The organism is Capnocytophaga haemolytica (assembly GCF_001553545.1).
Lineage (GTDB): Bacteria > Bacteroidota > Bacteroidia > Flavobacteriales > Flavobacteriaceae > Capnocytophaga > Capnocytophaga haemolytica.
In genome coordinates this window covers 2,590,172-2,646,588 of sequence record NZ_CP014227.1, presented here as the reverse complement: position 1 = coordinate 2,646,588, position 56,417 = coordinate 2,590,172, and the positions used below count along the sequence as shown (strand labels likewise).

Below are 56,417 nucleotides of genomic sequence, written 5' to 3'. Positions count from 1 at the left end.
ACGCGCAACGTCTTTTTAGAAAGTGCGTACTTTGACCCTATCAGCGTACGCAAGACGGCAAAGCGTCAGGGCTTGAGTACGGATGCTTCGTATCGCTTTGAGCGCGGTATCAATATTGAGGACTGCAAATATGCCTTGATGTATGCCGCAGTGCTCATTGAGAACATCGCTGGTGGGGTGATTTCCTCAGATGTGGTGGATTTCTACCCGAGGAAGTTACAAGAGTTTCAAGTATTTCTCACCTTTGAGAAGGTAGATAAGCTCATCGGACAGGTGATCCCTCGCGATACGATTAAGGCAATATTGCACTCGTTTGATATAAAGGTGAACTCGCTCACTGAACGCGGCTTAGGGTTGCTCATCCCTACCTATCGCGTGGACGTACAGCGCGAGGCTGACGTGATTGAGGAGATACTGCGCATCTACGGCTATAACAACATTCACTTCTCAGACAAGATCAGCGCAACAATGTCGCACGGCTCGAAGTATGACGACCTGAATGTGCAGAACATCGTAGCCACGCAGCTCACTGCCCAGGGGTTCTTCGAGATAATGACCAACAGCCTGACCTCTGAGCAGGTAATCACTAGCTATGAGGCAGCCCCAGAGACGGCAGTGAAGGTGCTCAATCCACTGAGCAACGACTTGGCGTATATGCGCAAAGACCTCTTCTTCTCAGGACTCGAGGTGATTGCCTACAACCACAACCACAAGCGCGCGGATTTAAAGCTCTTTGAGTTTGGCAAGAACTATCACCTCACGGAGGGTACTTACAGCGAAAGCAAACAGCTGATGCTCTATGCTACGGGCAATCGCAATGAAGAGCATTGGGCAGCTAAGACAGAAAAGACGGACTTCTTTTGGCTCAAAGGGGCTGTGGAGGCAGTCTTTGAGCGGTTGGGCTTAAAGGGTATAAAGGTGCAGCCTTTAGAGCAAGCGGTGGCTTACGCACAGGAAGGGTTCCGCTGGGTGTTGGGCGATGTGCCGCTCGGCTTTATGGGAGTCGTAAAGAAGAAAGTATTGAAGGATTTTGATATAAAGAGTGAGGTGCTCTTTGCCTCTTTGGCCTGGGATGCAGTGTTGGAGGCGGTGAAGGACAGCAAGATCACCTACCGAGAGATTGCTAAATTCCCTGAAGTAAGGCGCGACTTGGCACTATTGCTCGATGAGGGAGTGAGCTTTGAGGCACTGTACAACACGGCTTTTGACACAGAGAAGAGTATACTGAGGAGCGTGAGCCTCTTTGATGTGTATGAGGGCAACAAACTGCCTGTGGGCAAGAAGAGCTATGCACTGAGCTTTATCCTTCAGGATGAAAAAAAAACCCTCACCGACAAGCAAATAGAGAAGACTATGGAACGCCTACAGTCTGCCTACGAAAAGCAATACGGGGCAGAGCTTAGGTAATGTATAATGTATAGTGTATAGTGAAGAGATAGCCTTGCCGATGGTGGGGCTGTTTTTTTAGAGGTTGGGAGAGTAGTATTTTTAGGTGTAATAAACTTGCAGTATTAATATTTATTGTTTTATTTTGCGCATATAAACTTTTACATCAAAGCTGTTTAAACTTTTTCTTATAATAAAATAAAAGTTCCCGAAAATTAGTAATTTTGTGTTTGCAAAAAAAAGAACACCAAAATTCAGGAACTTTGGGCAAAGATACAATAAATAATTGGATTATTCCCTTTTTAAGTGTAGGAAAAAGAGGATTTAAAAGTAGTTTTGATTTAGCTTCAATATTTTTATTGATTCTCAAAAGGTTAAAAACAGGGGTACAATGGAGAGAACTTCCAATTGTGAGCTATTTTGAAAAAGGTGAAATCTCTTGGCAAAATGTCTATTACTACTTCAATAAATGGAGTAAAGACGGTAGTTTCCAGCGAGTATGGTTAAATCTATTAAGCAAGAAGAAAAGAAAATTAGATATGTCTTGCGTTCAATTGGATGGTAGTCATACACGTTGTCGCCAAAAAGGAGAATCTACAGGTTATCAAGCAAGAAAAAAAAGCCGTAACCACAAATAGTATTTTTTTGTGTGATAATAAAGGGCAAATGATAGCAATGGGAAGTCCTAAAGCTGGAAATCACAATGACTTATATGAAATAGAAGAAGTACTAAAAGAAATCTTAGCTTTATTAGAAGAAGCAGGAATAGAGTACAAAGGTCTGTTTCTCAATGCTGATGCAGGATTTGATAGTAAGTCTCTTAGAGATTTTTTAGAAAGCAAAGAAATTATAGCAAATATTAAACCTAATCCCCGAAATGGAGAGCAACCAGATGTTTATTTTGATGAAGAATTGTACAAAAATAGGTTTAAGATTGAACAAGCAAATGGTTGGCTTTACGGATATAAAGGTTTGATAATGAGATATGAGTATCTTGATGTAACTTGGATTGGAATGCTCCTATTAGGTTTTATCTCCAAGTTCCTCAAAAAAGTTTAAACACGTTTTTTATAATGTTGCTTCAAAGATTTCTTTAAAATGAGTAAGGATACGTTGTTTTACTTCTTGTAAATCCACCTTGTCTTTTGCTAATTCTACATTTAGGGACGTTACTGCTTTACCGCGAATACCACAAGGGATGATATTATCAAAATAGCCTAAATCAGTATTTACATTTAGGGCAAAACCGTGCATTGTTACCCAACGAGAACAACGGACTCCCATTGCGCAAATTTTGCGAGCAAAAGGCGTTCCTACATCAAGCCAAACCCCTGTCTCACCTTCACTGCGTTCGCCTTTGAGACCATAATCGGAAAGAGTACGGATAATCACTTCTTCTAAAGAACGCAAATACTTGTGGATATCGGTGAAAAAGTTTTCTAAATCTAAGATAGGATACCCCACAATCTGTCCAGGTCCGTGGTAGGTGATATCTCCTCCACGATTGATTTTGTAAAAAGTAGCCCCTTTATTTTTTAGTCCTTCTTCATCAATGAGCAGATTCTCTATATGACCGCTTTTGCCAAGTGTATATACGTGAGGGTGTTCTACAAAAAGGAAATAATTAGTAGTAGGCAAGTTTGTGCCATTAGCTTTGTTATTTGTCTTTTGTGCGACTATTTCTTCAAACAGCGACTCTTGGTAGTCCCACGTTTCTTTGTAGTCTTTATTACCTAAATCCTTAACGATTACTTGTTTGTTCATAAATAGTTTGAATATTACCCTGACGGATATCTCCAGTATTGTACCCTTTGGTAAACCAGTATTTGCGTTGTTCAGAAGTACCGTGAGTGAAAGAATCGGGTACTACGTGTCCTTGCATACGTTTTTGTATAGCATCATCACCTACAGCGTTAGCCGCACTAAGAGCTTCGTCAATATCGTCGGCATCTAAATATTTTTGGTTGTGATGTGCCCATACTCCCGCATAGAAATCGGCTTGTAATTCTTGTGCAACCGACCATTTATTGGCTGCTGCTTTGGAGAGCCCTTGTTGTTTTTGGCGTACTTGTTGCGAAGTGCCTAAAAGCGTTTGGATATGATGCCCTACCTCGTGTGCCATTACGTAGGCAATAGCAAAATCGCCACCTTTAGCTCCGAAGCGTGTTTTGAGTTCTTCAAAGAAATCCATATCCATATAGAGTTTTTGGTCAGCAGGACAATAGAATGGACCTACTGCAGAAGAGGCAGTTCCACAGCCTGTATTTACATTAGCGGTAAAGAGTACCAAGGTAGGTTTCTTATAAGTTCCTAAGCCATTTTGAGCAAATACTTTATCCCATACATCTTCGGTATCGGCGAGTACTGTAGCGGTAAATTCACCTATTTTCTTTTGTTCGGCAGTAAGTTCTACACGTTCTACCGCTTGTTGAGTTTGGTTACCACCTGCTACTTGATTTACTACAGAGGCTACTTGTTGTCCTGTTTCGCCTCCAAAAAGTTGTAACAATACTACAATGATACCTACGATACCACCGCCTGCTATAAGACCACCTTTAGCACTTATTCCGCGACGATCGTCTACATTGCTACTTTGTCTTCTTCCTTCCCATTTCATAGTTTATCTTGTTATATTTTGGTGCAAAGATACATCTTTTCTCAATATGTACAATATCCGTTTACAATAAATGAATTCCGTTCTTATCGCATAACTGAACCATATCATCTGTCCATATTGATGCTTGTACTTCACCGATATGAGCTTTTTGCAAGAGTAGCATACAGATACGAGATTGACCGATACCTCCCCCAATAGTTAAGGGTAATTCACCGCGTAATAGCATCTGATGATATTCTAACTTCTCACGTTCTTCTGATTTTGAAGTTTTCAGTTGAGAATGTAGAGAGGCTTCGTTTACTCGAATACCCATTGAAGAAAGTTCTAAAGCGCTGTTTAGTAAAGGATTCCAAATAATAAGGTCGCCATTGAGTTCCCAATCGTCATAATCGGGGGCTCTATTGTCGTGTTTTTTTCCTGAAAGAAGTGTTTTGCCTATTTGAGTAATAAAAATAGCTCCTTTTTCTTTGGTGAAATTATGTTCACGTTCAGAAGGTGATAAGTTAGGATACATATCTTCTAATTCTTGTGAACTTATGAATGTTACTTCACGAGGTAGAAAAACCTTACACTTGTTATATTCTTTTACTAATATCGCTTCTGTTTCAAGAAAGGCATTATATAACTGTTTTACGGTTTGTTTGAGATAAGATAAAGTGCGCTGAGAGGGAGTTATCACTTTTTCCCAATCCCATTGGTCTACATAAATAGAATGGGTATTATCTAATTCTTCATCTCTACGGATAGCATTCATATCAGTATAAATGCCTTCGCCTGCTTTAATACCATAGCGTTTCAGGGCTAAACGTTTCCATTTAGCAAGCGAATGGATAATTTCTATCACTTCACCTTTGTAATCTTTCATTTCAAAGCTAACAGGGCGTTCTATTCCGTTGAGGTTATCATTAAGACCTGTGGAACGCTTCACAAATAAAGGAGCCGAAATACGTGTGAGGTTTAAAGCACGCGCCAAAGCCTGCTCAAAAGAGTCTTTGATTAGTTTTATAGCTCGCTCGGTATCCATTATTCCGTAGGGAGTTGAGTAGTTTTTAGGGATAATAATAGTCATAATCAGACGATAATAAGCTGTTTGTTAATTTAGTAGCTTGCTTTGAGTTAATAGCATTAGCTCTCGTACTGCTTTGGTAGTTATAGGGTGTTCATCGGCACGAACATCATAACCATTCATTTCGCCTATATTCCACAAACCTATACCATCAGGGAAGGCTTGAGAGTCTTTAATTTTGGAGGCAATCTTCTCAAACCATTTGGCTCTCTCAGCATCATTTCCTTTGTATTCTTTTCCTGTTTCCTCAATAACCAAAGGTTTACCAATGCTATGGCAAAAGGCAACTAATTGGGGAATGCTATTAATAGCGTCGTCGTCGTATACGTGTATGGTGGGGATATCAATCTCTGGCAACGACCATATTTCTTTAAAACCTAAATCGGCATCGGTACCCCAGCCGTCTTTGCCTTGATGAAGAAACCCACCTGCTGAAATAGGACGAGTTACTCCCATTTTTTTTAACTGAAGGGCTAACCGTTTATAGAAGGCAATGAGATTAGCTTTATTACCTGCTTTCTCTATTGGATTATCACTGTATTTACTAAAAGGCTCGCCTGCTATGGCTATAAAAGCAAGGTGAGGGTCGTTTTTATAAGTATATCCCTTTATGGGGGTTCTGTTTAAAACAACTTCTAAATACGGAGTCCAATCGGTAGAAGGTGAATAAGGGTTGATACCTTCTTTTATGAGTTGATTTCGTATGTAGGATAAATCTAAAACATAAGTCATACCGCTGGCGACTATTTTGGCTACTTTTTTATCCATTTCGTCAAACTTACGCTCGGGGTCACTGGTTAAATCTTGCAAATGACCTTTATCTTTTTGTATCATATCAGTCAATCGCATACAATTAATACCCATAGCTTTAGCATTAGCAATCCATTTATCCACATTAGGAGCTCCATAAGCAGTAGCAATTCTTAATCCTACTCCTGCTTTTGGTTCTTTGTTTTCAGGATTTGATTTTTCGTCTTTACAAGCGATTAGTAAAACGAAAAATAGAAGTAAGTATTTTCCTTTCATATTGAAGCTGTTTAAACTTTTTCCTATAATAAAATAAAAGTTCCCGAAAATTAGTAATTTTGTGTTTGAAAAAAAAAGAACACCAAAATTCAGGAATTTTGGGCAAAGATACAATAAATAATTGGATTATTCCCTTTTTATGGGTAGGAAAAAGATGATTTAAAAGTAATTTTGATTTGGCTTCAATATTTTTATTTGATTCTCAAGAGGTTAAAAACAGGGGTACAATGGAGAGAACTTCCAATTGAGAGCTATTTTGAAAAAGGAGAAATCTCTTGGCAAAATGTCTATTACTACTTCAATAAATGGAGTAAAGACGGTAGCTTTCAGCGAATATGGTTAAATCTATCAAGCAAGAAAAAAAAGCCGTAACCACAAATAGTATTTTTTTGTGTGATAATAAAGGGCAAATGATAGCAATGGGAAGTCCTAAAGCTGGAAATCACAATGACTTATATGAAATAGAAGAAGTACTAAAAGAAATCTTAGCTTTATTAGAAGAAGCAGGAATAGAGTACAAAGGTCTGTTTCTCAATGCTGATGCAGGATTTGATAGTAAGTCTCTTAGAGATTTTTTAGAAAGCAAAGAAATTATAGCAAATATTAAACCTAATCCCCGAAATGGAGAGCAACCAGATGTTTATTTTGATGAAGAATTGTACAAAAATAGGTTTAAGATTGAACAAGCAAATGGTTGGCTTTACGGATATAAAGGTTTGATAATGAGATATGAGTATCTTGATGTAACTTGGATTGGAATGCTCCTATTAGGGTTTATCTCCAAGTTCCTCAAAAAAGTTTAAACACGTTTATCAAGATAATTGAAAAAGTGCGTTATAATTTTCAGTTTATTTATTAGCAATCTTTGGGCACAGTCCTTGGAGGATTATGCTATTGGGGTGATCAATGACCCTGATGGCTATGTGAATGTGCGTGCAGCAGATAGCGGTGCGGTGATAGATAAGGTAGCAAAAGGGGTGTATTTCTTCTATTTACCAACAAAAGAGGCGTGGACGAAGGTAAAGACGCTGCGTGGAATAGTAGGGGTGATGCATACTGATAGGATTAAGTCAGTGGACGAGCGCGAACTCTTAAAGTTGCGGATTAAAGAAGAAGGCAGTGCTGATAGAGATACGATATGCATCTATAAAGATCTCGCTAAGGAGGATACAGGGCAGCTTCTTTTGGGCAATGAGCAGCAGTTGCTTTACCCACAGATAAAAGCTACAAGGCGAACGGAGCAGGGAGTGCGCTTTGCAGATGCGCATACGGTAGTGGATATAGCATTCGGGCAATTGAGGCTCGGTGATTATAAGATAGCTAAGCAAAGAGGCGAGGATACTGATGAGGTTTTTATTTTTGATGAGAAGGGAGTGCAGGCAGACGCGTATGACAAGCGATGGGCGGTGATGCAGCGATTGGAGGTGAGTATCAACAAGAAGCATTACAGCGTACCTTATGCTATGACGAAGTACTTTATAGGCGTATCCTCAAAGGATATAAAGCTCTATAAGAAGGGAGATGCGCAATACATCTTGCATTTCAACTATGGCGATGGGGCATCGGCAAGGAGTGTTCTTTTGATATTAGGAGAGCGGGACGTGTTACTGAAGCGGGTTTACAGTTGTTTTTAGGATTTGGTGGAGTATAGGAAGTTTTGTAATTTTGCAGTTGAGAATATATTTTAAGACAATGGATAGGAAGAAATTATCAGTTAAAGAAAAACAACAGCGCAAGACTGCATTTAAGGCATTTTTGCAAGAGTTTGCTGAAAAAGTAGTACAGTTAATAAGTATAGAGAATGGTGAATGGTCTGTAAAAGGCTTTATTGATATCTACAAAAATGTTTACACTATTTCATCAGATACTAAGATTATATCAAAAATACTTGAAATACATATATTTCCTCATTTATCCCAGATTACGCAGTAGAAATTTCCAAAGGCAATTCAAAGGGGTAGTTCCATAGGGAAGAGAACCACTTTCGCCGCCTTTTGACCAAGGCAATGACTAACTTGAGTTCACCTTTAATCCTTTGAAAATATGCTCCAATATTAAATGTCCTAAAACGCAAAGTAGATAAAGTCCTCTGCGTTTTTTCTTGCAGTACAAATAACCTGAAAATAGACATCAAATTGTAGGACAACATCGATAAAATCAAAGCTATTTCTGTACCATAAAAGCTGTTTAAATTAAAGCTATCTGCCCCAAAATCAGCCTTTAACTCTTTAATACGATTCTCAGCATCACCTCGCATTCGGTATAGTTTCCACACCTCTGTCATCCCTACATTTAAATTCGTTACATAGGCTGAATACTTGTAATTACGATAGAGTTCATCCTCAGGAAATAAGCTCAATGTTTTTCCTATAGCATCGGGAATCTTATCAAGTTTTCTTCTGACAATCACTACTCTACGCTCTTTTTCCCAGTCATTAGCTTTATATGAATTATCACAAATATCAAGTCCTTCATCAATATTTACCCAAGCCTTTTGTTCGGTGATTGCCTTTTGAATAGGATGGGTAAAGCGTGCTCCAATCGCACTAATCCTACCTTTTTATTTCCAAAAATAGACAAAGTATCATCTAAAAACTCATTAAAACCTGTTGAAGCTGCTGATTTTCCGTTTCTAAGCTGTATATTAGCAACTAATTTTAGGTCATTTACAAAAGCAATTATGGAGTGATGTGATTTTCTTCCTGATTTTTTACTATTATAACCTACTTCTGCACCTTCTTGATCTCCATATCGAAGAATTACACTTGAATCTATATCCAAAGTAAAATAATTAAAGTTTATTTCACGAAACAGCCAGCTAAAGAAATATTTCGCGGTTCCTTTATTATTTTCTTCAGTAAACTTCCTAAAATAGCGCTTATAAACGTCCTGACCAGGTGCTTTCTCCCAGTCAAAAATCTTGCAAAGGGCTCTATCACCACGGATTTGTTCTGTGTGCAAAAAGCGATTTGCCCCACACCAAATACTTGTTATAAAACTCTCCAAAATGGTGTCAGGCTTATAGGAATTATTGGATTCTTGGGTAGGCATACAGGTGCATTGCTGTATTTGCTCGCGAAAGTTCATTTTTTGCAACATTTGCTTCAAAAAAACCATTCCACACCAAGGTGTAACTTCCTTATTTGTAAAGGATAACGTGTAATCTAATGCCATTTTTTTCTACTGCTCAGCAGTTGGATTTCGGCTGCAAAAATAATACTTTTTTCTCTACTGCGTAATCTGGGATTATTGACTACATCTGGACGTTCATCAATCGAAACCTTATCCTTTATCACCTCATATTTACCTGATACAGGACGCGCCCTCTTTTTGAGTTTATGGCGCATATGTTCGTATATATCACCTCCTGCCGCTTTATTCTTACGTACAAATTGGTAGATACGTTCTGCGCAAACCATTTCTATTCCTGTCTTCTTCTTTAATTTCTCATTCTTGTAATGACCTACAATTTGCTTGGGAGACCACTGCTCATTACAGATCTTATCCCTAACGATTTTTTCTACCTCTGGGGTAAACTTTCGCACTTCTTTCAATCGTTCTTTTTTTAAGTCCGCTCGCTCCTGAGCTATTCTTGGAGCGTATTTTTTACGTCCTCCATTTCTACTAATCTCTCTGCTAATTGTTGATTCTGAGACGCCTAACTCATTAGCCATAAATTTATTTGTTTGTTTTGTTTGGATATACGCTTTAATTGCGTACCTTTGCTCCAAAATTAAGTGTTTGTAACCTTTTGTCATATTTTTTTCTTTTACTCGGCAAAGGTAAACATTAATTTTGAGAGAGGAACTTCTATGTAAGTTTTTCTCTCTTTTTTTTGCTCTTTTTAGAAGGCAAAAAGAGAGAAAAACCAGCGAGAAAAAGCTCCCAAAATTGCACTTCTTAATGGAACTTAAGGTTCTAAATTCAGCTTTCAGGGCTCAGCTTTCAGCTTTCAGGGCTAGCGCGCTGAGCTCTCGATCTTGCTATCAACAAGTTAGTATCCTCGCCTTCAAGACACTCTACCTACCTACGACCTTATAGAAAGGTAAGAAGATAGTAATAGGATAGTAAGAGGTTAACTGAATACACTATGGAGACGCCCTGAATACGACTTGAATACACTCGAGCGTATTCGGTGCATATCCACAGTGTGCTGAGTGTTGTTGTAAATTTTTTAAGAGGCGATTTGACTTGGGAGAAAATATAAAAATACACAATTGTGATGCTACGATTCTTTCAAAGAGAGCAGATTGAGAAAAATGTGCTATTTAGTGATACGATTTTTATAGGTGGTATGTATATTTTCGTTTAACTTTGCGCTCAGATATCAAACAAAAAATAAACTTTAAGCTTATGAGAAGTTGTGTCAAAATGTTTTTAATAGCATTAATGATTCCTTTAATGAGCATAGCTCAAGGGCAGATACAATTTAAAGGAAAGGTCGTTGATGAGAAGGGCACCCCTATATTGGGTGCGAGTGTAACTGAGAAAAAGAAGCCTTCCAATGGGGTAGCTACCGATTTTGAGGGTAATTTTTCGATCAGTCTTCCCTTAGGGGCGAGTGTTAAGATCTCTTATATAGGGTACTTGACGCAAGAGGTGAAAGCCTCTGCCTCGTTTGTGAAGGTTACCTTGAAAGAGGACTTGCAGAACTTAGATGAGGTAGTGCTCATTGGCTATCAGACGGTGCGCAAGGCAGATCTTACGGGGGCAGTGTCGGTCTTTAAACCGGAGCTGATGAAGAATACGGTCATAACTGGAACGGTGGGCGATGCGCTATCGACTGTGCCAGGACTGTTTGTGCGTTCTTCGGGTAATCCTGGGGCTGAGGGAGTAGTGCAGATTAGGGGTACAGCTACTTTTGGGAATAGCACGCCGCTGTATGTGATTGATGGGATCGCAGTGGGGACAGCTAACCGCGATTTTAACTACAACGACATCGAGAGTATCCAAGTGCTCAAAGATGCTTCTGCGGCGGCTATCTACGGCTCGCGGGCTGCCAATGGGGTGATTATCATTACTACTAAGAAGGGTAAGGAAGGCAAGATGAAAATTGATGTTTCCTCAAAGACTACCGCGCAATGGTTGCCACGCTATAACTTGATGAACCGCGAGGAGTGGATAGCGATGAATGACTTGGCTTTCAAAAATGCGGGGCAGCAGCCTGCTCAGCACGCTGAGGGGAATACCAATTGGCAAAGAGAAGTGTTTCGGCTGGGATTGCTGCAAGACCACGATGTGAGTTTCTCAGGCGGTGGAAAGCAAAGTCAATACTTTACTTCGCTGAACTATCAAAGCAATTCGGGGACGACTTACGGCAGTAGCAGCAGGCGTGTAACAGGGCGCGTTAATACCTCGAGCAGTGTTGATTGGAGCGATAGTGTGAAGTTTAGCATTGGCGAGAATCTCATCATCAGTAACTACTATATCGATGAGCTTACCACCAACCCTATCATCGATGTGTATAGGATGTTGCCTACTATTCCTATTTATGATAAGCACAATGTGGGAGGCTATGGTTATGGCGATGGGAAAAAGGACGTTACCTTTGGCACGAACCCTATTGCCAGAGAGGATCTTGAGGATGTGACGAATGAGAATTTGAGGTTGCGTGGCAATGCTTTTGCAGAGTTAGAGTTGTTTAAGATGCTTAAATATCGTTTTAATTTTGGATTGGTAACCAGCTCTGACTCGCATTCCAATTTGAGAAAAGAAGGGAATTGGTCGTACAACAAGCCCGTAGACCCAACGAGCTTGAATAGGAATAGGGCTTTTTATAAGTCGATGACCTTTGACAATACTCTTGAACTGAATAAGAAGTTGGGTATGCACGATATTGCTGCCATTGTAGGAACGAGCTATATGAGTGACGATTATTCACAAATATGGGGCACTAAGAACAATGTGTTGATGACGGGCAATGAGTACTTTAAGCAGTTGGATGGGGCACTGTCTGACCCTAAGACAGGCAGTTACCAAAATCTTTCTAAGTTGTTTTCTGTTTTTGGGCGTTTGAACTATACGCTCAATGGGAAGTATATGCTCAGTGCTACGGTTCGCAGGGATTCTTCTTCGAAGTTTGGTCCTAAGTACCGCAATGGGGTTTTCCCTTCTATTGCGGGGGCTTGGCGTATCGGTGAAGAGGGCTTTTTTAAGAACCGTGTGGTCAATGACTTAAAGCTCAGGGCTAATTACGGTATCTTAGGGAGCTCAAATATCGGTGAATGGGATTGGACGCCTTATATCAACGTTTTCCCGCAAGCTATCTTTGGCACAGATCAATCTGTACATACGGGGATGACCCAAGTAAAATTAGTGAATAGCAACTTGAAGTGGGAAGAGCTTGAGCAGCTCAATGCGGGTTTTGACCTTGTGATGCTTGACCATCGGTTAGAGGTCAATGCGGACTATTTCTTGAAAACTACCAGAGATGTGCTTACTCAGATGCAGATACTGATGTCTACCGGTAATAATGGAGGCAACCCAATGGTGAATGCCGCCTCGTTGGAGAACAAGGGTTTTGAGCTTTCCGTGAATTGGAAAGACCAGATAGGGGACTTTCGCTATTCGGTAGGGCTGAATACTTCTTACGTGAAGAATAAGATACTTGAGCTGGGCTATGGTAGGGAGTTTTTCACTCAATGGGATACCAAGTCGTATGTAGGAAGTCCTATCGGCGATTGGTATTTGATAAAAACGGATGGTATCTTCCGTTCTCAACAGGAGGTACTCGACCACGTAAACAGCAAAGGGAAACTGATACAGCCCAATGCTCAGCCAGGCGATGTTCGCTACGTGGACTACAATGATGATGGCAATATTACTGATGCTGACCGTCAGTATGCGGGGCATTCGCTGCCTACTTGGAGTGCAGGGGCAAACCTCTCGTTTGAATACAAGGGTTTTGACTTGTTCTTGCAATTCACAGGGGCTTTTGGGCATAAGATTTTCAACGGACCTCGCAGTGCTTTTGATCGCTTTGACGATAACTCGAATTATCGCAAGGATTACGATGCTTTTGACCTTGTCAATAATCCTAATGGGAAAGATCCTCGTCCTCTCTATGGCGATGCGCGCAACGTGCGCCGTGATCAAGACCGTTGGCTTGAAGATGGCGACTATCTGCGTCTCAAGCAAGTAGCCTTAGGGTATAACCTCCCTAAGGATATTTTCGGCAATGGGGTTGAAAATGTCAGGGTATTTGTCAATGCGCAAAATGTATTTACGCTCACTAAGTATACAGGTCTTGACCCTGAGTTCTTAAACAGTAGTATTTGGGACAGGAGCTACGATGGTGGCGCATATCCTAACCCTTATGGGTTTACGTTAGGTGTACAACTAAAATTTTAAATGTAAAAGTGATGAAAAAGAAACTATTCTTACCGGTATTGATAATGCTCACAGCTACACTTTTTAACGGCTGTGAAGTCGATGTAGACAATCCTAATACGCTTACTAAAAAGACATTCTGGAAAACGCAACGCGATGCGGAAAACGGGGTAAACGCTGTCTACAATATGTTCTACAAGATTGGCACCTATAGCCGCTGGATGTGGTTCAGGTTTGACTTAGCCTCTGATGAGGGATTTAGTCAAAGTCCTTGGGCTGAACTTAAGGAATGGACACGCTTCCAGTATTTGAACTACAACTTCTGGGAAGGTAACTCTTGGACTTACCGCGATTGTTACGAAGCGATTTTCCGTGCTAACCAAGCCTTAGCTTCTATCCCTGCTATTAAGATGGATGAGGGAGTTAAGAATAAACTCTTAGGGCAAGCCTACTTTCTCAGGGGCTTGTACTATTACGATCTTGCTATTCTATGGGGCAGTGAGAACAATAGTATCCCTATGGTATTAGTGCCTTCTGAGCCTGGTGATACGCCACAAGGGGTAAATCAGCACAAGGTTTTTGAGCAGGCTATTGCCGATCTGACCAAAGCAGTAGAGCTATTGCCTGAGCAATGGAGCGCTACCGAGAAAGGACGCGCTACCAAAGGAGCTGCTTATGCGCTTCGGGCTAAATGCTTTATGCAAGAACACCAATGGGAAAAGGCTAAAGATGACCTCTATTGGCTTGTAGAAGGCGGTGGAAAACAATATTATGACTTGGTGGCTAACTATCAGGACAATTTCCTGTCCACTACTGAAAACAATAGGGAGTCCGTCTTTGAGATACAGTACTCCGATGTTCATAAGGCTCCTGCCGGTGACGGCGACTTCGATGTAGACCCTAATCTCGGGCTCAACAGAGGGCAGTTCTTCGCTCCTCCGGGTGTAGGGTGGACAGATGGTGAAATACGCCCTTGGGTAGTTACTGAATTTAAAAAGGAAAAAGACCTTAGCGGCAAATACGATATTCGCTTAAAGTACACCGCTTTTTACGAAGGGATGAACACTGATTTCGCCGATAATAACCGTATCTACCGCTACCGTTTAGATGGTGCTGATGCAGGTATTTGGAATGCTCAGAATTGGAAAGGTCGTGTCTTTTACCGAAAATATAGCTCTGAACACTTCCGCGATAATGATGATTACTACAACCCTACCAATATACGCCTCATCCGCTTTGCAGATGTATTGCTGATGTATGCAGAGTGTATTGCCAATACAACAAATGATTTGCCCAAAGCAGTTGCCTTGGTCGACAGAGTAAGGGCAAGGGTAAATATGCCTCAGCTGGCAGTGAACCACTTGGCTGCCACACAGTCAAAAGATGCCTTCCTGAAACGGATACAAATCGAGCGTACATTGGAACTCTGTACCGAAGGACATCGGTGGGCTGACCTCAAGCGTTGGGGACTTTTAGATTCGCAAGCGGGTATCGATGAACTTAAAACAAGAGATGCTGACTTCAACAACTTTATCGTTGGAAAGCACGCTTGCCTACCCATTCCTTCTGATGAGGTAAACAATAACACTAAATTAACCCAAAATCCTAATTACTAATATGAGACAGTTTAACTTTATCTGTGCAATAACCGCTGTGCTTATGGCAGCTTGCTCCAATACAAAGAGTTCCACAGAAGAGATAAAACCCCCAGCCTCTCAAGTGTTAGTACCTTTGGCAGACCCTTTCATTATGCTCTACAATGATACTTATTACGCTTATGGTACTGCCGCCGAAGACGGCATAGAAGTATTGACTTCCAAAGACTTGAAAACTTGGAAACGCACCGCCAACAGCAAGCATAAGTTAGCACTCTATAAAGACGATGTCTATGGCAACCACTCCTTTTGGGCACCTGAGGTGTATTATGTGAACAGTAAGTTCTATATGTATTACTCAGCTGAGGAGCATATTGCTGTTGCCACTGCCGACTCGCCGCTGGGTCCCTTTACCCAAACCGTAAAGAAACCTATGCTCGAAGGTGAAAAAGCCATTGACAACACGCTCTTTATCGATGATGACGGTACGCCTTATATGTTCTTTAGCCGCTTTAATGATGGACTGAATATCTGGGTAGCACAGCTCGAGCCTGACCTTACTACCCTCAAGAGCGAAACGCTCCATCCTTGCATTCACCTTTCGCAACAGTGGGAGAAGGTATGGCCTCGCGTCAATGAAGGTGCCTTTGTGATAAAGCATAAAGGTCTTTACTACCTCACCTATTCAGCCAATAGCTACGAAAGCCCCTTCTATGGTATCGGTTGTGCTACTGCCTCCAACCCGATGGGCGAGTGGACAAAATACCCTGACAATCCTCTCTTGCAAAAACCAAAAGGCTTAGTAGGCGTAGGACATAGCGCTACCTTCAAGGACAAGGATGGAAACCTCAAAATCGTATTTCACGCCCATAGTAGCGAAAATGAAATCCATCCACGAAAGATGTATATCACCTCTGCTCACTTCGAAACACGCAATGGTGTCGATAGGCTCGTTATCGACCCTAATTACCAGACACCCACATTAATAACCCATTAATATACACTTATCCCCTGCTTCTCTCAAGGGGCAGGGGTTATTTCCTTGTGAAAGCCATTACCCCAAAGAACTTTTATGCAACAACAATTAACCAATAATATCACAAAAGCCATAAGCTGCCTCTTCCTGCTCTTCTCCTTACTCAGCGGGATGTCCCTTTATGCCTTCTCCAAAGAATACTGTTTCAAACACTATACCATCAACAGTGGGCTCTCTCAAAACACCGTATACGCTATCTTTCAAGACCGGCAAGGCTTTATGTGGTTCGGTACTAAGGACGGACTCAATCGCTTTGATGGCAATACCTTCAAAACCTTTCGCTTCCCTCTCGAAAGCGACCTCAGCGACAATGTTTTCAGACGTATCCTACAAACCCCTGACGACAACCTCTGGGTGGCTACCGATCAAGGCGTCTATATCTATAACCCTAAAAAAGAAACCTTTACACGCTTCGCTAAACAAACCGATGACCGCAAATCTATCGCAGGCAGGGTAAGCGATATGGTCGCTGACAATGATGGCGATATCTGGATTGCCGTAGAAGAAAAAGGCGTATTTCACTACACCCTGCGCACCGAAAAGCTCCTCTTTTACCCCATTAGCCAGAACAAAAAAGGTAGCCTCAACCTCCTTACCCTCTGTGCGGGCAAAAACGGCGATATGTGGGTATTGCCTTATGCGCAACCCTTCCTGCGCATCAACAAGAAAACAAAAAGCATATCTAAATTCTCTTTACCCTCTGCCCCTCAATTGCTATACCAATTAGGCGAAGTATCAGCCGCTGTGATTACCCCCTTCAACGAACTTATTTTGGCAACCTCACAAAAAGGAGTCATAAGTATCAATACGCTCAGCGGCACTTACAAGACACTCTTAGGAAAAGACAACCAAGGCAACACCCTCTTCGCACGAGCACTGCTCCCCTTAGGAGATAAAACCCTCTGGATCGGCACCGAATCGGGTATCTATATTTACGACACTGCCTCTGGGCAATACACAAACCTCCAACACGATCACGCTATCGCCCATTCCCTCTCCGACAACGCCATCTATTCCCTCTATAAAGACCGCCATAACGGTATATGGATCGGTACGTACTTCGGCGGCGTAAACTACTATCCCAATCTAAACGCAGGCTTTGAACTCTTCTATGCGCTTAACAATTCCAACAGTATCAGTGGCAATCGCGTACGCGAGTTCTGCAAAGCCTCTGACAATCACCTCTGGATTGGTACAGAAGACAAAGGGCTCAACCTCTTCGACCCCGCTACCCGCGCTTTCCTCCCCATACCCACAGCCCTTAAAAACCTCTACACCAATATCCACGCCCTCTATAACGACAGCGACCGCTACCTCTGGATCAGCACCTTCTCAAAAGGACTCAATCGCTATGACCTCCACACCGGAAAACTCACCACTTACACCCAATTCGATAGCCCCCCTACCATCGTGCAGAACAGTGTGTTTGCCCTCTGTAAGGACAAACACAACACCCTCTGGATCGGCACCCTATCAGGGATAAACACCTTCAACACCCTCACCGAGCAATTCACAACCGTAAAGCAATTCGATGGCATTGCCGTACAAGACATCAAACAGCTCTCCGATGGCAATATCTATGTGGCAACCTTCCACAAAGGTCTTTTTGTATACAACCCCGCCACAGACCATTGGCAGCATTTCCTCCATAACCCCAAAGACCCCCGTAGTCTCCCTTATGACAAGACCACCAGCCTTTTTGAGGACTCTAAAAAGCAAATCTGGATCACTACCGAAGGCGCAGGCTTTGCACGTTTCAATCCACAAAACGCTTCCTTTACCCCCTTCAATACCCTCAATGGGCTGGCTAACGACGTCGTATATCAAATACAAGAAGACAACGAGGGCTACCTATGGCTCTCGACCAACGGAGGCATCATACGCTTCAATCCCGCTGCACAAACCTTTAAGAACTACACCATACACAACGGACTGAAAACAAACCAATTCAACTACAAATCGAGTTACAAAGAAGACGATGGCACGCTCTACTTCGGTTCTGTCGATGGCTTTGTGCGCTTTCACCCCGCTACCTTCGAAGAGATCAACCATAACCCCTCGCTTGCCTTTACCGACTTCTTAGTCAATAACTACCCCGTAAGCCCCTCCAATGCCCACTCGCCCCTGCAACAGAGCATTCAGTATACCCAAGCCGTAACACTGCCTTACGACAAAAATGCTATTGAACTACAATACGCCCTCTTGGACTACACTGGCATCAACGTCAAAAACATCATCTACCGTCTCGAAGGCTACGACACCCAATGGCATACCCCTCAGCACAATACCATACAATACACCCATCTGCCTTATGGCACTTATCGCCTGCTAATCGCCTTCGCTGGCGAAGACAGCGCTGAGCACGAGGTTATAAAGTCCTTGACGATACGGATCGAGCGTCCCTTCTACCGCACTTGGTGGGCATACCTCTCCTACGTACTCTGTGCCATAGCACTGCTTGCCGCAGTGGTCTATTATATGCATCGACAGGGGGTAAAACGCCAAAAACAGAAAATGAAACGCTTTGAAAAGGATAAGGAAAAAGAGCTTTACGCCTCAAAGATCGACTTCTTTACCAATATAGCCCACGAGATACGTACCCCCCTATCGCTGATCAAAGCCCCCTTAGAGAACGTCCTAAAAGAAAAAAATCTCCCTGATGAAGTGGTGGATAACCTCATTATTATGGACAAAAATACCGACCGCCTTCTCTACCTCACCAATCAACTTTTAGACTTCCGCAAAACCGAAGCCAACCTCTACGTACTCGACCTCAAAGTACACAACATCACCTCCTTAGTGCGCGAAACTGCCGCTCGCTTTACCTCCTTCGCCGAGCAACAGCAGATGCAGCTACACCTCTCATTGCCCGAGAAAGAACTCTTTGCCCAAGTAGATAAAGAGGCTTTCACCAAAATTATCAGCAATCTGCTGTCCAACGCCCTAAAATACGGAAAAACCTATGCCAAAGTAAGCCTTTCCTACACCGATGACACCCAGAATACCTTCCAATTCTCCCTCGAAAACGATGGCGCACTGATCCTCAATAAATACGTCAAGGAAATCTTCAAGACCTTCGTACAAATCGATAACCAAAACCCCGAGAAGATTGTCAGCGGTACGGGCATAGGCTTAGCCCTTGCCAAGTCGCTTGCCGAACTGATGAAGGGGCGCATCACCTACAGCAATGCTGCCCAGACGAACCTCTTTACCCTCACCCTCCCTGTGGGCAACCTCACAGAGGAAGTCGCCGAGCCGCCGCTGAGCGAAAAACCGAGAAAGAAAAAATCATCTGAGCGCCCTACTTTGCTCATCGTTGAAGACGACTTGCAAATGAAGAACTTCCTCTCTTCTTACCTCTCCAAGCAATATACAACCCTCGGCGCTACCAATGGCAAAGAGGCATTGCAGCGGCTCGCCACGAGTGCTATTGACCTTATCATCAGCGACGTGATGATGCCCGAGATGGACGGTTTTGCCCTTACCGAGCATATCAAATCAAACCTCGAGACCAGTCATATCCCCATTATCCTGCTTACTGCCAAGGTCAATAACCAATCCAAAATCAAAGGATACGAAGTCGGAGCGGATGCTTACATCGAAAAGCCCTTTTCCACTGAGGTGCTCAACGCCCGTATCAAAGCACTGCTACAAAACCGAAAACACCTCCAAGAAGCCTTTATCAAGAACCCCCAGATCGGCGTGATGAGCATAGCTACCACCCAATCCGACAAGCAATTTATCCAAAAACTCGATACCCTCATCCAAGAACACCTCTCCGACCCCGACTTTAATGTTGAGGAAATTGCAGGGCAGTTCTATATGAGTCGCGCTAGTTTTTACCGCAAAATAAAAGGAGTACTTGGGCTTACCCCCAATGAATACATACGCATCGAACGCCTGAAAAAAGCAGCGCTACTCCTTAGTGAAAAGAAATACAAGATCAACGAGATATGCTATCGCGTAGGCTTCAATTCACCCTCCTATTTTGCCAAGTGCTTTCAGCAGCAATTTGGCGTACTACCCAAAGCATTTCTCGAAAACGAATAATAAAGTTACAAAACAAGTAGATAGCGAAACTCGTCTAACCCTCAAGTGGATTGGCACCGAATACGGAAAAGTGTATTCAGTGCGTCTTCGCTTTTTATTCGTTGTGTATTGCAGTGGGAAATGACCCACATAGTTGTTAATGTTTTGTTAAAATAATATAAGTTTAACCATAAAAACGTAAGAGATGAAAATAACAATTGTAATTCAAACAGTAGTGATGCTTTTCATAGCGGCTACGGCTTGTGGTTCTAAAGAGGGCGACCCGCCACACAAAGGCGACCCTAATACGTATAAGAACCCTGTGATCAATCAGAGTTTGCCTGACCCTACGGTCATCAAGGCAAGCGATGGCTATTTTTACCTTTATGCCACTGAGGATACGCGCAATGTGCCTGTATACCGCTCTAAGAATTTAGTGGATTGGGCGCCCGTAGGCACTGCCTTCACGGAGGCTACGCGCCCTACTTTCGAACCCAAAGGAGGCGTATGGGCGCCTGACATCAACTATATCGGAGATAAGTATGTGCTTTACTACGCAATGTCGGTATGGGGTGGAGAGCACACTTGTGGCATTGGCGTAGCGACCTCCAACAGTCCCCAAGGAGGCTTTACTGACCTTGGGAAGCTCTTTCGCAGTGATGAGATAGGGGTGCAGAACTCTATCGACCCTTTTTATATAGAGGAGGGGGGTAAGAAATATCTATTCTGGGGGAGTTTCAGGGGTATTTACGCCATTGAGCTCTCTGACGATGGGCTTTCTGTGAAAAAAGATGCTGTAAAGCAGCCCATTGCAGGGACTGCCTACGAGGGGGTTTATGTGCACAAAAGGGGGAAGTATTACTATCTCTTTGCCTCTATTGGCACTTGCTGCAATGGGCTAAGCAGCACTTATACTACGGTAGTGGGGCGCAGCGAGCAGCTGTTGGGCCCTTATCTCGACAAAGAGGGGAGGGCGATGCTCGAGAATCATCACCAGGTGCTTATCCATAAGAATGCGCGTTTTGTAGGTACAGGACACAACTCGGAAATCATTACAGACGATGCGGGCGAGGATTGGATACTCTACCACGCCGTTTTTGTCGAGAATCCCAAAGGACGGGTGCTGCTCTTGGACAACGTAAAATGGGAGGATGATTGGCCTGTGATAGCCACTCAAAGTCCTTCTCTCATCTCTAAAAGACCTATCTTTAAACAAAAATAAATTATGAAACGTATCTATTTAATGTTATTTTCAATGGTGATGGGCTTAGCAACAGCCCAGAGCCCTATAGGAGAGGGGCTTTCGGCGTCTATTAGTCTAAAGGTCCCTGGCAATGCTGCGATTGCTTACTCGCTGCACAAGAGTGGTGATCGGTTGGTCGCTAAGGAGGCTATTCCTGTGGAGATTACTCAGCGGCTGAGTGGCAATACCCTTACGGTAACGATCAAGGCTGAGGGGGAGGTGTACTTTAATTTTAAGCAACGCCTGAGTACTTCCTTTGAGCATTCGGCTTGTCAGTTTTATATGCCGGGCTTCTGGTATCGGCGCAATCTGCGTTCCCCTGCTACGGCACCTTCATTCCACACTTCCGACAGCTGGACGGTACGCGAGGACAGGCTCAGTACGCCGCTTACGGTTGTCTTCAACGAGTCTACGGGCAGGTACCTCTCAGTGATGCGTATTGATAAGTTTGAAGGCGATGCGCTTACTCCTCTTGACAAAGGCGAGGTGGTACTCTCGGGGAAAACCTCTGTGGGCTATACGGGCTTTGAGAATCAGGAGGGTATAGCAGTGCTCTCCTTTGGTTTCCCCTATCAGGAGATGCCGAAGACTTATATTCGCAAACTTACCTTAGCCCCTGCGGTAGAGGCATTTGAACATCTGTCAAAAGGCGAGCAGTGCACTTTGGTATGGCAACTGAAAAGTGGTCAGGCGGCGGATTTCTCTGCCTTAGTGAAGCAAATGTGGGAATACAGCTACGATACCTATCGTCCTATGCCTGTACAGACAGACTTCACGGATGCTTTTGTAAAAGAGGTGATCACGCGCTATTTCTCGCAGAGCTATGTGGGGGAACACCCTTTGAAGTACTACGCGAGTGAGAGTATGCGGGTGGACGATTGCCTCTCCAATGGGAGTGCAGAGGTGGGCTTTATTGGGCGCACTTTGCTCAATGCTTTCAATGCCTTAGAGTATGGTATGCAGCAGGGCAATAGCCAGCTTACGGAGCATAGCTATGCGGTTTTCGACAGTTATTTGCAGAATGGGTTTACCGATAGGGGTTTCTTTCGTGAGTTTGTAAATTTTGATGACCATAGCGAGGCTACTGTGCTGAGCATTCGTCGCCAGTCGGAGGGGATCTATGCGGTATTGCATTTCTTGCAATTCGAGAAAGACCACGCGCGCAAGCATCCTCGTTGGGAGGGGAAGTTGCGCAATATCTTAGATACTTTTTTGCGTTTGCAGAATGCTGATGGCAGTTTTCCGCGCAAGTTTAAAGATGACCTCAGTGTGGTAGATGCCAGCGGGGGCAGTACGCCCTCAGCGACTTTGCCTTTGGTGATGGCATACAAGTATTTTAAGGATAAAAAATACCTCGATGCCGCCAAGAAGAGTGCTGCTTATCTTGAAAAAGAGATCATCTCAAAGGCGGATTACTTTTCCTCGACCTTAGATGCTGATTGTGAGGATAAGGAGGCATCGATCTATGCGGCGACGGCTACTTATTACTTGGCTTTGGTGAGCAAGGGCAAAGAGCAGCAGCACTATAAGGAGCTCACTCGCAAGTCGGCATACTTTGCGCTTTCGTGGTATTACACTTGGGACGTGCCCTTTGCGCGTGGCCAAATGATAGGCGATATAGGCTTAAAGACGCGAGGCTGGGGCAACGTTTCGGTGGAAAACAACCATATCGATGTGTTTGTCTTTGAACTTGCCTCTGTGCTCCGTTGGCTATCAAAGCAGTATGGTGAGCCTCGTTTTGCTGATTTTGTAGAGGTTATATCTTCCTCTATGCGTCAGTTGTTACCCTTTGAGTCGCATCTGTGTGGGGTTGCCAAGGAGGGGTATTATCCTGAGGTGATACAGCACACTCATTGGGACTATGGCAAGAATGGCAAGGGATTTTACAATGATATGTTTGCTCCTGGTTGGACGGTGGCTTCCCTCTGGGAGTTGCTCTCACCGGGGCGGACTGAACAATTTTTTAATCATTAGTTTTTAACCCTTGATTTGTATTTGTATAAAAAAAAGAAGATAACAATGAAAACACGAGTGATAAAAATGATATTTTTAGGGTTTCTCTTGGTGGGTTGTGCTCAGGGGGCTAAGCAGCCCACCGAAGGGGTAACGCGCTCAGGTTTAGAGCAAAAGGACTTCCAAAGCGAAGTAGATGGAAAGCCTGTGGGGTTGTATGTGCTTGAGAACAAGAACAAGATGGAGGTGTGCATCACTAATTACGGTGGGCGTATTGTCTCGATAGTGTTTCCTGACAAAGAAGGGAAGCTGAGGGATGTAGTTCTGGGCTTTGACAATATCAAGAGCTATATTGATACGGATAACAATTTTGGGGCAACCATAGGGCGCTATGGCAATCGCATTGCTCACGGGAGGTTCTCACTTGATGGGGTGGTGTACCAACTGCCTATCAATAATTTTGGTCATTGCCTACACGGAGGCAACAAGGGTTTTCATACCCGAGTGTTTGATGCGGAGCAGCCTAATGGCCAAACGCTGGTGCTCTCTTACACCTCCGCCGATGGTGAGGAGGGGTTCCCTGGTAGGCTTCAAGTGAAGGTACAGATGAGGCTTACAGACACTAATGCATTGGAGATCGCATACGAGGCAACAACTGATAAAAAGACGATTGTGAACCTTACGAACCACTCTTATTTTAATCTCAGTGGCGATCCATCGCACAGTATCTTAGATGAGCAATTGATGCTTAATGCCGATCGATTTACGCCTATCGACAGTACCTTTATGACTACGGGAGTGATTGAGGGGGTAGAAGGTACGCCCTTAGATTTTCGCAAGCCTACCCCTATTGGGAAGCGCATTGCTCAAAAGGATGTACAGCTCAGGAATGCCAATGGCTATGACCATAATTTTGTGCTCAATACAAAAGATACTACTGAGGTAGCAGCAAGGCTCTTTTCTCCGCTGACAGGTATTCAATTAGAAGTGTTTACCAATGAACCGGGGCTGCAAGTTTACTCTGGTAATTTCCTTGATGGCACAGTTAGAGGCAAGAAAGGAATTGCGTATCAGCAGCACGCTGCCTTATGTTTAGAGACACAGAAATACCCTAACTCGCCCAATAATCCCACTTGGGCATCACCTGTACTTAAGGCAGGAGAGGTATATAAGAGCTATTGTATTTATAAGTTAGGAATTAGAAATTAGAAAATAGGAATTAGAAAATAGGAATTAGAAAATAGGAATTAGGAATTAGAAGTCAGAGGTCAGGGGCAGTTCTATCCCTAACCTCTGACTTCTCATTTCTGACTTCTAAAATTATTCATTATCCATTGTTCATTATTCATTAAAAAGTACTACTTTTGCCGCCGAAATGATGTATTAGGAGTTAGAAAAGTAGGAAGTAGGAATTAGAAAAGTAGAAAGCTATGAGGGCTCAATACATTTCTCGCTTCTCACTTCTCACTTCTTCCTCCTAATTTTCTAATTTCTAAGTAGATGAACAAGATACTAATAGCAGGCACATTGGCTTTTGACCAGATAGAGACGCCCTTTGGCAAAAGTGAGGTGATTATGGGGGGGCGGCGAACTATATCGCTGTTGCGGCGGCGCAGTTTGGTGTGCCGCAGGCAGTGGTGTCGGTGGTAGGTGAGGACTATCCAGAGGCGTTTTTGGATTTGCTACGTGCGCGCAGTGTTGATACCTCAGCAGTGGAAGTGGTGCGCGGCGGTAAGAGTTTCTTTTGGAGTGGTCGCTATCACAACGATATGAACGTGCGCGATACCTTAGATACGCAGCTGAATGTGCTGGCGGACTTCAAGCCCGTAGTGCCTGAGGCGTTTCGCAAGGCAGCCATTGTGATGCTGGGGAACTTACACCCACAGTTGCAGCTCGACATCTTGGCACAGATGGAGCGTAAGCCCGCTCTTGTGGTGCTTGACACGATGAACTATTGGATGAACCACACTTGGGATCTGCTTCAAGAGGTGATTGCCAAGGTAGATGTGATCACTATCAACGATGAGGAGGCGCGGCAGCTCACGGGGGAATACTCCTTGGTGAAAGCTGCACAGCGCATTAGGGCAATGGGCGCACGCTTTGTGATTATCAAGAAAGGCGAGCACGGGGCATTGCTTTTCCACGAGAATCAGGTGTTCTTTGATCCTGCCTTGCCTTTGGAAGAGGTGTTTGACCCTACGGGTGCTGGCGATACCTTTGCAGGAGGGGTAGTGGGCTACCTCGCCAAGAGCGGCGATTACGGTTTTGCCAATATGAAGAATGCCGTAGTGCACGGCTCTGCTTTGGCTTCGTTCTGCATTGAGAAGTTTGGTTTAGAGCGTATGCTTAGCCTTACTACTGAGGAGCTATACCGCAGGCTAAGACGCTTTACAGATTTGACACAGTTTGAGATAGAAGTGAGTACCCAATAGAGAAGTGTTTGTGTATGAGGGTGATGTTGTTTTTCATAGCCGTGTTGCTTGTGGAGAGTGTACGAGGACAGTCCTTGGGACATTATGCCATTGGGGCGATCAATGACCCTGATGGGTATGTGAATGTGCGTGCGGCAGATAGCGGTGCAGTGATAGATAAGGTAGCCGAAGGGATGTATTTCTTCTATTTACCGACAAAAGAGGCGTGGACGAAGGTAAAGACGCTGCGTGGAATAGTAGGGGTGATGCATACTGATAGGATTAAGTCAGTGGACGAGCGCGAACTCTTAAAGTTGCGGATTAAAGAAGAAGGCAGTGCTGATAGAGATACGATATGCATCTATAAAGATCTCGCTAAGGAGGATACAGGGCAGCTTCTTTTGGGCAATGAGCAGCAGTTGCTTTACCCACAGATAAAAGCTACAAGGCGAACGGAGCAGGGAGTGCGCTTTGCAGATGCGCATACGGTAGTGGATATAGCATTCGGGCAATTGAGGCTCGGTGATTATAAGATAGCTAAGCAAAGAGGCGAGGATACTGATGAGGTTTTTATTTTTGATGAGAAGGGAGTGCAGGCAGACGCGTATAACAAGCGATGGGCGGTGATGCAGCGATTGGAGGTGAGTATCAACAAGAAGCATTACAGCGTACCTTATGCTATGACGAAGTACTTTATAGGCGTATCCTCAAAGGATATAAAGCTCTATAAGAAGGGAGATGCGCAATACATCTTGCATTTCAACTATGGCGATGGGGCATCGGCAAGGAGTGTTCTTTTGATATTGGGAGAGCGAGGAGTGTTACTGAAGCGGGTTTACAGTTGTTTTTAGAATTATTTTGTGATATTTGTAACAAATAATATCTTTTTTAGTCTGTTGATAGTGAGGCTGTTTATATTTACTCAATATTTATAAACAGCTGATAAATAATGTTTTATGTATATTATATTCCTGTTGAATGTTGTGGGTAGGTATGTGGAGTGGGGGAGGGGTGTGTAAAATAAAGTGAGATAAATTTTGTCAGTTAAAATAAAAGTAGTACTTTTGCACCCGCAATTCGTGGAAAGCAATGGCAATAGGCAGTCTGCGAGGCAATTAGAGGGTGAAGAGCCTTTGATAGATAAAGTAAACAAATATAATTTAATAGATAATTTATTGTAAATTATGCCAACAATTTCACAATTAGTACGAAAAGGAAGGACCAGAATTACCAAGAAGAGTAAATCGGTTGCTTTGGATTCGTGCCCTCAACGAAGAGGGGTTTGTACGCGTGTGTACACCACAACGCCTAAGAAGCCGAACTCAGCGATGCGTAAGGTAGCGCGTGTTCGCTTAACGAATGGCAATGAGGTGAACGCTTACATCCCAGGTGAAGGACACAACCTCCAAGAGCACTCGATAGTATTGGTACGAGGCGGACGTGTAAAGGATTTGCCAGGCGTGCGTTATCACATTGTGCGTGGTGCGCTTGACACAGCAGGTGTTGCAGGCAGAACGCAACGTAGATCAAAGTATGGGGCAAAACGTCCTAAACCAGGACAGGCAGCGGCACCAGCTAAGAAGAAGTAATTTAACACAAAATCTTTTAACGAGAAGAAATGAGAAAGAGACAAGCTAAAAAGAGACCTCTCTTACCAGATCCGAAGTTTGGTGACCAGCTGGTAACCCGCTTTGTGAACAACCTGATGTGGGATGGTAAGAAGTCAGTGGCTTTTAAGGTTTTCTACGATGCACTTGACATTGTAGAACAAAAGAAGAACAATGACGAGAAGACGGCACTCGAAGTGTGGAAAGATGCACTCTCGAATGTGATGCCGCACGTGGAAGTACGTTCGCGCCGTGTAGGTGGGGCTACATTCCAGATCCCGATGCAAATACGCCCAGACCGCAAAGTGTCTATGGCGATGAAGTGGCTTATTGGTTATGCGCGCAAACGCAATGAGAAATCAATGGCACAGAAGTTAGCAGCTGAAATCATCTCTGCTTCGAAAGAAGAAGGGGCAGCTGTAAAGAAGAAAATGGATACACACAGAATGGCTGAGGCAAACAAGGCGTTCTCACACTTTAGATTTTAAGAGTAGATGAGTAGAGATTTAAAATACACAAGAAATATTGGTATCGCAGCGCACATTGACGCTGGTAAGACTACCACTACGGAACGTATCCTTTTCTATACAGGAAAGACACACAAGATTGGTGAGGTGCACGATGGTGCCTCAACAATGGACTGGATGGAACAAGAGGCTGAGCGCGGTATCACCATTACCTCAGCAGCCACTACTTGTAAGTGGAACTTCCCGACTGAAAATGGTAAGCCAACGGCTGATGCTAAGGAATACCACTTTAACATTATCGACACTCCCGGCCACGTGGACTTTACCGTTGAGGTAAACCGCTCGCTGCGCGTACTCGATGGGTTGGTGTTCTTGTTTTCAGCAGTTGATGGTGTAGAGCCACAGTCAGAAACTAACTGGCGTTTGGCAGATAACTACAAAGTGCCACGTATTGGCTTCGTAAACAAGATGGACCGCCAAGGAGCTAACTTCTTGCGCGTATGCCAACAGGTGAAGGATATGCTGAAATCGAATGCAGTGCCATTGGTATTGCCTATCGGTGATGAAGCGGACTTCAAGGGTATCGTAGACTTGATCAAAAACCGTGCTATCGTATGGCACGAAGAAAACCAAGGAGCTACATTTGACATTGTAGAAATCCCTGAGGATATGAAGGAAGATGTAGCAAAATATCGTGCACAACTCATCGAAGAGGTGGCAGGCTATGACGAAGGTCTTCTTGAAAAATTTATGGAAGATGAGAACTCTATCACCGAAGAGGAAGTACACAAGGCTTTGCGTGCTGCGGTGATGGATATGGCGATCATCCCAATGGTTTGCGGCTCATCATTCAAGAACAAAGGGGTGCAGTTTATGCTCGATGCGGTATGCCGCTACTTGCCATCACCATTAGACAAGGAAGCAATCGAAGGTGTAAATCCTGACACTGATGAGCCTGCGTTGCGCAAGCCAGCAGTAGATGCTCCGTTCGCAGCGTTGGCATTTAAGATTGCTACAGACCCTTATGTAGGTCGTTTGGCATTCTTCCGTGCATACTCTGGTCACTTAGATGCAGGTTCGTATGTACTTAATACTCGTTCAGGCAATAAGGAGCGTATCTCACGTATCTACCAGATGCACGCTAACAAGCAAAACCCAATTGAATACATCGAAGCAGGAGATATAGGGGCTGCGGTAGGCTTTAAGGACATCAAGACAGGGGATACCCTTTGCGATGAGAAATACCCAATCGTGCTGGAAAGTATGGTATTCCCAGACCCTGTGATCGGTATTGCAGTAGAGCCTAAGACCAAGGTAGACGTTGATAAGCTCGGTATGGCATTGGCGAAGTTGGCTGAAGAAGACCCAACTTTCCAAGTGAAGACAGACCAAGCCTCTGGGCAAACGATTATCTCAGGTATGGGTGAGTTGCACTTGGACATCATCGTAGACCGCCTCAAACGTGAGTTTAAGGTTGAAGTAAACCAAGGCGAACCACAGGTTGAGTACAAAGAAGCCTTGACAGCTGCTGCTGACCACCGCGAGGTGTACAAAAAGCAGACAGGTGGTCGCGGTAAGTTTGCCGACATCGTCTTCCGTATGGAGCCAGCAGAAGAAGGCAAGATGGGCTTAGAGTTCGTGAATGAAATCAAGGGTGGTAACATTCCTAAGGAATACATTCCATCGGTAGAGAAAGGTTTCAAGGAAGCGATGAAAGCAGGTCCGTTGGCAGGCTTTGAGATGGATTCGATGAAGATTACGTTGATCGATGGTTCGTTCCACCCTGTGGACTCTGACTCGTTGTCGTTTGAATTGGCAGCGAAGTTGGGTTATAAGGAAGCAGCGCGTGCAGCGAAAGCCGTATTGATGGAGCCTATTATGAAGTTGGAGGTAATCACTCCAGAGGAAAATATGGGTGATATCGTAGGCGACTTGAACCGCCGTCGTGGTCAGGTAAACAATATGGACGATAGAAATGGAGCGAAGGTGATCAAAGCATTTGTACCGCTATCGGAAATGTTTGGCTATGTAACCGCGTTGCGTACCCTTTCATCAGGGCGTGCGACTTCGACAATGGAGTTCTCACACTATGCAGAAACGCCATCGAATATTGCAGAAGAAGTAATTAAAAAAGCCAGAGGCAACTAATTTATTAAGAAGATGAGCAATCAACAAAAGATAAGAATAAAGTTAAAATCTTACGATCACAACTTGGTAGACAAGTCGGCAGAGAAAATCGTAAAGACAGTAAAGGCAACAGGGGCGGTAGTAACAGGACCTATTCCACTGCCAACACACAAAAAGATCTTCACTGTGTTGCGTTCTCCACACGTAAACAAAAAGTCGCGTGAGCAATTTGAGCTCAACTCGCACAAGCGTATGCTCGACATCTACAGTTCATCATCTAAGACGATAGATGCTTTGATGAAGTTGGAGTTGCCAAGCGGTGTAGAAGTAGAGATCAAAGTCTGATTTGAGGCTTTATGAAATGTCCCGAAACTGTGGGTTAGGGAAAAACGGATAAAAATGATTCAGGGTTGAAAAGCCAAGGGCATTTTTTGACCCTGAGTTATTTGTATCAGGTTTCAGCTGACAGCTGTCAGAAATAGACCTGAGAGAGAAAAGTAACAAAGTAAATAATTAATAATTAAATTTTATGTCTGGGTTAATTGGAAAGAAAGTAGGGATGACCAGTATTTTTGATGAGAATGGCAAGAATGTGCCTTGTACCATCTTAGAGGTTGGTCCTTGCGTAGTTACCCAAGTCAGAACCAAAGAGGTTGACGGGTATGAAGCTCTTCAACTTGGTTTCGATGACAAGGCAGAGAAGCGTGCTAACAAGGCTGAGTTAGGCCATTTTAAGAAAGCAGGCACAGCTGCAAAGAAGATTGTTGTTGAGTTCCAAGGCTTTGAAGATGCGTACAAATTAGGTGATACGATCACTGTTACGTATTTTACTGAAGGGGAGTTTGTGGACATCACAGGTACTTCAAAAGGTAAAGGATTTCAAGGGGTTGTAAAACGCCACGGCTTTGGTGGGGTAGGGCAGACCACACACGGTCAGCACAACCGATTGAGAGCACCAGGGTCTGTAGGTGCATCGTCTTATCCATCGCGTGTATTCAAAGGAATGCGTATGGCAGGGCGTATGGGCGCAGAGAAAGTAACAGTACAAAACTTAAGAGTGTTGAAAGTGGTAGAGGACAAGAACCTTCTCGTAGTAAAGGGATGTGTGCCAGGCCATAAAAACGCTTATGTAACGATTCACAAATAATGGAAGTAGCAGTAGTAAACATACAAGGGAAAGAAACAGGCAGAAAGGTAACGCTTTCAGAGGCTGTGTTCGGTATTGAGCCTAATAATCACGTGATATACTTAGATGTGAAACGCTATTTGGCGAATCAACGTCAGGGTACACATAAGGCTAAGGAAAGAAACGAGGTAGCAGGAAGTACTCGCAAGATTAAGAAGCAGAAGGGTACAGGTACGGCTCGTGCAGGTAGTGTAAAGTCGCCTGTGTTTGTAGGTGGTGGACGTATATTTGGTCCACGTCCTAAGGATTATACACAAAAGTTAAACAAGAACGTAAAGCGTTTGGCACGCCGTTCAGCACTCAGCGTAAAGGCGCAAGATAAGGCGATTGTAGTTCTTGAAGATTTCACTTTTGAAGCTCCAAAGACAAAAGATTTCACAGCGATTGTAAAATCATTGGGCTTAGAAGGAAAAAAATCACTTTTTGTATTGCCAAGTGAAAATAATAACGTATATTTGTCCGCTCGAAATTTACCTACATCGAAAGTTGTAACCGTTTCAGAGTTAAACACTTATGAAATCGTAAATGCAGCGAATGTGGTGCTTTTGGAAGGGTCGGTACAAGTTTTAGAGTCAATTTTAACAAAATAAGAAGGAAATGAGCGTATTAATTAAACCTGTAGTTACAGAAAAAGCGAATGCGAGTGCAGAACTGAAGAACTGCTATACTTTCGTAGTTGCTAAGGATGCGAATAAGATCCAAATTAAGGAAGCGATTGAGGCTGCTTATGGTGTTAAGGTTGGTTCGGTACGTACGCTGAACTACGCGCCTAAGCGCAAGGTTCGCTACACAAAGACTGGTATCCAATTGGGTAAGACCAATGCGGTCAAAAGAGCGGTAGTTCAGCTCACAGACGGAACTATCGATATGTATAGTAATTTATAAGCGATTCAATAAATAGAGACGAATGTCAGTTAGAAAATTAAAACCGATTACCCCTGGGCAGCGTTTTAGAGTAGTAAACGAATTTGACGCCATTACTACTGATAAGCCGGAGAAGAGCTTGCTCAAACCGTTAAAAAAGTCTGGTGGTAGAAACAATCAAGGGAAAATGACTATGCGCTATATAGGCGGTGGTCATAAGAAGAAGTATCGTATTATTGACTTCAAGAGGAACAAAGTAGGCGTTGAGGCTAAGGTAGTTTCTATTGAATACGATCCGAACAGAACGGCGTTTATTGCCTTGGTACAATACACTGATGGCGAAAAGCGATACATCATCGCACCAGCAGGCTTAAAGGTTGACCAAGTGGTGGTTTCAGGGGAGAATGTAGCTCCTGAAATCGGTAATGCAATGCCACTTTCACAAATCCCATTAGGTACTGTAATCTCTTGTATAGAGTTACGCCCAGGACAGGGTGCGAACATTGCTCGTTCTGCGGGAACTTTTGCACAGTTGATGGCAAAAGAAGGAAGATATGCAACCGTGAAGTTGCCTTCAGGTGAAACACGAATGATATTGCTGACTTGTATGGCTACTATCGGGGCGGTGTCTAACTCAGACCACCAATTGATAGTATCGGGTAAAGCAGGTCGCTCACGTTGGCTTGGACGTCGTCCACGCACACGTGCGGTAGTGATGAACCCAGTAGATCACCCAATGGGTGGTGGTGAAGGAAGGGCAACCGGTGGACACCCACGTTCACGTAAAGGTATCCCAGCTAAGGGCTATAGGACACGTTCTAAGACCAAGGCAAGTAATAAGTATATTGTAGAACGCAGAAAAAAATAAGAGACTAAAAGATGGCACGTTCATTAAAAAAAGGACCTTACGTTCACTATAGTTTGGAGAAGAAAATCCAGCAGAATATTGAATCAGGGAAGAAGACAGTAATCAAGACGTGGTCGAGAGCCTCAATGATTACGCCTGATTTTGTTGGTCAGACAATAGCTGTTCACAATGGTCGTCAGTTTGTACCTGTCTATATCACTGAGAATATGGTGGGACATAAGTTAGGAGAATTTTCACCTACACGCTCGTTCAGAGGGCACGCGGGTGCAAAGAATAAAGGTAAAAAATAATAGCTATGGGAGTTAGAAAAAGAGAAAGAGCAACAGAAATTAAAGAAGCTAAGAAAGCTTTGGCTTTTGCGAAGTTGAATAACTGCCCTACTTCGCCACGCAAGATGCGCTTAGTTGCGGATTTGGTACGCGGTGTAGAAGTAGACAAAGCCCTCGCTATTTTGAAATTTAACCAAAAAGAAGCGGCAGCTCGTTTAGAGAAATTGTTGCGTTCAGCAATTGCGAACTGGCAAGCGAAGAACGAGGATGCGAATTTGGAAGAAGCAGGCTTATTCATACAAGAAATCCGTGTGGATGGCGGTGCAATCCTCAAGAGATTACGCCCTGCACCACAAGGTAGAGCACACAGAATTAGAAAACGTTCCAACCACGTAACATTGGTATTAGGAGCTAAAAATTTTAACACAGAAAGCTAAGATAAAAGTATGGGACAGAAAACAAATCCAATAGGAAATCGCCTTGGAATTATCAGAGGATGGGAGTCTAACTGGTATGGTGGTAAAGACTACGGAGATAAACTTGCAGAAGATGACAAGATTAGAAAATATGTTCTAACGCGTTTGTCAAAAGCTAGTGTTGCACGTGTGATTATAGAGCGTACTTTGAAACTTGTAACCGTTACTATCACCACTGCACGCCCTGGTATCATTATCGGGAAAGGCGGTCAGGAGGTAGACAAGCTAAAAGAGGAGCTTAAGAAGATCACTGACAAGGACATTCAGATCAACATTTTTGAAATCAAGCGTCCGGAGCTCGACGCAGCCTTGGTAGCAGCAAGTATCGTACGCCAGATTGAAGGGCGTGTATCGTATAAGCGTGCGATCAAGATGGCTATCGCATCGGCAATGCGTATGAACGCAGAAGGTGTGAAGGTGATGATTTCGGGACGTTTGAATGGTGCTGAAATGGCACGTTCTGAGAGTTTTAAAGAAGGACGTATTCCGCTTTCTACTTTTAGAGCTGACATCGACTACGCACTTGATGAGGCACACACTACCTACGGACGTATGGGTATCAAAGTGTGGATTATGAAGGGCGAAGTATATGGTAAGCGCGATTTATCACCACTTGTGGGGATGACAAAGAAGACTGCTGGCAGCAGCAATAGCGGAGCGGGACGCCAAAACGACAGGCAAGGTGGTGCACCTAAGAAAGCACGTCGCAAAAAGTAATTTTTTAAAGAAGTAAAGAAATGTTACAGCCAAAGAGAACGAAATATCGTAAAGTACAAAAAGGCAGAATGAAAGGTGTTTCGCATCGCGGGACGTTGCTTTCGAACGGTATGTTTGGGATTAAATCGTTAGATTCAGCATTTATTACTTCGCGCCAGATTGAGTCAGCCCGTGTGGCAGCTACTCGTTATATGAAGCGTGAAGGGCAATTGTGGATCAAGATATTCCCAGATAAGCCTATCACAAAGAAGCCTTTGGAGGTACGTATGGGTAAAGGTAAAGGTGCCGTAGAATACTGGGCAGCCGTTGTAAAACCAGGTCGAATAATGTTTGAGGTAGGTGGAGTGCCACTTGCAGTTGCTAAGGAAGCGTTGCGCTTGGCAGCACAGAAGCTACCTGTAAAAACTAAATTCGTTGTAGCAAGAGATTATCAAGATTAATGGAAAGCGTAATGAAACAGTCTGAAATTAAAAAATTGACAATTACTGAGCTACAAGAGAAGCTTGGTGAGTATAGGAAATCGTATGCAGATTTGAAAATGCAACACGCAATTTCGCCAATAGAGAAACCAATACAGTTACGACAAGTAAGACGAACTATTGCGAGATTAGCTTGTGAGCTAACTAAACGAGAATTACAATAATTCGAAGCTGCCTTATGGAAAAAAGAAATTTAAGAAAAGAAAGAATAGGGGTTGTTACGAGCAACAAAATGGATAAATCGATTGTGGTTTCAGAAGTGAAACGAGTAAAACACCCTATGTATGGTAAGTTCGTGTTGCGTACAAAGAAATATGTAGCTCACGACGAAAAGAACGATTGCAACATTGGTGATACAGTGCGCATTATGGAAACACGCCCACTGAGCAAAACTAAATGTTGGAGATTAGTGGAAATCATTGAAAGAGCTAAGTAATTATGGTACAACAGGAATCGAGATTAAAAGTAGCCGATAATACAGGAGCGAAAGAGGTTTTGACCATCCGCGTGTTGGGTGGTACCAAACGCCGTTATGCTTCAGTAGGTGATAAGATTGTAGTTACTGTGAAGGAGGCGACTCCGAACGGTAGTGTTAAGAAAGGGCAGGTATCCACTGCGGTAGTAGTAAGGACGAAGAAAGAAGTACGCCGTGCTGATGGTTCTTACATCCGCTTTGATGAGAATGCTTGCGTGTTGCTCAATGCAGCTGGTGAGATGCGTGGTACGCGTGTTTTCGGACCCGTAGCGCGTGAACTTCGCGATAAGCAGTTTATGAAGATCGTGTCGTTGGCACCAGAAGTACTTTAATTTTTAAAAATAGTAAATGATGAAACTAAAAATTAAAACGGGAGATACAGTACGCGTAATCGCTGGTGAGAGCAAAGGCTCAGAAGGCAAAGTATTACGTGTGGATCGCGAGAAAAATAAAGCGATTGTTGAGGGTGTGAACTTGGTATCGAAACACACGAAGCCAAGTGCGCAGAATCCTCAAGGAGGAATCGTTCAAAAAGAGGCTTATATTCACATTTCAAACTTATCACTCATTGACCCAAAGACGAAGAAGACGACTCGTGTAGGGTATGAGGTGAGAGATGGTAAGAAAGTGCGAATTTCTAAAAAATCTAACGAAGTAATATAGAGATGGCTTACGTACCAAGATTAAAACAGGAATACAGAGACCGCATTGTTGGTGCTCTTAAAGAAGAATTTGGCTATAAGAATGTAATGCAGGTTCCTAAACTTGAGAAGATAGTTGTGAGCCGTGGTGTAGGGCAAGCAGTAGCGGATAAGAAACAAATCGATTACGCTGTTGAAGAACTCACTAAGATTACAGGGCAGAAAGCAATTGCCACTTATTCAAAGAAGGACGTTGCATCATTCAAACTGCGCCGTGGTATGGCAATTGGTGTCAAGGTTACTTTGCGCGGTGAGAGAATGTATGAGTTTTTAGACCGTTTGATCACTACTGCACTTCCACGTGTACGTGATTTTCAGGGGGTAAAGGCTGACGGCTTTGACGGTAGAGGCAATTACAACTTGGGGGTTACTGAGCAGATTATCTTCCCTGAGATCGACATTGACAAGATCAATAAGATTGCAGGTATGGATATCACTTTCGTAACTTCTGCCCAGACAGATAAAGAAGCGAAATCATTATTAAGCGAATTAGGATTACCTTTTAAAAAGAACTAAGAGTATGGCTAAAGAATCAATGAAAGCCCGCGAGGTGAAGAGACAGAAGTTGGTAGCAAAATATGCTGCAAAGCGCAAGGCTTTGAAAGAAGCAGGCGACTATGAAGCATTGCAAAAGTTACCTAAAAACGCATCTCCTGTACGTTTACACAATCGTTGTAAATTAACTGGTCGCCCTAAAGGATATATGCGTACGTTTGGGATTTCACGTGTGTTATTCCGTGAGATGGCAAACAAGGGATTAATTCCGGGCGTTAAGAAAGCAAGTTGGTAATAATTAAAAGGACAAGAATATGTATACAGATCCTATAGCAGATTATTTAACAAGAATTAGAAATGCGAGTAATGCAAGGCATCGCGTTGTGGAGATCCCTGCGTCGAACTTAAAGAAGGAAATCACAAAGATTCTTTTCGACCAAGGATTTATCTTGAGCTACAAGTTCGATGATACTACCGTACAAGGTACAATCAAGATCGCTTTGAAGTATGACAAGATCACAAAAGAGCCTGTTATTAGGCATATAGAGAGAGCAAGCCGCCCAGGGCTTAGAAAGTATGCTGGTGCGGACAGCCTGCCACGTGTGTTAAACGGACTCGGGATTGCTATCATTTCCACTTCACAAGGGGTAATGACAGGTAAGAAAGCCCGTGAGCTCAACATCGGAGGTGAGGTAATTTGTTATGTTTACTAATCAATAAAAGACAAAAAGAATGTCAAGAATAGGTAAAGCACCCATCAAGATTCCCGCAGGCGTTACTGTAACCATTGCTAATGGTGTGGTAACCGTAAAAGGGAAATTAGGCGAATTAACCCAAGAGGTTAAAGACATTGCTGTAAAGCAAGAGGATGGACAATTAGTGTTTGAAACTACTGATCAAACCAAAGACCAGAATGCAAAGCACGGCTTGTATAGAGCCTTAGTGCACAATATGGTCGTGGGCGTATCAGAAGGCTTCACTAAGGAATTAGAGTTAGTAGGGGTTGGTTACCGTGCTACAAATCAAGGGCAAAAGCTCGACTTAGCACTTGGTTTTTCGCACAATATCCTTATCGAACTGCCAAAAGAGATCAAACTTGAGACAGTGAACGAGAAAGGTAAAAACCCTATCATTAAATTAACTTCTCACGACAAGCAACTTTTAGGACAAGTAGCGGCTAAAATCCGTAGCTTCCGTAAGCCAGAGCCTTACAAGGGTAAAGGTGTGAAATTCGTTGGTGAAGAATTGAGAAGAAAAGCAGGTAAATCAGCTTAATAGTTATAACAATGGCATTATCAAAAATAGAAAGAAGACAACGTATTAAAAGCAGAATCAGAAAAGTAGTGAATGGTACTGCGGAGCAACCTCGTTTGGCTGTTTTCAGAAGTAATAATGAAATCTATGCGCAAATCATAGATGATACAAAAGGAACTACTTTGGTGTCTGCATCTTCAAGAGATAAAGAAATTAGTGCAGCTAAGGGAACAAAGACCGAAAAGGCAGCATTGGTTGGGAAAGCTATTGCTGAAAAGGCTTTGAAGCAAGGTATTGAGAAGATCTCTTTTGACAGAGGTGGCTATCTGTACCACGGACGTGTGAAATCATTGGCTGATGGTGCAAGAGAAGGTGGACTTAAATTCTAAGAAAGATTATGTATAAATATAAAAATGTAGAATATGTAAAGCCAAGCGGGCTTGAACTGAAAGATCGTTTGGTAGGAGTTCAACGTGTTACAAAAGTAACAAAAGGGGGACGTGCATTCGGCTTCTCTGCTATCGTGGTAGTAGGTGATGAAAACGGCGTTGTAGGGCACGGATTAGGTAAATCAAAAGAAGTATCGGAAGCTATTGCAAAGGCAGTAGAAGATGCTAAGAAGAACTTAGTGCGCATTCCACTGAATGGGACTACTTTGCCTCACGAGCAAAAAGGGAAATACGGCGGAGCACGCGTGTACTTACAGCCTGCAACAGACGGTACGGGAGTGATCGCTGGTGGTGCGGTGCGTGCCGTACTTGAATCAGTAGGGGTACATAACGTGCTTTCTAAATCGCAAGGATCGTCAAACCCTCACAACGTGGTGAAAGCTACTTTTGATGCTTTGTTGCAATTGCGTAGTGCAGACACAGTAGCAAAGCAACGTGGCGTTTCTTTAGAAAAATTGTTTAAAGGTTAATATTCAGACAATGGCAAAAGTAAAAGTAACACAGGTAAAGAGTAGCATCAAACGCCCAAAGGATCAGAAATTGACTTTGGAGGCGTTGGGGCTTGGCAGAATAGGGAAGGTGTCAGAAAAAGAAGCTACACCTAATATCCTTGGGATGATTAATAAAGTAAAACACTTAATTTCTGTAGAAGAAGTTAAATAATATTCGTATACAAAGTTATGAACTTGAGTAATTTACAACCTGCAGAAGGTTCAATACACAGAGAAGGGAAGCGCGTTGGTCGCGGGCAGGGTTCTGGCAAAGGCGGGACTTCTACTCGTGGACACAAGGGAGCTAAGTCTCGTTCAGGCTTTTCAAAGAAAATAGGCTTTGAAGGTGGACAGATGCCGTTGCAAAGACGCGTACCAAAATTCGGTTTCAAGAACTTTAACCGTAAAGAATACGTAGGAATCAACTTAGGGCAATTGCAGAACTTGGTTGAGACAGGAAAGATCACGGACACGGTTGACGTAGAAACCTTAGTTCAGCTGCATATAGTTAAGAGAACTGACTTAGTAAAAATCTTAGGTGGCGGTGAACTAAAAGCAAAATTAAAAATATCTGTTCATAAGTTTACAGCAAGTGCTAAGGCGGCTATCGAAGCAGCGGGCGGTGAAGCTGTGAGCTTGTAATATGTGATTTATTATGAAGAAGTTTATCGAGAACCTAACCAATATTTGGAAAATAGACGAGCTACGAAATAGGATTATCCTCACGCTTGGTATTCTTTTGGTTTATCGTTTTGGGGCACATATCGTGCTGCCAGGGATTGACTCAGAGCAATTACACCAATTAGCGAAGAATACCTCTGGTGGGGGGCTGTTGGATATCTTAAATGCCTTTACGGGAGGAGCTTTTGCTAACGTATCTGTATTTGCATTGGGGATTATGCCTTATATCTCAGCCTCTATCGTAGTGCAATTGATGGGGATAGCTATTCCGTATCTTCAAAAACTTCAAAAAGAAGGTGAGAGCGGACGTAGAAGGATAAACCAAATCACTCGATGGCTTACTATTGTAATTTGTATCGTTCAAGCACCTGCATATTTGTACGGAATTAGCCGTCTGGGCGTTCCTGAAAGTGCTTTTATCTTAGGTAAGGGACTTGATTTCATCATTCCAGCGGTGGTAATCTTAGTAACAGGCACTATCTTTGCGATGTGGCTCGGTGAGAAGATCACTGATAAGGGAATAGGTAATGGTATTTCACTGCTCATTATGGTGGGTATCATTGCGCGCTTGCCACAAGCCTTCACTTCTGAAGTGGCATCGCGACTGACAGCCTCTAACGGTGGATTGATGCTTATCTTGATTGAAATCATTATATGGTTTGTGATTATCCTGCTTTGTATTTACCTTATCAAGGCAGTACGTCAGATACCAGTACAATATGCACGTAGAACAGCTGAGGGTGGAGCAGCCGCTCAGAAGAATATATTCGGTGCACGCCAATATATTCCTTTGAAATTAAATGCTTCAGGGGTAATGCCAATTATCTTTGCGCAAGCCTTGATGTTTATCCCAGCAGCGTTGGCAGGCTTATCACAATCAGAATTTGCCAAGAGCGTTCAAACGCATTTTAGCGACGTCTTTGGGATATGGTACAACTTATTATTTGCAGCGATGATCATCATCTTCACGTATTTCTACACTGCAATTACAGTACCTACCAACAAGATGGCTAACGACTTGAAGCGCAGCGGTGGATTTATCCCAGGAATACGCCCAGGGAAAGAAACAGGCGATTATTTAGATAAAATAATGTCGCTGATCACATTCCCAGGTTCTATTTTCTTGGCACTGATCGCCACTTTCCCAGCGATGCTAAATATTATCGGCATGCAGCACAATTGGGCACTGTTCTACGGAGGTACTTCCCTGTTAATCTTAGTAGGGGTAGCGATTGACACTATGCAACAAGTAAACTCCTATCTCCTCAACCGCCATTACGATGGCTTGATGAAGACAGGTAAGAATAGAAAAGCATCTTAATTATATTATATGGCTAAACAAGCAGCGATTGAACAAGACGGAACTATTGTGGAGGCACTCTCCAATGCGATGTTTCGCGTAGAGTTGGACAATGGGCACGTAGTGATTGCACACATCTCAGGAAAAATGCGTATGCACTACATAAAGCTCCTCCCTGGCGATAAAGTCAAGATGGAAATGAGCCCCTACGACCTCTCAAAAGCGCGAATTACCTATCGCTACTAAGCGGGTGATGTAATTAAGCAAAGTCTTTTACGAAAGTCTCAAATTTCTCACAGATGCAGTTATTTCTGCACAGAAAATAGTATCTGTGAGAAATTTATATCAAAAATATTTTAGGGCAAAAGGCTACTGTATGTGTTTTATATTCAGTAGATTAATGTTGTAAAGAGCACCGTAAGGGAAGACGTGTGATTTGTATTTATGAATTAAAATTACAAGAGATATTAAAAAAAATTGTAGTTTTGCAAACTCTATTGATAAAACAAGCGAAATGAAAGTTAGAGCATCAATTAAAAAAAGAAGTCCCGAGTGCATTGTTGTGCGTCGTAAAGGGAGATTGTACGTAATTAATAAAAAGAATCCTAAATTTAAACAAAGACAAGGATAATTATGGCAAGAATTGCAGGTATTGATTTACCAAAAAATAAACGTGGGGTTATCGGATTGACCTACATTTTTGGTATCGGAAAGAGTAGAGCTAAAGAAATCTTATCGAGAGCTCAGGTAAATGAAGACACAAAGGTAAGCGAATGGAATGATGAAGAGATCACACGCATTCGTGAGGTGGTTGCGTCTTATAAAATTGAAGGAGAGTTGCGCTCTGAGATCCAATTGAACATCAAACGTTTGATGGATATCGGTTGCTATCGTGGTATCCGCCACAGAAATGGCTTGCCATTGCGCGGACAGAAAACTAAGAACAACTCTCGTACAAGAAAAGGTAAAAGAAAAACGGTTGCAAATAAGAAAAAGGCAACTAAATAATAAGTAGTTAAAGTATGGCAAAATCAAATGCAAAATCAAATGCAAAGGTCTCTAAAAAGAGAAAAGTAGTGGTTGAGTCAGTAGGTGAGGCACACGTTTCGGCTACGTTTAACAACGTGATCATTTCTCTTACAAATAAAAAAGGAGACGTTATTGCTTGGTCGTCAGCAGGAAAAATGGGTTTCAGAGGTTCGAAGAAGAACACACCTTACGCAGCACAAGTTGCCGCAGAGGACGCTGCCAAAGTAGCTTTCGATGCAGGACTTAAAAAAGTAAAAGTTTACGTAAAAGGTCCAGGTAACGGTCGTGAGTCAGCGATTAGAACCATCCACAACGCTGGCATTGAAGTAACTGAAATCATCGACGTTACTCCGCTGCCTCACAACGGATGTAGACCCCCTAAAAAACGTAGAGTTTAATTCATTGTATTAATAAAACAAAAGAGTTTCATTATCGAAGGAATGCCTTAATTCATAATCTCTTTTGTGAAAACGATTAAAAAATGGCAAGATATACAGGACCAAAAACTAAGATAGCTCGTAAGTTTGGTGAAGCTATCTTCGGAGATGATAAAACCTTAGAAAAGAAGAATTATCCTCCTGGGCAACACGGACAAGCCCGCCGCAGAGCAAAACGCTCTGAATATGCAATCCAGCTTCAAGAAAAACAAAAAGCAAAATATACTTATGGTATATTGGAAAAGCAATTCCGCAATCTTTATGAGAAAGCAAAACGCAGCAAGCACGTAACAGGTGAAGTGCTCCTTCAGCTGTGCGAATCACGCTTGGACAACGTCGTTTTCCGTATGGGTATCGCCCCTACACGTGCCGCTGCACGCCAGTTGGTTTCTCACCGACACATCACTGTGAACGGCAACATCGTGAACATCCCTTCTTACTCACTGCGCGCAGGAGACGTAGTTGGGGTACGCGAAAAATCAAAGTCTTTAAGCGTTATCGAAAATTCATTAGCTGCTAATAGCAACGTATATGAATGGCTCACTTGGAATACTGAAAAATTAGAAGGCACTTTTGTGGCAATCCCACAGCGCGTTCAGATTCCTGAAAACATTAAAGAACAATTAATCGTAGAGTTGTACTCTAAATAATAAATAAGACAGCAGTCAAATATGGCATTATTTAACTTTCAAAAACCCGATAAAGTTATAATGATTGAATCATCTGATTTCGAGGGGCGATTTGAATTCCGCCCCTTGGAACCAGGCTATGGTTTAACAATAGGTAACGCATTACGGAGGGTGTTGCTCTCTTCTTTGGAAGGCTTCGCCATTACATCCGTAAAATTTGATAAAGTAGGGCACGAGTTTTCTACAATACCAGGTGTGAAGGAAGATGTTACTGAAATAATCCTCAACTTAAAGCAAGTGCGTTTCAAACGCCAAGTCGATGACGTTGAAGAAGAAGCAGCAACCATCAACGTCTCTGGTAAAAAACAATTGACTGCCGGTGATTTTCAGAAATATATCTCTTCTTTCCAAATCCTCAACCCCGAGTTGGTGATTTGCAATCTGGAATCGACCGTATCTTTCACTATGGAAATTACCATCGAGAAAGGTCGTGGTTACGTACCCGCGGAAGAGAATGCAAAACCAAATGCAGCCATAGGCGTGATTGCTACCGACGCAATCTTTACACCGATTAAGAATGTAAAGTACGCAATTGAGAATTATCGCGTTGAGCAAAAGACCGACTACGAAAAGTTAGTCTTTGATATAAAAACCGATGGTTCCATTCACCCTAAGCAAGCCCTTACTGAGGCCGCTAAGACGCTCATTCATCACTTTATGCTCTTCTCCGACGAGAGAATTACCTTAGAGTCCGATGAAATCACTCAATCGGATATCTACGACGAAGAATCGCTGCATATGCGCCAATTGCTGAAAACCAAACTCGTTGACCTCGACCTCTCAGTGCGCGCCCTCAACTGTTTGAAGGCTGCCGAAGTCGAAACCCTCGGCGACTTGGTTTCTTTCAACAAGCCCGACCTTATGAAGTTCAGAAACTTCGGTAAGAAATCGCTGATTGAGCTCGACGAATTAGTAGCCGAAAAAGGCTTATTCTTCGGTATGGATTTATCAAAGTATAAATTAGATAAGGATTAATCACGCTTTTGCATTATTAATTAAAGAAAAATGAGACACGGAAAAAAAATTAATCATTTAGGTAGAAAAACAGCTCACCGCAACGCGATGCTCGCCAATATGGCTTGTTCGCTCATCGAGCACAAGAGAATAAACACTACTTTGGCAAAAGCAAAGGCTTTAAAAGTATTTGTCGAGCCATTGGTAACCAAATCAAAAGAAGATACTACGCACAACCGCCGTATCGTCTTCGCGCGATTGCGCAATAAATACGCCGTTACTGAGCTTTTTAAAGAAGTATCCGTAAAGATTGGCGACCGCCCAGGGGGCTACACCCGTATCATCAAATTGGGCAACCGCCTCGGCGACAACGCTGAAATGGCAATGATTGAGTTTGTGGACTATAACACCACTTACAACGTTGCCAAAGAAGCGAAAAAGAAAACCACACGCCGTGGACGCAAAAAAGCCACTGCGGAAACCCCTGCTGCCGAAGCTCCCAAAGAAGAAGCCGCAGCAGAATAAGTATAGAAATTGAAAATACTTATATTCATAGTTATGAAAGAGCAGTTCCGATGAGGAGCTGCTCTTTTCTTATGGTATAAACCCTTAAAAAAATAACTTTAATACTATTTATGTGTGTTTTGAAAACTAAAAATAACTTTTTTTGGCTTAAACTTTTTATTTTTACCAAAATACCGATTTCTGAAGACTTTAAAATATACCTAAAAGTCCTCAGAGGCTATTTTAACAACATTTCTATCTTAATAAATACCTAAAATAGCTCAAACGGTACCAATTATTAGAAGTTGAAAGACTGAAAAAGTTATTTCCTGAAAATAAGAAAAAGTTTATTAGCACGACAGATTTTAATGATTGTGTTAAAATGCAAATGAACAACGGAATTTAAAAACTACTCCCAATAAATAAAAATGCAAATGAGTGCCAAAATTTAAAAAGCGCATTCTCATCAACTTAAATACATTATAGCGTAAAAAATCCATAAACGAAAAGAGCTGTTAATAACTCGGTTGATAAATTTTCTTGAAAACACTTGTGTGATATTCTTTTTTTTCGTACCTTTGCGGAAATAATCGTATTAAGTTAAAAAGGTTTTATTATGGCAAGAAAATTACTAAATTTAAACGCAAGAGTATCAGAAGTTGATGATACTTCCGATCGATTAATTGCCTTATATAAAGACGAGACGGCACTCCAAGACGACGCATTCTTAGTAAGTCTTTTTGGAGAGATAAAACAGTTATCGGATAAGGTAACCGAAGCTATTAAACACGATGTAGGGGTTCCGATGCTTAAAAAAGCAGCCCGAGCCCGCGATCGCGCAGTTACGGTTTTAGGAAAAGTAATCGAAGGCTATGCAGTGATGCCTATTGAAAAGGTAAAAGCATCGGGCGAGCAATTGGCAAAGGTGTATAAAGCACATCGCAAGGATATGCTCTCGGGCAACTATTCTGTGAAATCATCTCATACGGAGTCCTTACTCAAAGAATACGCAAAGGACGAGTACAAGGCTGCCATTGAGCAGCTTACAGGGGTGAAGGAATGTATTGATGAGTTACAAAAGGCACAAACCGACTTTCAGGAAAAGCGTTTGGCATACGAAAAATACGCTGCCTTACAGCTTAAAGATAGTTCGGCAACCGATATGAAGAAGCCGCTTGTGGAGCTTATCAATACGAAGCTCTACACCTATATTTCGGCGATGCGTATAGCCAATCCAGAGAAGTACAAGCACTTTGCCGATGCCGTTGAGAAGATTATTGCCGATACGAATACGGCTATCAAGCAGCGTTCATCACGCCGAAAAACAAAAGGCAGATCTTCTAAGGATTCGCAATAAGTGCCGAAGGGTTAAAGCTATGATTTAAAAAGTCGCCTTACACTCAAGGCGATTTTTTTTGGTTTTATATACCCTACACTTCTACAAAATATCGTATCTTTGCACAAAAATTAATACTTTAAAAAATATGCAAGAGGGAATTTATGCCAAAATCAAGACGGCTAAAGGCAATATATTGTTGCGTTTAGCCTATGATAAAGCCCCCGCTACGGTTGCCAACTTCGTGGCACTGGCTGAGGGCAAACAAAAAAACAGCCAGAAGCCGCTGGGTGTGCCTTATTACGACGGACTTACCTTCCACCGCGTTATTGCCGACTTTATGATTCAAGGAGGCTGCCCGCTCGGCACGGGTACGGGTGAACCTGGCTATCGATTCGACGATGAGTTCCACCCCGAGCTTAAGCATAATAAAGCAGGCGTGATCTCAATGGCGAATGCAGGTCCCGGCACCAACGGATCGCAGTTTTTCATCACTCACCGCCCAACGCCGCATTTAGATGGCAAGCACGCGGTCTTTGGCGAGGTAGTCGAAGGTCAGGAAGTGGTGGATAGCATCACTCAGGGTGATAAAATCGAGCAGATTGAGATCCTCAGGGTAGGGGAGGCAGCCGAGAAGTGGGATGCGGTGAAAGTCTTTGCTGATTTCGTCGCTGCCAAAGCGTTGCGCGAGGAAGAAGCGCGCCGTAAGGCTGAAGAGGCACTTCAAAAAGAGGTTGTGGGCTTTGAGCGCACCAAAAGTGGCTTGTATTATAAGATTACGGAGCACGGTGCGGGCGTTCAACCGCAACGCGGCGACCAAGTGGCGGTGCATTACACGGGTATGTTGCTTGATAAGACGGTTTTCGATAGTTCGCGCCACCGTGGGCAACCGCTGAGCTTCACCGTAGGGGTCGGACAGGTGATTGAGGGCTGGGATGAAGGCATCCTGCTGCTGCACGAGGGCGATAAAGCGCGCCTTGTAATCCCTTCGGACTTGGCGTATGGCAGTCGCGGTGCTGGCGGAGTGATTCCACCCAATGCCCCCCTGATTTTCGACGTTGAATTGGTAAAAGTGGGGTAGGTAGTTCTATAAACTAAAAAATTATAACTTATGAAAAGATCAATAGGTAGCATATCGCTACTACTAACTCTTGCGATGGTAGCTTGCTCTAAGTCTGATGATCATCAATCAGGGACAGACGACAATCCGTTGAGCCCTACGACGCCTAAAGCCCCTGAAGGTTGGGTGTATTATGGTGGAGATGAGTTCAACGGTGAGGCTATCGACTCAAAAAAGTGGTTTATTTACGGAACCAATGGGAAAAATGATGCTTATGGGCGCCCTCAAGGGATGATACATACCTACCGCCCTGAAATGGTAGCTTTAGCAAAGAGCTCCGACGGTGCCCAAGTGCTTCGGATCACTTCTGAAAAGCGCACCGATGGCAATCAGATCCACGGACATACGGCTTGGTGGTCAGGGGCGATCTCCTCGCGTGAGGTGAATATGTATTATCCGCTTTATTGTAGGATTGACATACGTGCGAAAGTGGCTAACGACCTTGGGACGTGGCATGCACTATGGTCGCGACATTATAAAGGGGCAAGTACTGCTGAGCTGGATTTAGCTGAGTTCTTTTCAAGAGTGAATGGAAGGGATAAAGTGAGCCAAAGCCTACATTTACATAATAATAAAACGAATAAACTTGATATAAATGTCTCTGCAACAGGGCGGCAGGATCGCCGTACCACTATTGAGGGGATTTCAACACGTTGGCATATTTATTCAGTGAGTGTGGAGCCTACCGAAAAGGCTACCGAAGCGGTTATTACCTTTCTGGTAGACGATAAAAAGGTGTATTCGTACCGCACTGATTCGCGTGAGGCAAACCTCCATAATAAATTTATCACTGATGCTACTTCTGATAAGCGTACCGATCGCGTTTGGGACGTTATTATCAATGGGGGCATTGGAGGAAAGAATGAAGGGATCTTATATCCAGATGCACAATTGAAAAAAGTGGTAACTGAGGTGGATTACGTTCGTGTATTTGTACCTAAAAAGAAGTAATAAGATTGTAAAATTATAAGCGGGCGGCTTCCAACAGAGGAAGCCGCCCACTTTCTTTTTATCGTAAATATGAATATGAAAGTTCTAAATGATAAACAGCACCTGCACTAACCAAATAAATGCATTGATTCTACGCCTACCAATGCCAAATACCCGAGCACAAAGCCCAAGAGTGCCATCCACAAGATGTTCTTAGCATACCAAAAGAAGCTGATTTTCTCCATACCCATCGCAGCAACGCCCGCAGCCGAGCCGATGATGAGTAAACTGCCTCCCGTACCTGCTGCATAAGCGATTTCGTGCCATATCGGTGCATTTAAGCCCTCTTGGAACATACCAATACTCGCTGCCACAAGGGGCACGTTGTCAATCACCGCTGAGGCACATCCGAGCAGCAGCACCACAACGTTCTCACTTGGGATAGTGTCCTTCAGCGTGCCCGCAAAGTTAAACAGCGCTCCGATACTTTCCAGCGAAGCCACTGCCAGCAAAATCCCTAAGAAGAAAAGGATACTTGAGAACTCAATCCTCGACAGAGCTCTATGGGTAGAGAAATTGACGCTGTGTTCCTCGTCTAACTCCCTTATAGGTTTTAGTTTCTCAGAGATAAACCACATCGAAGCCAACGCAAAGAGCATTCCCATATACGGAGGCAGATGCACTACCGACTTGAATATAGGCACGCAGATGATCGCCAGAAAACCGATGAGTAGTACAGGCATACTGCTTCTAAAAGTCTTATTTTCTTCGCCTTCCTTCTCTTCAATATTTCCTCTAAAAGCAGGTAAAAACGACGCGATAATCAAAGGCACGAACAAACATACCACTGATGGGATAAATACATATTCTACGAGCTTGCCTGCGCTTACTTTGTTAGCCATCCACAGCATTGTAGTGGTTACGTCCCCTATTGGCGACCACGCTCCGCCTGCATTGGCAGCAATCACAATCAGTGAGGCATACCAAAAACGTTCACTTTGCACAGGGATAAGCTTGCGCACAATCGTAATCAGGATAATAGTGGTGGTAAGGTTATCAATCAGTGCAGAGAGGAAGAAAGCAATAATCCCGATGATCCATAGCAGCTTTACTTTCTGCTTTGTTTTAATCAAGTGCTTGATAATCTCAAAGCCACGGTGCATATCGATGATCTCCACAATGGTCATCGCCCCTATCAAGAAGAAAAGTATCTCGGCGATCTTCCCCAAATGGTGCAATAGCAAGTTGTCAATAGCCTCGTGGTTGCCCTCAGGCGTGGTACTGATAGCCTCCAAGCCGCCTGCACCCACCTCAAAGACGGTCAGGTTCGCCACCTTCAAGATCGTCCAGCACACTACCGCCATCCCTAAGGCTGAGATAGTTTTATCAATATTCGTTTGATGTTCAATAGTAATGAAAAGATACCCAATAAAAAAGATAACTACAATCCAAAGTTCCATATCCCAAACTGTTTAAAATGATTAATGCCGCAAAGATAAAGCTACTTTTCGAAACTCACAAATAATTTAAAAGAAAAATCCTGACGAATTTGTAAGCGTTTTGAATTCAATGGGTATTACTGTTTTGCCGCAATCTCTTCCCGAAAGGAAAATTTCCTAATAGGAGGGTAAAACCGTCTTACAGTAGCCTCACCACCTCCTTAATCGAAGGAATATCGGATAGAGAACGGATCTCAGAGGGTTTTTCTCTCCTAACGATAAACGAAAAATAAACTGTTATTTCGCTATGCTATAGATAATAAGGTAGAAATGCTTGCTTCACTTGATAAAGCCTGTCTGTATTTATATTCAATTCGCATCTCTTTGATTTGCAGTCAAAAAAAATAATTAAGAAAAAATAGAAATATTTTTATGTTGCGTCAATTTGAGAAAAGTTGTACCTTTGCCGAGCAAATTAACCAATGAAATAGGTGTAATTATGATAAAAAGAATCTTCCAAATGGTGCTGGGGGCTACCTTGTGCTTGAACTTTACAGCTTGTGACTCTTCCAAGCAAAACCCAGTGAAAATCGCTGGCAGCAAGGCTTACGAGCCTATCAAGGTGGAAACGCCAGCACGCCCTAAAGGGCAAACAGACGTACTTAACTTACAAACCGCTAAGATCGACACAGTGCGTGTAGGCTTTATCGGGCTGGGAATGCGCGGACCGAGTGCCGTTGAGCGCTTTATGCACATACCGGGGGCAAAGGTGATTGCTTTATGTGATGTTGAGCCTGACAGGGTAGATAAAGCCCAAGCAATTATTGAAAAAGCGGGTAAACCTCTGGCAGCGAAGTACAGTGGTTCGCAGGACGCTTGGAAAGCTCTCTGTGACCGCGACGATATCGACCTTGTCTACATCGTTTCCGACTGGAAAAACCACGTGCCAATGGCGCTTTACGCAATGCAAAAAGGCAAGCACGTAGCCATCGAAGTGCCTGCTGCTCTTACTTTGGATGAGATCTGGTCGCTGATTGATATGTCAGAAAAAACGCGCCTGCACTGTATGATGCTCGAAAATTGCGTGTACGACTTCTTTGAGCTTACTACGCTCAATATGGCACAGCAGGGCGTCTTTGGTGAAATCGTTCACGCTGAAGGAGCTTACATTCACAACCTCGACGAGTTTTGGAAAGAGTATTGGCACAACTGGCGCTTGGATTACAATGCTAAAAACCGCGGCGATGTCTACCCAACACACGGTATAGGACCTGTGTGTCAGGCGCTCAACATTCACCGAGGCGATAAGATGAACTATTTAGTCTCTATCGACACTAAGCCTTTCCGTGGTCCTGAGGTGTGGGAAAAAGTAACAGGCAAAAAAGCTACCGACTTTAAAAACGCCGATCACACCACCACTCTTATCCGTACTGAAAAGGGTAAGACGATCGAAATTCAGCACGATGTGCTTACACCTCGTCCGTACTCGCGTATGTATCAGCTTACAGGTACTAAGGGTTTTGCTAATAAATACCCCGTTGAAGGCTACCTGATTGAGTCGGAAAACGCTCAATCAATAGGGGTGCCTAACCACGAAAATCTTTCAGCGCATAGCTTTGTGCCTGAGCAGGTGAAGCAAGCCTTGATGGAAAAATACAAACACCGCATCCATCGCGAACTTGAAGAGCAAGCTAAGAAAGTCGGTGGGCACGGCGGGATGGACTTTGTGATGGACTATCGCCTGATCTATTGCTTGCGCAATGGGCTGCCTTTGGATATGGATGTATACGATATGGCGGAATGGTGCTGTATTGCCCCGCTGTCAAAAATATCACTTGAAAATGGTAGTGCCCCTGTGGAAATACCTGATTTTACCCGAGGTGCTTGGAATAAAACTAAAAAATACGAGCACGCTTTTGCAAAGTAAATTTATTCTTTTGACGTAATAAAAATCGCCATCCCGAGCAATATATCAGTTTGCTCGGGATGTGTGTTTTTATAACCCCTTGAGAGAGTAACCTCTGGCAGATTATATATATTCTCTTAATTGTTAGATAAGTACGTATTTTACAAAAAGAAATTTCAGAAGAACTGTCTCTGTGTGAAAATAAATTCGTATCTTTGCAGCGTAAAATTTAACAAACGAAAAAAATGAATTTATTGAGTATATTTTTAGGAGTGATGGGCCCTGGGCAGATAGCAATCATTGTGATATTAGTGCTTTTGCTTTTTGGCGGTAAAAAAATCCCTGAACTGATGCGCGGTTTAGGCACAGGCATTAAAGAGTTTAAGGATGCAACTAAGGGTGAGGATAGCAGTGCTAAGCAACAACCTACTAATAGCGCTCCGACAACTCCTTCTATTGAAAAGAAAGAAGAGCAAAATTAGCTATAGCTTAAACACTAAAGGCTATAAGCTAAACAATCAACGCTTTGGATTTTAACACATTTAGCTCTCGACTGATCAAGTGGTACGCCTCTGCCAAGCGCGATTTGCCGTGGCGTGAGGTGCCTACCCCTTATAAAGTTTGGCTCTCAGAGGTGATCTTGCAGCAAACGCGCGTAGTGCAAGGATTGCCTTATTATCTTCGCTTTATAGAGCAATTCCCCACAGTTACTGATTTAGCGGCTGCCAGTGAGGAGCAAGTGCTAAAACTATGGCAAGGCTTAGGCTACTATTCGCGTGCAAAGAATCTACACCACACCGCTAAGGTAATAGCCTCTGAATATGGCGGCGTATTTCCTCTCACTTATAAAGAACTTATCAAACTCAAAGGAATTGGCGACTATACAGCAAGTGCCATAGCTTCAATATGCTATGAGGAGCCTTGTGCCGTAGTTGATGGCAATGTATATCGAGTGCTCTCGCGGGTGTTTGGCATTGAAACGCCTATCAACAGCAGTGAGGGGGTGGCGCAGTTCAAAGCTTTAGCTACTGAGCTCTTGCCATCGGAAAACATTGGCACTTACAACCAAGCGATTATGGAGTTTGGTGCTATACAATGCACACCACAATCACCCGACTGCAAAAGTTGTATCTTTAAGGATCACTGTGCGGCTTATCACAGTGGCAAGGTCGCAGAATTACCTGTTAAACTCAAAAAACTCAAAATTAAAAATCGCTATTTTAATTACTTGGTATGGGTGGATACTTCAGGCAAGACACTCTTACAGAGGCGTGTGTCTAAGGATATTTGGCAAGGTCTGTATGAATTCCCACTGATCGAAACCTCACACCTCGCGGCAGAAAAAGAGTTGCTTCAACTGTTGAAAGAATCAAATATACCTTTTGAAGGTCTCATACTTTACAACGAAACTCCCGTAATTCACAAATTGACACACCAACATATCCATACGCAGTTTTGGATAGTAAGACCCTTAAAACCAATTGATAATGCGATTCTTATATCTGAGTTGCACACTTATCCCGTGTCAGCTCTGACAGCAAATTTTATCAAAAAGTTTTGGGAGTTATAAAATTATTCGTACCTTTGTAGTGTTTTTAAAGTATATTACAAGATGAATGGAACTGTAAATAAAGTCGTTTTGATAGGTCGTATGGGTGATGATATCAAGTTAACTTACTTTGATAAAGGAAGTTGCGTAGGGCAATTCCGCTTAGCTACTAATGAGGAATACACCAGTCGTACTACTGGCGAGAAGGTAGTCAATACTGAGTGGCACAATATTGTTGTGCACAACAAGTTGGCTGAGGTGATTGAGAAATATACCCTAAAAGGTGATTTAATTTACCTCGAAGGGCGATTGAAAACGCGCCAGTGGCAAGGTGACGATGGTATCACGCGTTATATGACTGAAGTGCACGTGAGTGATATAAACTTATTGCCTAATAAGCGTGAAGGACAGCCCACAACAACTCCTCCCACAGAAGAGGTCCCTAAAGTAGACGATGGGCTCCCCTTCTAAGATTGTTTAACGAATTTGTTTGATTTTGGATACAGACCCTTTACCGTTATTTGCCCTATTCGCAGTAAATACGTTTGATGTGGGCTTGATTGTGCAGTTCGGAGTGTTTTTTGTACTGCTGCTCTGCTCTGCGCTTATCTCTGGAGCTGAAGTGGCACTGTTCTCGCTTACGCCTGCTGAAATAGCAACCCTTAAAGAGCAAAAAGCCCCTACCGCCGACCTTCTTGATAAGTTGGTGAGCAACCCCAAGAAGCTCTTAGCGACGGTGCTCATCGCCAACAATTTAGTGAATATCACCATCGTGCTTATCTCGCCTACCTTGGCGGCTTTCTTGTTCGCGGGAATCAAGAGTCCATTGCTGCTCGACATATTGAACATTGGGGTAGTAACCTTTATGATATTGCTCTGCGGTGAGATACTCCCAAAGATTTATGCCAATCGCAACAACATCGCTTTCTCTCAGAAGATAGCGTATTTTATCTACTTCTTGGACACCCTCTTCACTCCGATAAGCATCCCAATGAAGAACTTCACTGTGTGGATACAAAAGCGCTTGCGCCAGCAGCGTAGCAATATATCAGTGGGGCAACTCTCACAAGCCTTAGAACTTACTTCTGAGGAAGATACTACCAATGAAGAGAAGAAAATCTTAGAAGGCATCGTCTCATTCGGCAGCACCGAGACACGCCAGATAATGGTGCCTCGTATTGACATCTTTGCCTTGAATGAGGAAATGAGTTTTGCCGAAGTGCTTGAGGCTGTCGTTAAGATAGGCTATTCGCGTATCCCTGTCTACCACGAGAATATTGACAACATCACGGGCGTTATCTATATCAAGGATTTGCTCCCTCATTTGGATAAGACTGACTTTGACTGGGTGGCAGTCAAACGCAAGGCATTCTTCGTGCCCGAGAATAAGAAGCTCGACGACCTGCTCAGCGAGTTCCAAGAGAAGAAGATACATTTGGCTGTGGTAGTAGATGAATACGGAGGCACATCGGGGATTATCACCTTAGAGGATATCATCGAGGAGATTGTGGGCAGCATCAACGACGAGTTCGATGACGAGGATATCACCTACTCAAAGATTGACGATCACACTTTTATCTTCGAAGGCAAAACTGTGCTCAAGGATTTCTATCGCATCTTGCAATTTACTGATGAAGAAGAGCACCTTTTTGATGAAGCACGCGGTGAGGCTGAAACTTTAGCAGGATTTCTATTAGAAGTATCAGGGAATTTCCCGCAGAAAGGTAAGCCAATAACCTTCGGTGGCTATAAGTTTATCGTGGAAGCCTTTGATAAGAAGCGCATTAAGCAAGTAAAGATCATTCGATTAGCAACTACTGAGCCTCAGTAGCCTATGGACTATCAAAATATCATAGAAGAAGTGTATTACTATGTGCTCGAGGAGGAGAACGTAGGGGCAAAACCTACTTATATCCCTGAGCTGGCACAGGTAGATGAGCATAAGTTTGGGGTGTATTTCTACAGCCTGAACAAGCGACGTTTTGGCATCGGGGATTATCAAGAGCGATTTTCCATACAGAGCATTGCTAAGGTACTCTCCACTACCCTTGCGTATAGCATTTTGGGTGATAGGCTCTGGGAGCGCGTGTCGGTGGAGCCCTCGGGAACCTCATTTAACTCGTTAGTGCAATTAGAGTCCGACAATGGGATCCCTCGCAATCCGCTGATTAATAGCGGTGCCATCGTAGTTTGTGATATTCTGCTCTCCACTTTAGAGAATGCTGAGGAAGATTTCATAGAGTTCGTCCGCGATTTAGCCAACGACCACAGCATCGATTACTCGCAAAGAGTGGCTCAATCCGAAAAATCCGTAGGCTATCGCAATTTTGCCCTCTGTTACTACATCAAATCACTCGGGAATATCGTCAACGACCCTATTAAGGTGCTCGATTTCTATTTCAAGCTCTGCTCTGTAGAGCTTAGCTGCGAACAACTCGCTTACGTCTTCTCATTCTTAGCCAATGATGGCATCCGCTTGCACGATCGCGAGCCGGTGCTGACCGACACCTTCACCAAGCGCATCAATGCCATTATGCAGACCTGCGGTTTCTATGACGAATCCGGAGAGTTCGCCTTTAAGGTCGGACTTCCTGGTAAAAGCGGCGTAGGCGGCGGCATTGTAGCCATAATGCCCAACCAATACAGCATTGCTGTGTGGAGCCCGAAACTCAATGCCAAAGGAAACTCGTACAGAGGTATGAAATTCTTAGAGGCTTTCACTCAGCAGACACGTACCTCTATCTTCTAAAGCGCATCCTTCAAGGAGAGGAGTTGCTGCTTCACCGCTTCTAATTTTGTAATCATCTCAAGGGTAGAAAGTGCTTGGTGCTTGTCCTCTTTTAGCTTCTGACGCGCCCCTTCGAGAGTGAACCCCTGCTCTTTAACCAAATGATAGATACGTTGCAGCAATCGCACGTCGTCTGGGGTAAACTTTCGCGTGCCCCGCTCGTCCTTCTGCGGCTTTAATATCTTGAACTCCTTTTCCCAGAAGCGGACGAGCGACGCATTCACCCCGAAGGCCTTGGCAACCTCGTTGGTGGTGTAATAAAGCTTATTCGGCAGGGTTATTTCCATAAATATAAGCAGATTTTAGTCAAGCGACTGGTTTTCTTCGGTAGATACGCGCAGCATTTCAGCGTATTCATCCGGTGTAAGGTTGCCGTAGTAGAAATGTATAGGATTGATGTGCTCCCCGTTCTTCATTACCTCGTAATGCAGGTGAGGTGCCTCGGAGCGACCCGTACTCCCCACGCGCCCAATCAAATCGCCGCGTTTTACGTGCTGCCCCGGGCGAACGTTGTATGCCGAGAGGTGTCCGTAGAGGGTAACGTAGCCGTAGCCGTGGTCAATACGCACGTGGTTGCCATATCCCGCCGAAGCATTGTCCGCGCGTGTTACTACGCCATCACCAGTGGCGTAGACGAAGGTGCCTTGTGGCGATGTGAAATCCATACCGTAGTGGAACTTCCTGGCTTTGGTGAAGGGATCTGTACGCCAGCCGTAGCCCGAAGCCATATGTTTGAGATCCTTATTATCAACGGGCTGTATCGCGGGTATCGAGGAGAGAAATTTTTCCTTCGCTTTGGAGAGCTTAGTGATCTCGTCGAGCGATTTCGACTGTGCGACTAACTGATGCTGCAGCGTGTCGAGGCGTTTGATAGTGTTGATGACAATCTCCGAGCTGTCGTAGTTCTTCAAATCATTGTAGCGCGAGGCATCACTGCTCACCTTCTTGCGCTCCTCATCGGTGAGCGGCGCCGCATTGAAGTAAACGCGATACATATTATTGTCGCGCTCCTGCACATTGGCAAGAACCTCCTCCACCAAGTCCATTTTCTTGTTCAACACCTCAAAGTTGGTCTCCAAGAACTTAATCTCGCGGTTGAGTACTACCTCGCGAGGCGTGAGAAGGAAGTTGCTGTTCAT

General features: G+C 43.4%; 66 protein-coding genes and 1 pseudogene (2 of these 67 running past the window's edge). 57 read left to right on the top strand and 10 right to left on the bottom strand.

From position 1 onward, the window contains the following. From pheT to AXF12_RS12610, 3 genes are all read left to right on the top strand, one after another. Positions 1–1,407, top strand: the 3' portion of a protein-coding gene (gene pheT, locus AXF12_RS11660) for a phenylalanine--tRNA ligase subunit beta (protein ID WP_066431508.1). The gene continues 1,023 nt to the left of window position 1, outside the view; 1,407 of the gene's 2,430 nt are visible here — the last part of the coding sequence; its start codon lies beyond the left edge, outside the window; the stop codon is at positions 1,405–1,407. Between the two features lie 209 nt (positions 1,408–1,616). After that, positions 1,617–2,024, top strand: coding sequence for a transposase (locus tag AXF12_RS12615; protein ID WP_231909893.1), 408 nt, complete (start codon positions 1,617–1,619; stop codon positions 2,022–2,024). 28 nt (positions 2,025–2,052) lie between these two features. Next, positions 2,053–2,445 carry a transposase gene (locus tag AXF12_RS12610; protein WP_082753001.1) on the top strand — a complete coding sequence of 131 codons (393 nt, stop codon included), beginning with the start codon at positions 2,053–2,055 and terminating at the stop codon, positions 2,443–2,445. 9 nt (positions 2,446–2,454) lie between these two features. Here AXF12_RS12610 and lipB read toward each other — a convergent pair whose 3' ends face one another. The 4 genes from lipB to AXF12_RS11635 form a co-directional block, all read right to left on the bottom strand. Next, a complete protein-coding gene (gene lipB / locus AXF12_RS11650) occupies positions 2,455–3,150 on the bottom strand; it encodes a lipoyl(octanoyl) transferase LipB (RefSeq protein ID WP_066431505.1) in 696 nt (231 codons plus the stop codon). Further along, complete coding sequence (ypfJ, locus tag AXF12_RS11645) at positions 3,128–4,003, bottom strand: KPN_02809 family neutral zinc metallopeptidase (protein WP_016478803.1); 876 nt, start codon at positions 4,001–4,003, stop codon at positions 3,128–3,130. The genes lipB and ypfJ overlap by 23 nt, the downstream gene beginning before the upstream one ends. A gap of 61 nt (positions 4,004–4,064) precedes the next feature. Beyond that, entirely contained in the window at positions 4,065–5,072 is a 1,008-nt protein-coding gene (gene asnA / locus AXF12_RS11640; RefSeq protein WP_066431502.1) for an aspartate--ammonia ligase, read from the bottom strand. Positions 5,073–5,096: 24 nt separating this feature from the next. Beyond that, positions 5,097–6,095, bottom strand: coding sequence for a glycoside hydrolase family protein (locus tag AXF12_RS11635; RefSeq protein WP_066431491.1), 999 nt, complete (start codon positions 6,093–6,095; stop codon positions 5,097–5,099). Between the two features lie 171 nt (positions 6,096–6,266). Here AXF12_RS11635 and AXF12_RS12605 point away from each other — a divergent pair, with 171 nt between their 5' ends. The 4 genes from AXF12_RS12605 to AXF12_RS11620 are packed head-to-tail and all read left to right on the top strand — an operon-like array spanning position 6,267 to position 8,027. Next, positions 6,267–6,467, top strand: a complete 201-nt coding sequence (locus AXF12_RS12605; RefSeq protein WP_317045049.1) for a transposase — start codon at positions 6,267–6,269, stop codon at positions 6,465–6,467. Then, positions 6,431–6,898 (top strand): transposase, encoded by a 468-nt coding sequence (locus tag AXF12_RS12155; RefSeq protein ID WP_231909894.1) that lies wholly within the window; start codon positions 6,431–6,433, stop codon positions 6,896–6,898. The genes AXF12_RS12605 and AXF12_RS12155 overlap by 37 nt, the downstream gene beginning before the upstream one ends. An 18-nt stretch (positions 6,899–6,916) precedes the next feature. After that, positions 6,917–7,729 carry a hypothetical protein gene (locus tag AXF12_RS11625; RefSeq protein WP_143325053.1) on the top strand — a complete coding sequence of 271 codons (813 nt, stop codon included), beginning with the start codon at positions 6,917–6,919 and terminating at the stop codon, positions 7,727–7,729. 58 nt (positions 7,730–7,787) lie between these two features. Beyond that, positions 7,788–8,027, top strand: coding sequence for a type II restriction endonuclease (locus tag AXF12_RS11620; protein WP_066431487.1), 240 nt, complete (start codon positions 7,788–7,790; stop codon positions 8,025–8,027). On the opposite strand, the gene AXF12_RS12415 is transcribed toward AXF12_RS11620, so the two are convergent. The 3 genes from AXF12_RS12415 to AXF12_RS11610 form a co-directional block, all read right to left on the bottom strand. Then, positions 8,017–8,505 carry a transposase gene (locus tag AXF12_RS12415; protein WP_231909895.1) on the bottom strand — a complete coding sequence of 163 codons (489 nt, stop codon included), beginning with the start codon at positions 8,503–8,505 and terminating at the stop codon, positions 8,017–8,019. The two genes, AXF12_RS11620 and AXF12_RS12415, sit on opposite strands and share 11 nt — an antisense overlap. A gap of 71 nt (positions 8,506–8,576) precedes the next feature. Beyond that, complete coding sequence (locus tag AXF12_RS12410; RefSeq protein WP_082752999.1) at positions 8,577–9,269, bottom strand: transposase; 693 nt, start codon at positions 9,267–9,269, stop codon at positions 8,577–8,579. After that, positions 9,260–9,853 carry a helix-turn-helix domain-containing protein gene (locus AXF12_RS11610; RefSeq protein ID WP_066431484.1) on the bottom strand — a complete coding sequence of 198 codons (594 nt, stop codon included), beginning with the start codon at positions 9,851–9,853 and terminating at the stop codon, positions 9,260–9,262. Before AXF12_RS11610 ends, AXF12_RS12410 begins: the two co-directional genes overlap by 10 nt. 643 nt (positions 9,854–10,496) lie before the next feature. On the opposite strand from AXF12_RS11610, the gene AXF12_RS11605 reads away from it, so the two are divergent. The 44 genes and pseudogenes from AXF12_RS11605 to AXF12_RS11390 all read left to right on the top strand — a co-directional run bounded on the left by AXF12_RS11605 (position 10,497) and on the right by AXF12_RS11390 (position 47,617). Continuing rightward, complete coding sequence (locus tag AXF12_RS11605; protein WP_197697146.1) at positions 10,497–13,445, top strand: SusC/RagA family TonB-linked outer membrane protein; 2,949 nt, start codon at positions 10,497–10,499, stop codon at positions 13,443–13,445. An 11-nt stretch (positions 13,446–13,456) separates the two neighbouring features. Further along, the gene (locus tag AXF12_RS11600; RefSeq protein ID WP_066431482.1) at positions 13,457–15,040 is read left to right on the top strand and encodes a RagB/SusD family nutrient uptake outer membrane protein; all 1,584 of its coding nucleotides are present in this window, start codon (positions 13,457–13,459) and stop codon (positions 15,038–15,040) included. 1 nt (position 15,041) lies between these two features. Continuing rightward, complete coding sequence (locus AXF12_RS11595) at positions 15,042–16,016, top strand: glycoside hydrolase family 43 protein (RefSeq protein WP_066431479.1); 975 nt, start codon at positions 15,042–15,044, stop codon at positions 16,014–16,016. Positions 16,017–16,091: 75 nt separating this feature from the next. Beyond that, complete coding sequence (locus AXF12_RS11590) at positions 16,092–20,105, top strand: hybrid sensor histidine kinase/response regulator transcription factor (protein WP_066431473.1); 4,014 nt, start codon at positions 16,092–16,094, stop codon at positions 20,103–20,105. A gap of 184 nt (positions 20,106–20,289) precedes the next feature. Beyond that, entirely contained in the window at positions 20,290–21,306 is a 1,017-nt protein-coding gene (locus tag AXF12_RS11585) for a family 43 glycosylhydrolase (RefSeq protein ID WP_066431471.1), read from the top strand. A gap of 3 nt (positions 21,307–21,309) precedes the next feature. Further along, positions 21,310–23,301, top strand: a complete 1,992-nt coding sequence (locus AXF12_RS11580) for a glycoside hydrolase family protein (RefSeq protein WP_095114452.1) — start codon at positions 21,310–21,312, stop codon at positions 23,299–23,301. Between the two features lie 45 nt (positions 23,302–23,346). Then, positions 23,347–24,489 carry an aldose epimerase family protein gene (locus tag AXF12_RS11575; RefSeq protein ID WP_197697147.1) on the top strand — a complete coding sequence of 381 codons (1,143 nt, stop codon included), beginning with the start codon at positions 23,347–23,349 and terminating at the stop codon, positions 24,487–24,489. 291 nt (positions 24,490–24,780) lie between these two features. Continuing rightward, a pseudogene (locus AXF12_RS11570) lies at positions 24,781–25,712 on the top strand (PfkB family carbohydrate kinase). Between the two features lie 14 nt (positions 25,713–25,726). Then, positions 25,727–26,542, top strand: a complete 816-nt coding sequence (locus AXF12_RS11565) for a hypothetical protein (RefSeq protein WP_066431468.1) — start codon at positions 25,727–25,729, stop codon at positions 26,540–26,542. A 333-nt stretch (positions 26,543–26,875) separates the two neighbouring features. Then, positions 26,876–27,280, top strand: a complete 405-nt coding sequence (gene rpsL, locus AXF12_RS11560) for a 30S ribosomal protein S12 (RefSeq protein ID WP_066431466.1) — start codon at positions 26,876–26,878, stop codon at positions 27,278–27,280. A gap of 29 nt (positions 27,281–27,309) precedes the next feature. Beyond that, positions 27,310–27,786, top strand: a complete 477-nt coding sequence (gene rpsG, locus AXF12_RS11555; protein ID WP_066431463.1) for a 30S ribosomal protein S7 — start codon at positions 27,310–27,312, stop codon at positions 27,784–27,786. 6 nt (positions 27,787–27,792) lie between these two features. Beyond that, on the top strand, positions 27,793–29,913 hold the full coding sequence (gene fusA, locus AXF12_RS11550) for an elongation factor G (RefSeq protein ID WP_066431461.1): 2,121 nt from the start codon (positions 27,793–27,795) through the stop codon (positions 29,911–29,913). Between the two features lie 12 nt (positions 29,914–29,925). Then, positions 29,926–30,237, top strand: coding sequence for a 30S ribosomal protein S10 (gene rpsJ, locus AXF12_RS11545; RefSeq protein ID WP_066431458.1), 312 nt, complete (start codon positions 29,926–29,928; stop codon positions 30,235–30,237). A gap of 184 nt (positions 30,238–30,421) precedes the next feature. Then, entirely contained in the window at positions 30,422–31,039 is a 618-nt protein-coding gene (rplC, locus tag AXF12_RS11540) for a 50S ribosomal protein L3 (protein WP_066431456.1), read from the top strand. Beyond that, positions 31,039–31,668, top strand: a complete 630-nt coding sequence (gene rplD, locus AXF12_RS11535; RefSeq protein WP_066431452.1) for a 50S ribosomal protein L4 — start codon at positions 31,039–31,041, stop codon at positions 31,666–31,668. Before rplC ends, rplD begins: the two co-directional genes overlap by 1 nt. A 7-nt stretch (positions 31,669–31,675) precedes the next feature. Further along, entirely contained in the window at positions 31,676–31,963 is a 288-nt protein-coding gene (gene rplW / locus AXF12_RS11530; protein WP_066431449.1) for a 50S ribosomal protein L23, read from the top strand. A 22-nt stretch (positions 31,964–31,985) separates the two neighbouring features. Next, on the top strand, positions 31,986–32,810 hold the full coding sequence (rplB, locus tag AXF12_RS11525) for a 50S ribosomal protein L2 (RefSeq protein WP_066431446.1): 825 nt from the start codon (positions 31,986–31,988) through the stop codon (positions 32,808–32,810). Between the two features lie 11 nt (positions 32,811–32,821). After that, positions 32,822–33,100: a 30S ribosomal protein S19 gene (gene rpsS, locus AXF12_RS11520; protein ID WP_066431444.1), complete on the top strand. Its 279-nt coding sequence runs from the start codon at positions 32,822–32,824 to the stop codon at positions 33,098–33,100. Positions 33,101–33,105: 5 nt separating this feature from the next. After that, positions 33,106–33,516 (top strand): 50S ribosomal protein L22, encoded by a 411-nt coding sequence (gene rplV / locus AXF12_RS11515; protein ID WP_066431441.1) that lies wholly within the window; start codon positions 33,106–33,108, stop codon positions 33,514–33,516. 9 nt (positions 33,517–33,525) lie between these two features. Then, a complete protein-coding gene (rpsC, locus tag AXF12_RS11510) occupies positions 33,526–34,272 on the top strand; it encodes a 30S ribosomal protein S3 (protein WP_066431437.1) in 747 nt (248 codons plus the stop codon). A gap of 20 nt (positions 34,273–34,292) precedes the next feature. Beyond that, positions 34,293–34,712, top strand: coding sequence for a 50S ribosomal protein L16 (gene rplP / locus AXF12_RS11505; RefSeq protein ID WP_066431431.1), 420 nt, complete (start codon positions 34,293–34,295; stop codon positions 34,710–34,712). An 11-nt stretch (positions 34,713–34,723) separates the two neighbouring features. Further along, entirely contained in the window at positions 34,724–34,915 is a 192-nt protein-coding gene (rpmC, locus tag AXF12_RS11500; RefSeq protein WP_066432033.1) for a 50S ribosomal protein L29, read from the top strand. 14 nt (positions 34,916–34,929) lie between these two features. Then, entirely contained in the window at positions 34,930–35,187 is a 258-nt protein-coding gene (rpsQ, locus tag AXF12_RS11495; protein ID WP_002675041.1) for a 30S ribosomal protein S17, read from the top strand. Between the two features lie 2 nt (positions 35,188–35,189). Then, positions 35,190–35,558, top strand: a complete 369-nt coding sequence (rplN, locus tag AXF12_RS11490) for a 50S ribosomal protein L14 (protein ID WP_066431429.1) — start codon at positions 35,190–35,192, stop codon at positions 35,556–35,558. A gap of 16 nt (positions 35,559–35,574) precedes the next feature. After that, complete coding sequence (rplX, locus tag AXF12_RS11485; RefSeq protein WP_074860971.1) at positions 35,575–35,889, top strand: 50S ribosomal protein L24; 315 nt, start codon at positions 35,575–35,577, stop codon at positions 35,887–35,889. Between the two features lie 2 nt (positions 35,890–35,891). Beyond that, positions 35,892–36,443, top strand: a complete 552-nt coding sequence (rplE, locus tag AXF12_RS11480; RefSeq protein WP_066431422.1) for a 50S ribosomal protein L5 — start codon at positions 35,892–35,894, stop codon at positions 36,441–36,443. A 4-nt stretch (positions 36,444–36,447) separates the two neighbouring features. Then, a complete protein-coding gene (gene rpsN / locus AXF12_RS11475) occupies positions 36,448–36,717 on the top strand; it encodes a 30S ribosomal protein S14 (RefSeq protein ID WP_013996569.1) in 270 nt (89 codons plus the stop codon). Positions 36,718–36,736: 19 nt separating this feature from the next. Then, the gene (rpsH, locus tag AXF12_RS11470) at positions 36,737–37,135 is read left to right on the top strand and encodes a 30S ribosomal protein S8 (RefSeq protein ID WP_066431419.1); all 399 of its coding nucleotides are present in this window, start codon (positions 36,737–36,739) and stop codon (positions 37,133–37,135) included. A 19-nt stretch (positions 37,136–37,154) separates the two neighbouring features. Beyond that, entirely contained in the window at positions 37,155–37,697 is a 543-nt protein-coding gene (rplF, locus tag AXF12_RS11465; RefSeq protein WP_066431417.1) for a 50S ribosomal protein L6, read from the top strand. Between the two features lie 11 nt (positions 37,698–37,708). Continuing rightward, positions 37,709–38,065 carry a 50S ribosomal protein L18 gene (gene rplR, locus AXF12_RS11460; RefSeq protein WP_066431412.1) on the top strand — a complete coding sequence of 119 codons (357 nt, stop codon included), beginning with the start codon at positions 37,709–37,711 and terminating at the stop codon, positions 38,063–38,065. Positions 38,066–38,073: 8 nt separating this feature from the next. Continuing rightward, the gene (gene rpsE / locus AXF12_RS11455) at positions 38,074–38,595 is read left to right on the top strand and encodes a 30S ribosomal protein S5 (protein WP_066431404.1); all 522 of its coding nucleotides are present in this window, start codon (positions 38,074–38,076) and stop codon (positions 38,593–38,595) included. Between the two features lie 10 nt (positions 38,596–38,605). Then, positions 38,606–38,788 carry a 50S ribosomal protein L30 gene (gene rpmD, locus AXF12_RS11450; RefSeq protein WP_066431401.1) on the top strand — a complete coding sequence of 61 codons (183 nt, stop codon included), beginning with the start codon at positions 38,606–38,608 and terminating at the stop codon, positions 38,786–38,788. Between the two features lie 17 nt (positions 38,789–38,805). Beyond that, entirely contained in the window at positions 38,806–39,258 is a 453-nt protein-coding gene (gene rplO, locus AXF12_RS11445; protein WP_066431398.1) for a 50S ribosomal protein L15, read from the top strand. 13 nt (positions 39,259–39,271) lie between these two features. Then, positions 39,272–40,618, top strand: coding sequence for a preprotein translocase subunit SecY (secY, locus tag AXF12_RS11440; RefSeq protein WP_066431396.1), 1,347 nt, complete (start codon positions 39,272–39,274; stop codon positions 40,616–40,618). A 9-nt stretch (positions 40,619–40,627) separates the two neighbouring features. Next, positions 40,628–40,843: a translation initiation factor IF-1 gene (infA, locus tag AXF12_RS11435; protein ID WP_066431395.1), complete on the top strand. Its 216-nt coding sequence runs from the start codon at positions 40,628–40,630 to the stop codon at positions 40,841–40,843. A gap of 268 nt (positions 40,844–41,111) precedes the next feature. After that, positions 41,112–41,228, top strand: coding sequence for a type B 50S ribosomal protein L36 (gene ykgO, locus AXF12_RS11430; protein WP_066431393.1), 117 nt, complete (start codon positions 41,112–41,114; stop codon positions 41,226–41,228). A 2-nt stretch (positions 41,229–41,230) separates the two neighbouring features. Next, positions 41,231–41,605 (top strand): 30S ribosomal protein S13, encoded by a 375-nt coding sequence (rpsM, locus tag AXF12_RS11425; protein ID WP_015782344.1) that lies wholly within the window; start codon positions 41,231–41,233, stop codon positions 41,603–41,605. A gap of 14 nt (positions 41,606–41,619) precedes the next feature. Next, positions 41,620–42,024 carry a 30S ribosomal protein S11 gene (rpsK, locus tag AXF12_RS11420; protein WP_066431391.1) on the top strand — a complete coding sequence of 135 codons (405 nt, stop codon included), beginning with the start codon at positions 41,620–41,622 and terminating at the stop codon, positions 42,022–42,024. Between the two features lie 83 nt (positions 42,025–42,107). Next, positions 42,108–42,713, top strand: coding sequence for a 30S ribosomal protein S4 (gene rpsD / locus AXF12_RS11415; RefSeq protein WP_066431388.1), 606 nt, complete (start codon positions 42,108–42,110; stop codon positions 42,711–42,713). 21 nt (positions 42,714–42,734) lie between these two features. Continuing rightward, a complete protein-coding gene (locus AXF12_RS11410; protein ID WP_066431386.1) occupies positions 42,735–43,727 on the top strand; it encodes a DNA-directed RNA polymerase subunit alpha in 993 nt (330 codons plus the stop codon). Positions 43,728–43,757: 30 nt separating this feature from the next. After that, positions 43,758–44,231 carry a 50S ribosomal protein L17 gene (gene rplQ / locus AXF12_RS11405; protein ID WP_066431382.1) on the top strand — a complete coding sequence of 158 codons (474 nt, stop codon included), beginning with the start codon at positions 43,758–43,760 and terminating at the stop codon, positions 44,229–44,231. Between the two features lie 595 nt (positions 44,232–44,826). After that, a complete protein-coding gene (locus tag AXF12_RS11400; RefSeq protein ID WP_066431380.1) occupies positions 44,827–45,567 on the top strand; it encodes a DUF6261 family protein in 741 nt (246 codons plus the stop codon). A 127-nt stretch (positions 45,568–45,694) separates the two neighbouring features. After that, positions 45,695–46,627 (top strand): peptidylprolyl isomerase, encoded by a 933-nt coding sequence (locus AXF12_RS11395; RefSeq protein WP_066431373.1) that lies wholly within the window; start codon positions 45,695–45,697, stop codon positions 46,625–46,627. Positions 46,628–46,657: 30 nt separating this feature from the next. Then, on the top strand, positions 46,658–47,617 hold the full coding sequence (locus AXF12_RS11390; RefSeq protein WP_082752998.1) for a glycoside hydrolase family 16 protein: 960 nt from the start codon (positions 46,658–46,660) through the stop codon (positions 47,615–47,617). Between the two features lie 107 nt (positions 47,618–47,724). Here the strand turns inward: AXF12_RS11390 and nhaD are convergent, their stop codons facing one another. Then, the gene (gene nhaD, locus AXF12_RS11385) at positions 47,725–49,056 is read right to left on the bottom strand and encodes a sodium:proton antiporter NhaD (protein WP_066431368.1); all 1,332 of its coding nucleotides are present in this window, start codon (positions 49,054–49,056) and stop codon (positions 47,725–47,727) included. A 478-nt stretch (positions 49,057–49,534) separates the two neighbouring features. Between nhaD and AXF12_RS11380 the strand changes: the two genes are divergently transcribed. From AXF12_RS11380 to AXF12_RS11355, 6 genes are all read left to right on the top strand, one after another. Further along, entirely contained in the window at positions 49,535–50,962 is a 1,428-nt protein-coding gene (locus AXF12_RS11380; RefSeq protein ID WP_066431364.1) for a Gfo/Idh/MocA family protein, read from the top strand. A gap of 224 nt (positions 50,963–51,186) precedes the next feature. Beyond that, complete coding sequence (locus AXF12_RS11375; RefSeq protein WP_066431363.1) at positions 51,187–51,423, top strand: Sec-independent protein translocase subunit TatA/TatB; 237 nt, start codon at positions 51,187–51,189, stop codon at positions 51,421–51,423. A 44-nt stretch (positions 51,424–51,467) separates the two neighbouring features. Further along, entirely contained in the window at positions 51,468–52,511 is a 1,044-nt protein-coding gene (gene mutY / locus AXF12_RS11370; protein WP_066431360.1) for an A/G-specific adenine glycosylase, read from the top strand. Positions 52,512–52,553: 42 nt separating this feature from the next. Then, positions 52,554–52,961, top strand: a complete 408-nt coding sequence (locus AXF12_RS11365) for a single-stranded DNA-binding protein (RefSeq protein WP_066431357.1) — start codon at positions 52,554–52,556, stop codon at positions 52,959–52,961. Positions 52,962–52,986: 25 nt separating this feature from the next. Then, positions 52,987–54,321, top strand: coding sequence for a gliding motility-associated protein GldE (gene gldE / locus AXF12_RS11360; protein WP_066431355.1), 1,335 nt, complete (start codon positions 52,987–52,989; stop codon positions 54,319–54,321). A gap of 3 nt (positions 54,322–54,324) precedes the next feature. Next, the gene (locus AXF12_RS11355) at positions 54,325–55,239 is read left to right on the top strand and encodes a glutaminase (RefSeq protein ID WP_066431352.1); all 915 of its coding nucleotides are present in this window, start codon (positions 54,325–54,327) and stop codon (positions 55,237–55,239) included. On the opposite strand, the gene AXF12_RS11350 is transcribed toward AXF12_RS11355, so the two are convergent. Together AXF12_RS11350 and AXF12_RS11345 are read right to left on the bottom strand one after the other, a co-directional pair. Then, positions 55,236–55,565, bottom strand: a complete 330-nt coding sequence (locus AXF12_RS11350) for a MerR family transcriptional regulator (protein ID WP_066431350.1) — start codon at positions 55,563–55,565, stop codon at positions 55,236–55,238. The genes AXF12_RS11355 and AXF12_RS11350 overlap by 4 nt on opposite strands. Positions 55,566–55,580: 15 nt before the next feature. Further along, on the bottom strand, positions 55,581–56,417 hold the 3' portion of the coding sequence (locus AXF12_RS11345; protein WP_066431348.1) for a M23 family metallopeptidase. The gene runs 141 nt beyond the window's last position; only the last 837 of its 978 coding nucleotides appear in the window; the start codon falls outside the window, past its right edge — the gene reads right to left on this strand; its stop codon occupies positions 55,581–55,583.

What these genes read in the sequence shown, in the direction of transcription:
- rpsJ (WP_066431458.1), top strand. Translation starts at nt 29,926, where the DNA reads ATGAGCAATCAACAAAAGATAAGAATAAAGTTAAAATCTTACGATCAC.
- rplC (WP_066431456.1), top strand. Translation starts at nt 30,422, where the DNA reads ATGTCTGGGTTAATTGGAAAGAAAGTAGGGATGACCAGTATTTTTGAT.
- AXF12_RS11355 (WP_066431352.1), top strand. Translation starts at nt 54,325, where the DNA reads ATGGACTATCAAAATATCATAGAAGAAGTGTATTACTATGTGCTCGAG.
- AXF12_RS11610 (WP_066431484.1), bottom strand. Translation starts at nt 9,853, where the DNA reads ATGACAAAAGGTTACAAACACTTAATTTTGGAGCAAAGGTACGCAATT.
- rpsQ (WP_002675041.1), top strand. Translation starts at nt 34,930, where the DNA reads ATGGAAAAAAGAAATTTAAGAAAAGAAAGAATAGGGGTTGTTACGAGC.
- rpsD (WP_066431388.1), top strand. Translation starts at nt 42,108, where the DNA reads ATGGCAAGATATACAGGACCAAAAACTAAGATAGCTCGTAAGTTTGGT.
- AXF12_RS11590 (WP_066431473.1), top strand. Translation starts at nt 16,092, where the DNA reads ATGCAACAACAATTAACCAATAATATCACAAAAGCCATAAGCTGCCTC.
- infA (WP_066431395.1), top strand. Translation starts at nt 40,628, where the DNA reads ATGGCTAAACAAGCAGCGATTGAACAAGACGGAACTATTGTGGAGGCA.
- rpsK (WP_066431391.1), top strand. Translation starts at nt 41,620, where the DNA reads ATGGCAAAATCAAATGCAAAATCAAATGCAAAGGTCTCTAAAAAGAGA.
- AXF12_RS11595 (WP_066431479.1), top strand. Translation starts at nt 15,042, where the DNA reads ATGAGACAGTTTAACTTTATCTGTGCAATAACCGCTGTGCTTATGGCA.
- rplD (WP_066431452.1), top strand. Translation starts at nt 31,039, where the DNA reads ATGGAAGTAGCAGTAGTAAACATACAAGGGAAAGAAACAGGCAGAAAG.
- rpmD (WP_066431401.1), top strand. Translation starts at nt 38,606, where the DNA reads ATGGCAAAAGTAAAAGTAACACAGGTAAAGAGTAGCATCAAACGCCCA.
- rpsE (WP_066431404.1), top strand. Translation starts at nt 38,074, where the DNA reads ATGTATAAATATAAAAATGTAGAATATGTAAAGCCAAGCGGGCTTGAA.
- AXF12_RS11585 (WP_066431471.1), top strand. Translation starts at nt 20,290, where the DNA reads ATGAAAATAACAATTGTAATTCAAACAGTAGTGATGCTTTTCATAGCG.
- secY (WP_066431396.1), top strand. Translation starts at nt 39,272, where the DNA reads ATGAAGAAGTTTATCGAGAACCTAACCAATATTTGGAAAATAGACGAG.
- ykgO (WP_066431393.1), top strand. Translation starts at nt 41,112, where the DNA reads ATGAAAGTTAGAGCATCAATTAAAAAAAGAAGTCCCGAGTGCATTGTT.
- rplN (WP_066431429.1), top strand. Translation starts at nt 35,190, where the DNA reads ATGGTACAACAGGAATCGAGATTAAAAGTAGCCGATAATACAGGAGCG.
- nhaD (WP_066431368.1), bottom strand. Translation starts at nt 49,056, where the DNA reads ATGGAACTTTGGATTGTAGTTATCTTTTTTATTGGGTATCTTTTCATT.
- AXF12_RS11365 (WP_066431357.1), top strand. Translation starts at nt 52,554, where the DNA reads ATGAATGGAACTGTAAATAAAGTCGTTTTGATAGGTCGTATGGGTGAT.
- AXF12_RS11410 (WP_066431386.1), top strand. Translation starts at nt 42,735, where the DNA reads ATGGCATTATTTAACTTTCAAAAACCCGATAAAGTTATAATGATTGAA.
- AXF12_RS11605 (WP_197697146.1), top strand. Translation starts at nt 10,497, where the DNA reads ATGAGCATAGCTCAAGGGCAGATACAATTTAAAGGAAAGGTCGTTGAT.
- rpsM (WP_015782344.1), top strand. Translation starts at nt 41,231, where the DNA reads ATGGCAAGAATTGCAGGTATTGATTTACCAAAAAATAAACGTGGGGTT.
- rplV (WP_066431441.1), top strand. Translation starts at nt 33,106, where the DNA reads ATGGGAGTTAGAAAAAGAGAAAGAGCAACAGAAATTAAAGAAGCTAAG.
- rplF (WP_066431417.1), top strand. Translation starts at nt 37,155, where the DNA reads ATGTCAAGAATAGGTAAAGCACCCATCAAGATTCCCGCAGGCGTTACT.
- AXF12_RS11565 (WP_066431468.1), top strand. Translation starts at nt 25,727, where the DNA reads ATGAGGGTGATGTTGTTTTTCATAGCCGTGTTGCTTGTGGAGAGTGTA.
- rplB (WP_066431446.1), top strand. Translation starts at nt 31,986, where the DNA reads ATGTCAGTTAGAAAATTAAAACCGATTACCCCTGGGCAGCGTTTTAGA.
- rpmC (WP_066432033.1), top strand. Translation starts at nt 34,724, where the DNA reads ATGAAACAGTCTGAAATTAAAAAATTGACAATTACTGAGCTACAAGAG.
- rpsH (WP_066431419.1), top strand. Translation starts at nt 36,737, where the DNA reads ATGTATACAGATCCTATAGCAGATTATTTAACAAGAATTAGAAATGCG.
- AXF12_RS11575 (WP_197697147.1), top strand. Translation starts at nt 23,347, where the DNA reads ATGAAAACACGAGTGATAAAAATGATATTTTTAGGGTTTCTCTTGGTG.
- AXF12_RS12410 (WP_082752999.1), bottom strand. Translation starts at nt 9,269, where the DNA reads ATGGCATTAGATTACACGTTATCCTTTACAAATAAGGAAGTTACACCT.
- rpsC (WP_066431437.1), top strand. Translation starts at nt 33,526, where the DNA reads ATGGGACAGAAAACAAATCCAATAGGAAATCGCCTTGGAATTATCAGA.
- rplP (WP_066431431.1), top strand. Translation starts at nt 34,293, where the DNA reads ATGTTACAGCCAAAGAGAACGAAATATCGTAAAGTACAAAAAGGCAGA.
- rpsN (WP_013996569.1), top strand. Translation starts at nt 36,448, where the DNA reads ATGGCTAAAGAATCAATGAAAGCCCGCGAGGTGAAGAGACAGAAGTTG.
- AXF12_RS11580 (WP_095114452.1), top strand. Translation starts at nt 21,310, where the DNA reads ATGAAACGTATCTATTTAATGTTATTTTCAATGGTGATGGGCTTAGCA.
- rplQ (WP_066431382.1), top strand. Translation starts at nt 43,758, where the DNA reads ATGAGACACGGAAAAAAAATTAATCATTTAGGTAGAAAAACAGCTCAC.
- rplW (WP_066431449.1), top strand. Translation starts at nt 31,676, where the DNA reads ATGAGCGTATTAATTAAACCTGTAGTTACAGAAAAAGCGAATGCGAGT.
- AXF12_RS11390 (WP_082752998.1), top strand. Translation starts at nt 46,658, where the DNA reads ATGAAAAGATCAATAGGTAGCATATCGCTACTACTAACTCTTGCGATG.
- rplO (WP_066431398.1), top strand. Translation starts at nt 38,806, where the DNA reads ATGAACTTGAGTAATTTACAACCTGCAGAAGGTTCAATACACAGAGAA.
- AXF12_RS11375 (WP_066431363.1), top strand. Translation starts at nt 51,187, where the DNA reads ATGAATTTATTGAGTATATTTTTAGGAGTGATGGGCCCTGGGCAGATA.
- AXF12_RS11350 (WP_066431350.1), bottom strand. Translation starts at nt 55,565, where the DNA reads ATGGAAATAACCCTGCCGAATAAGCTTTATTACACCACCAACGAGGTT.
- fusA (WP_066431461.1), top strand. Translation starts at nt 27,793, where the DNA reads ATGAGTAGAGATTTAAAATACACAAGAAATATTGGTATCGCAGCGCAC.
- AXF12_RS12155 (WP_231909894.1), top strand. Translation starts at nt 6,431, where the DNA reads ATGGTTAAATCTATCAAGCAAGAAAAAAAAGCCGTAACCACAAATAGT.
- rplR (WP_066431412.1), top strand. Translation starts at nt 37,709, where the DNA reads ATGGCATTATCAAAAATAGAAAGAAGACAACGTATTAAAAGCAGAATC.
- AXF12_RS11395 (WP_066431373.1), top strand. Translation starts at nt 45,695, where the DNA reads ATGCAAGAGGGAATTTATGCCAAAATCAAGACGGCTAAAGGCAATATA.
- AXF12_RS11620 (WP_066431487.1), top strand. Translation starts at nt 7,788, where the DNA reads ATGGATAGGAAGAAATTATCAGTTAAAGAAAAACAACAGCGCAAGACT.
- rplE (WP_066431422.1), top strand. Translation starts at nt 35,892, where the DNA reads ATGGCTTACGTACCAAGATTAAAACAGGAATACAGAGACCGCATTGTT.
- AXF12_RS11400 (WP_066431380.1), top strand. Translation starts at nt 44,827, where the DNA reads ATGGCAAGAAAATTACTAAATTTAAACGCAAGAGTATCAGAAGTTGAT.
- rpsS (WP_066431444.1), top strand. Translation starts at nt 32,822, where the DNA reads ATGGCACGTTCATTAAAAAAAGGACCTTACGTTCACTATAGTTTGGAG.
- AXF12_RS12610 (WP_082753001.1), top strand. Translation starts at nt 2,053, where the DNA reads ATGATAGCAATGGGAAGTCCTAAAGCTGGAAATCACAATGACTTATAT.
- ypfJ (WP_016478803.1), bottom strand. Translation starts at nt 4,003, where the DNA reads ATGAAATGGGAAGGAAGAAGACAAAGTAGCAATGTAGACGATCGTCGC.
- AXF12_RS11635 (WP_066431491.1), bottom strand. Translation starts at nt 6,095, where the DNA reads ATGAAAGGAAAATACTTACTTCTATTTTTCGTTTTACTAATCGCTTGT.
- AXF12_RS11380 (WP_066431364.1), top strand. Translation starts at nt 49,535, where the DNA reads ATGATAAAAAGAATCTTCCAAATGGTGCTGGGGGCTACCTTGTGCTTG.
- rplX (WP_074860971.1), top strand. Translation starts at nt 35,575, where the DNA reads ATGATGAAACTAAAAATTAAAACGGGAGATACAGTACGCGTAATCGCT.
- rpsG (WP_066431463.1), top strand. Translation starts at nt 27,310, where the DNA reads ATGAGAAAGAGACAAGCTAAAAAGAGACCTCTCTTACCAGATCCGAAG.
- AXF12_RS11600 (WP_066431482.1), top strand. Translation starts at nt 13,457, where the DNA reads ATGAAAAAGAAACTATTCTTACCGGTATTGATAATGCTCACAGCTACA.
- lipB (WP_066431505.1), bottom strand. Translation starts at nt 3,150, where the DNA reads ATGAACAAACAAGTAATCGTTAAGGATTTAGGTAATAAAGACTACAAA.
- rpsL (WP_066431466.1), top strand. Translation starts at nt 26,876, where the DNA reads ATGCCAACAATTTCACAATTAGTACGAAAAGGAAGGACCAGAATTACC.
- asnA (WP_066431502.1), bottom strand. Translation starts at nt 5,072, where the DNA reads ATGACTATTATTATCCCTAAAAACTACTCAACTCCCTACGGAATAATG.